Origin of the sequence: Providencia sp. PROV150 (genome assembly GCF_028481025.1) — a bacterium.
Taxonomy (GTDB): domain Bacteria; phylum Pseudomonadota; class Gammaproteobacteria; order Enterobacterales; family Enterobacteriaceae; genus Providencia; species Providencia hangzhouensis.
The window spans coordinates 57672-115342 of record NZ_JAMPPJ010000010.1; the positions used below are offsets into that span (position 1 = coordinate 57672).

Annotated in this window: 51 protein-coding genes, 1 tRNA gene and 1 pseudogene (1 of these 53 only partly in view); 23 read left to right on the forward strand and 30 right to left on the reverse strand. The window is 40.4% G+C overall.

From position 1 onward, the window contains the following. Both ybaL and PSE83_RS08500 read right to left on the reverse strand, forming a co-directional pair. A protein-coding gene (gene ybaL / locus PSE83_RS08495; protein WP_144140454.1) for a YbaL family putative K(+) efflux transporter crosses the window boundary here: on the reverse strand, window positions 1–926 show its 5' portion. Its footprint begins 823 nt before the window's first position; the window shows 926 of its 1749 coding nt (coding positions 1–926); it begins with the start codon at window positions 924–926; the stop codon falls past the left edge of the window. A 286-nt stretch (window positions 927–1212) separates the two neighbouring features. After that, a complete protein-coding gene (locus PSE83_RS08500) occupies window positions 1213–2436 on the reverse strand; it encodes an MFS transporter (RefSeq protein ID WP_181488477.1) in 1224 nt (407 codons plus the stop codon). A 258-nt stretch (window positions 2437–2694) separates the two neighbouring features. Between PSE83_RS08500 and ushA the strand changes: the two genes are divergently transcribed. Beyond that, complete coding sequence (gene ushA, locus PSE83_RS08505) at window positions 2695–4359, forward strand: bifunctional UDP-sugar hydrolase/5'-nucleotidase UshA (protein ID WP_004913593.1); 1665 nt, start codon at window positions 2695–2697, stop codon at window positions 4357–4359. A gap of 360 nt (window positions 4360–4719) precedes the next feature. Here ushA and ybaK read toward each other — a convergent pair whose 3' ends face one another. From ybaK to copA, 4 genes are all read right to left on the reverse strand, one after another. Further along, complete coding sequence (gene ybaK / locus PSE83_RS08510) at window positions 4720–5193, reverse strand: Cys-tRNA(Pro)/Cys-tRNA(Cys) deacylase YbaK (protein ID WP_144140456.1); 474 nt, start codon at window positions 5191–5193, stop codon at window positions 4720–4722. Between the two features lie 21 nt (window positions 5194–5214). After that, window positions 5215–6015: a TraB/GumN family protein gene (locus tag PSE83_RS08515; RefSeq protein ID WP_144140458.1), complete on the reverse strand. Its 801-nt coding sequence runs from the start codon at window positions 6013–6015 to the stop codon at window positions 5215–5217. 147 nt (window positions 6016–6162) lie between these two features. Beyond that, window positions 6163–6744 (reverse strand): HdeD family acid-resistance protein, encoded by a 582-nt coding sequence (locus tag PSE83_RS08520; protein WP_004260329.1) that lies wholly within the window; start codon window positions 6742–6744, stop codon window positions 6163–6165. 184 nt (window positions 6745–6928) lie between these two features. Beyond that, a complete protein-coding gene (copA, locus tag PSE83_RS08525) occupies window positions 6929–9862 on the reverse strand; it encodes a copper-exporting P-type ATPase CopA (RefSeq protein ID WP_272660805.1) in 2934 nt (977 codons plus the stop codon). Between the two features lie 119 nt (window positions 9863–9981). Between copA and cueR the strand changes: the two genes are divergently transcribed. Further along, a complete protein-coding gene (gene cueR / locus PSE83_RS08530) occupies window positions 9982–10392 on the forward strand; it encodes a Cu(I)-responsive transcriptional regulator (protein WP_096863259.1) in 411 nt (136 codons plus the stop codon). Here the strand turns inward: cueR and PSE83_RS08535 are convergent. The 5 genes from PSE83_RS08535 to tesA form a co-directional block, all read right to left on the reverse strand. Then, window positions 10346–10825 (reverse strand): NfeD family protein, encoded by a 480-nt coding sequence (locus tag PSE83_RS08535; protein WP_272660806.1) that lies wholly within the window; start codon window positions 10823–10825, stop codon window positions 10346–10348. The genes cueR and PSE83_RS08535 overlap by 47 nt on opposite strands. Then, a complete protein-coding gene (locus PSE83_RS08540) occupies window positions 10822–11766 on the reverse strand; it encodes an SPFH domain-containing protein (RefSeq protein WP_004260315.1) in 945 nt (314 codons plus the stop codon). The genes PSE83_RS08535 and PSE83_RS08540 overlap by 4 nt, the downstream gene beginning before the upstream one ends. A 13-nt stretch (window positions 11767–11779) precedes the next feature. Beyond that, window positions 11780–12637, reverse strand: a complete 858-nt coding sequence (locus tag PSE83_RS08545; protein WP_004260310.1) for a co-chaperone YbbN — start codon at window positions 12635–12637, stop codon at window positions 11780–11782. Between the two features lie 75 nt (window positions 12638–12712). Further along, entirely contained in the window at window positions 12713–13516 is an 804-nt protein-coding gene (locus PSE83_RS08550) for an SDR family oxidoreductase (protein ID WP_140171205.1), read from the reverse strand. Between the two features lie 78 nt (window positions 13517–13594). Continuing rightward, complete coding sequence (gene tesA / locus PSE83_RS08555; RefSeq protein WP_094960980.1) at window positions 13595–14236, reverse strand: multifunctional acyl-CoA thioesterase I/protease I/lysophospholipase L1; 642 nt, start codon at window positions 14234–14236, stop codon at window positions 13595–13597. Here tesA and ybbA point away from each other — a divergent pair. From ybbA to PSE83_RS08570, 3 genes are all read left to right on the forward strand, one after another. Further along, window positions 14204–14890, forward strand: a complete 687-nt coding sequence (gene ybbA, locus PSE83_RS08560) for a putative ABC transporter ATP-binding protein YbbA (protein WP_004260298.1) — start codon at window positions 14204–14206, stop codon at window positions 14888–14890. The genes tesA and ybbA overlap by 33 nt on opposite strands. Then, entirely contained in the window at window positions 14887–17334 is a 2448-nt protein-coding gene (ybbP, locus tag PSE83_RS08565; protein ID WP_272660807.1) for a putative ABC transporter permease subunit YbbP, read from the forward strand. Before ybbA ends, ybbP begins: the two co-directional genes overlap by 4 nt. A 245-nt stretch (window positions 17335–17579) precedes the next feature. Next, complete coding sequence (locus PSE83_RS08570; protein WP_272660808.1) at window positions 17580–18950, forward strand: esterase-like activity of phytase family protein; 1371 nt, start codon at window positions 17580–17582, stop codon at window positions 18948–18950. Window positions 18951–19076: 126 nt separating this feature from the next. Here PSE83_RS08570 and PSE83_RS08575 read toward each other — a convergent pair whose 3' ends face one another. The 5 genes from PSE83_RS08575 to ppiB all read right to left on the reverse strand — a co-directional run bounded on the left by PSE83_RS08575 (window position 19077) and on the right by ppiB (window position 23415). Beyond that, the gene (locus PSE83_RS08575) at window positions 19077–20315 is read right to left on the reverse strand and encodes an MFS transporter (RefSeq protein WP_094960983.1); all 1239 of its coding nucleotides are present in this window, start codon (window positions 20313–20315) and stop codon (window positions 19077–19079) included. A 116-nt stretch (window positions 20316–20431) separates the two neighbouring features. After that, complete coding sequence (gene purK, locus PSE83_RS08580) at window positions 20432–21514, reverse strand: 5-(carboxyamino)imidazole ribonucleotide synthase (RefSeq protein ID WP_004260270.1); 1083 nt, start codon at window positions 21512–21514, stop codon at window positions 20432–20434. Next, entirely contained in the window at window positions 21514–22029 is a 516-nt protein-coding gene (purE, locus tag PSE83_RS08585; protein WP_165879185.1) for a 5-(carboxyamino)imidazole ribonucleotide mutase, read from the reverse strand. The genes purK and purE overlap by 1 nt, the downstream gene beginning before the upstream one ends. Before the next feature lie 155 nt (window positions 22030–22184). Beyond that, window positions 22185–22910 carry a UDP-2,3-diacylglucosamine diphosphatase gene (gene lpxH, locus PSE83_RS08590; protein WP_004260263.1) on the reverse strand — a complete coding sequence of 242 codons (726 nt, stop codon included), beginning with the start codon at window positions 22908–22910 and terminating at the stop codon, window positions 22185–22187. A 10-nt stretch (window positions 22911–22920) separates the two neighbouring features. Further along, complete coding sequence (gene ppiB / locus PSE83_RS08595) at window positions 22921–23415, reverse strand: peptidylprolyl isomerase B (protein WP_004260260.1); 495 nt, start codon at window positions 23413–23415, stop codon at window positions 22921–22923. Between the two features lie 266 nt (window positions 23416–23681). Between ppiB and cysS the strand changes: the two genes are divergently transcribed. Continuing rightward, the gene (gene cysS / locus PSE83_RS08600) at window positions 23682–25070 is read left to right on the forward strand and encodes a cysteine--tRNA ligase (protein WP_004260257.1); all 1389 of its coding nucleotides are present in this window, start codon (window positions 23682–23684) and stop codon (window positions 25068–25070) included. Window positions 25071–25259: 189 nt separating this feature from the next. Beyond that, window positions 25260–26438 (forward strand): protein-tyrosine phosphatase family protein, encoded by a 1179-nt coding sequence (locus PSE83_RS08605; RefSeq protein ID WP_272660809.1) that lies wholly within the window; start codon window positions 25260–25262, stop codon window positions 26436–26438. 55 nt (window positions 26439–26493) lie between these two features. On the opposite strand, the gene fruA is transcribed toward PSE83_RS08605, so the two are convergent. From fruA to folD, 5 genes are all read right to left on the reverse strand, one after another. Continuing rightward, window positions 26494–28188 carry a PTS fructose transporter subunit IIBC gene (gene fruA / locus PSE83_RS08610; RefSeq protein WP_036958276.1) on the reverse strand — a complete coding sequence of 565 codons (1695 nt, stop codon included), beginning with the start codon at window positions 28186–28188 and terminating at the stop codon, window positions 26494–26496. A gap of 11 nt (window positions 28189–28199) precedes the next feature. Beyond that, the gene (gene fruK / locus PSE83_RS08615) at window positions 28200–29144 is read right to left on the reverse strand and encodes a 1-phosphofructokinase (protein ID WP_004260245.1); all 945 of its coding nucleotides are present in this window, start codon (window positions 29142–29144) and stop codon (window positions 28200–28202) included. Beyond that, window positions 29141–30301 (reverse strand): fused PTS fructose transporter subunit IIA/HPr protein, encoded by a 1161-nt coding sequence (fruB, locus tag PSE83_RS08620; protein WP_004260242.1) that lies wholly within the window; start codon window positions 30299–30301, stop codon window positions 29141–29143. The genes fruK and fruB overlap by 4 nt, the downstream gene beginning before the upstream one ends. Before the next feature lie 446 nt (window positions 30302–30747). After that, complete coding sequence (gene ybcJ, locus PSE83_RS08625) at window positions 30748–30960, reverse strand: ribosome-associated protein YbcJ (RefSeq protein WP_004260239.1); 213 nt, start codon at window positions 30958–30960, stop codon at window positions 30748–30750. A gap of 18 nt (window positions 30961–30978) precedes the next feature. After that, window positions 30979–31836, reverse strand: coding sequence for a bifunctional methylenetetrahydrofolate dehydrogenase/methenyltetrahydrofolate cyclohydrolase FolD (gene folD, locus PSE83_RS08630; RefSeq protein ID WP_004260235.1), 858 nt, complete (start codon window positions 31834–31836; stop codon window positions 30979–30981). 187 nt (window positions 31837–32023) lie between these two features. Here folD and PSE83_RS08635 point away from each other — a divergent pair. Then, window positions 32024–32100: transfer RNA gene (locus PSE83_RS08635), tRNA-Arg, on the forward strand. 21 nt (window positions 32101–32121) lie between these two features. Here PSE83_RS08635 and PSE83_RS08640 read toward each other — a convergent pair. Beyond that, a pseudogene (locus tag PSE83_RS08640) lies at window positions 32122–32399 on the reverse strand (site-specific integrase); the annotation flags it as partial. Between the two features lie 381 nt (window positions 32400–32780). Here PSE83_RS08640 and PSE83_RS08645 point away from each other — a divergent pair. Beyond that, the gene (locus PSE83_RS08645) at window positions 32781–33119 is read left to right on the forward strand and encodes a hypothetical protein (protein ID WP_004262443.1); all 339 of its coding nucleotides are present in this window, start codon (window positions 32781–32783) and stop codon (window positions 33117–33119) included. Between the two features lie 212 nt (window positions 33120–33331). Here the strand turns inward: PSE83_RS08645 and PSE83_RS08650 are convergent, their stop codons facing one another. Both PSE83_RS08650 and PSE83_RS08655 read right to left on the reverse strand, forming a co-directional pair. Continuing rightward, a complete protein-coding gene (locus PSE83_RS08650; protein WP_004262441.1) occupies window positions 33332–33820 on the reverse strand; it encodes an isochorismatase family protein in 489 nt (162 codons plus the stop codon). Window positions 33821–34140: 320 nt separating this feature from the next. Next, on the reverse strand, window positions 34141–34419 hold the full coding sequence (locus PSE83_RS08655) for a hypothetical protein (RefSeq protein WP_004262440.1): 279 nt from the start codon (window positions 34417–34419) through the stop codon (window positions 34141–34143). 435 nt (window positions 34420–34854) lie between these two features. On the opposite strand from PSE83_RS08655, the gene PSE83_RS08660 reads away from it, so the two are divergent. The 4 genes from PSE83_RS08660 to arsC all read left to right on the forward strand — a co-directional run bounded on the left by PSE83_RS08660 (window position 34855) and on the right by arsC (window position 38069). Continuing rightward, window positions 34855–35385, forward strand: a complete 531-nt coding sequence (locus PSE83_RS08660) for a GNAT family N-acetyltransferase (protein WP_004262438.1) — start codon at window positions 34855–34857, stop codon at window positions 35383–35385. Window positions 35386–35869: 484 nt separating this feature from the next. Further along, entirely contained in the window at window positions 35870–36202 is a 333-nt protein-coding gene (locus PSE83_RS08665; RefSeq protein ID WP_004262433.1) for a metalloregulator ArsR/SmtB family transcription factor, read from the forward strand. Window positions 36203–36331: 129 nt separating this feature from the next. Beyond that, entirely contained in the window at window positions 36332–37621 is a 1290-nt protein-coding gene (locus tag PSE83_RS08670) for an arsenic transporter (protein ID WP_004262431.1), read from the forward strand. A 10-nt stretch (window positions 37622–37631) separates the two neighbouring features. Further along, window positions 37632–38069, forward strand: coding sequence for a glutaredoxin-dependent arsenate reductase (arsC, locus tag PSE83_RS08675; protein ID WP_036958507.1), 438 nt, complete (start codon window positions 37632–37634; stop codon window positions 38067–38069). A 137-nt stretch (window positions 38070–38206) separates the two neighbouring features. Here the strand turns inward: arsC and PSE83_RS08680 are convergent, their stop codons facing one another. Continuing rightward, window positions 38207–41824 carry a response regulator gene (locus tag PSE83_RS08680; protein ID WP_272660810.1) on the reverse strand — a complete coding sequence of 1206 codons (3618 nt, stop codon included), beginning with the start codon at window positions 41822–41824 and terminating at the stop codon, window positions 38207–38209. A 7-nt stretch (window positions 41825–41831) separates the two neighbouring features. Next, window positions 41832–42458, reverse strand: a complete 627-nt coding sequence (locus PSE83_RS08685) for a response regulator (RefSeq protein WP_004262426.1) — start codon at window positions 42456–42458, stop codon at window positions 41832–41834. Window positions 42459–43036: 578 nt separating this feature from the next. Here PSE83_RS08685 and PSE83_RS08690 point away from each other — a divergent pair. From PSE83_RS08690 to PSE83_RS08735, 10 genes are all read left to right on the forward strand, one after another. Then, on the forward strand, window positions 43037–43555 hold the full coding sequence (locus tag PSE83_RS08690; RefSeq protein ID WP_164564847.1) for a fimbrial protein: 519 nt from the start codon (window positions 43037–43039) through the stop codon (window positions 43553–43555). Window positions 43556–43613: 58 nt separating this feature from the next. Further along, window positions 43614–44318: a fimbrial biogenesis chaperone gene (locus tag PSE83_RS08695; RefSeq protein ID WP_272660811.1), complete on the forward strand. Its 705-nt coding sequence runs from the start codon at window positions 43614–43616 to the stop codon at window positions 44316–44318. Window positions 44319–44421: 103 nt separating this feature from the next. Beyond that, window positions 44422–47001 carry a fimbria/pilus outer membrane usher protein gene (locus PSE83_RS08700; protein ID WP_136134007.1) on the forward strand — a complete coding sequence of 860 codons (2580 nt, stop codon included), beginning with the start codon at window positions 44422–44424 and terminating at the stop codon, window positions 46999–47001. A gap of 13 nt (window positions 47002–47014) precedes the next feature. After that, complete coding sequence (locus tag PSE83_RS08705; protein ID WP_272660812.1) at window positions 47015–48091, forward strand: fimbrial protein; 1077 nt, start codon at window positions 47015–47017, stop codon at window positions 48089–48091. Window positions 48092–48111: 20 nt separating this feature from the next. After that, window positions 48112–48675, forward strand: a complete 564-nt coding sequence (locus PSE83_RS08710) for a fimbrial protein (protein WP_164564853.1) — start codon at window positions 48112–48114, stop codon at window positions 48673–48675. 58 nt (window positions 48676–48733) lie between these two features. After that, window positions 48734–49276 (forward strand): fimbrial protein, encoded by a 543-nt coding sequence (locus tag PSE83_RS08715; RefSeq protein WP_004262414.1) that lies wholly within the window; start codon window positions 48734–48736, stop codon window positions 49274–49276. A gap of 211 nt (window positions 49277–49487) precedes the next feature. Further along, window positions 49488–50018, forward strand: a complete 531-nt coding sequence (locus PSE83_RS08720) for a fimbrial protein (RefSeq protein ID WP_094961298.1) — start codon at window positions 49488–49490, stop codon at window positions 50016–50018. A gap of 30 nt (window positions 50019–50048) precedes the next feature. Next, a complete protein-coding gene (locus PSE83_RS08725; protein ID WP_004262411.1) occupies window positions 50049–50579 on the forward strand; it encodes a fimbrial protein in 531 nt (176 codons plus the stop codon). Between the two features lie 214 nt (window positions 50580–50793). Further along, the gene (locus tag PSE83_RS08730; protein WP_004262407.1) at window positions 50794–51042 is read left to right on the forward strand and encodes a helix-turn-helix domain-containing protein; all 249 of its coding nucleotides are present in this window, start codon (window positions 50794–50796) and stop codon (window positions 51040–51042) included. Between the two features lie 390 nt (window positions 51043–51432). Continuing rightward, complete coding sequence (locus tag PSE83_RS08735; protein WP_196731629.1) at window positions 51433–52410, forward strand: LysR substrate-binding domain-containing protein; 978 nt, start codon at window positions 51433–51435, stop codon at window positions 52408–52410. Window positions 52411–52516: 106 nt separating this feature from the next. On the opposite strand, the gene PSE83_RS08740 is transcribed toward PSE83_RS08735, so the two are convergent. The 4 genes from PSE83_RS08740 to PSE83_RS08755 form a co-directional block, all read right to left on the reverse strand. After that, on the reverse strand, window positions 52517–53695 hold the full coding sequence (locus PSE83_RS08740; RefSeq protein ID WP_272660813.1) for a M20 metallopeptidase family protein: 1179 nt from the start codon (window positions 53693–53695) through the stop codon (window positions 52517–52519). 583 nt (window positions 53696–54278) lie between these two features. Then, on the reverse strand, window positions 54279–55604 hold the full coding sequence (locus tag PSE83_RS08745; protein ID WP_196724654.1) for an amidohydrolase: 1326 nt from the start codon (window positions 55602–55604) through the stop codon (window positions 54279–54281). An 18-nt stretch (window positions 55605–55622) separates the two neighbouring features. Continuing rightward, window positions 55623–56099 carry a hypothetical protein gene (locus tag PSE83_RS08750; protein ID WP_094961301.1) on the reverse strand — a complete coding sequence of 159 codons (477 nt, stop codon included), beginning with the start codon at window positions 56097–56099 and terminating at the stop codon, window positions 55623–55625. A gap of 12 nt (window positions 56100–56111) precedes the next feature. After that, entirely contained in the window at window positions 56112–56900 is a 789-nt protein-coding gene (locus PSE83_RS08755) for a DUF3100 domain-containing protein (RefSeq protein ID WP_036958500.1), read from the reverse strand. Window positions 56901–57671: the final 771 nt, after the last annotated feature.

The window sequence follows — 57671 nt, forward strand, 5'->3', positions numbered from 1 at the left end:
AGAACGGCTAAAATCCCTAGCGGTTGCTCAATTAATACCACTGGGTCGAACAGCATCCCAACTGAGACAAAGAACAGGACGGCAAAGGCATCGCGTAATGGCAGCGTGTCTTGTGCAGCACGGTGGCTGAGCTCAGACTCATTTAATACCATCCCTGCGAAGAACGCACCGAGGGCAAATGAGGCATCGAAAATAGCCACAGCGGCATAGGCAATACCCAATGCAAGTGCTAGTACGGCAAGAGTAAACAGTTCACGAGAACCTGTTGACGCGGTACGTGATAAAATCCATGGGATAACTTTACGCCCCACGACAATCATAATAAATATGAATAGAACAACTTTACCTATTGTCCATGCAAGGCCTAATGTGAGCTCACTGAAGCTAGCGTCATCGGTATTCATGATAGCCGCAGCAGCAGGCAGAAGAACAAGTGTTAAGACCATGGCGAGGTCTTCAACAATCAGCCAGCCTATAGCAATTTGCCCACGCTGACTTTCAATCAGTTGGCGTTCTTCTAAAGCACGTAGTAATACGACGGTACTGGCGGTTGATAAACATAGGCCGAATACAACACCTGTAAATATTCCCCAGCCAAATAACATGGACAGGCCAAGACCCAGTAAGGTTGCTACTGCGATTTGTGCAATGGCTCCAGGAATGGCGATAGCTTTAACAGCAAGTAAATCTTTTAATGAAAAATGTAGGCCTACCCCAAACATCAGTAAGATAACACCGATTTCAGCAAGTTCAGGCGCCAGTGCTGCATCAGCAACAAAGCCGGGGGTAAATGGGCCTGCGAGAACACCGGCCGCAAGATAGCCAACTAAAGGGGAAATTTTTAATCGCTGCGCGATCATACCTAACAAATATGCAAGGGCGAGACCACCAACAATGGTTGTGATTAAGGGCGTTGAATGCTCCATTTAGTCTCCTCTGGTGAATATAAAAATAGAAAGGTGGGTACATGCCGTTGACTTTTAAAATGAGGCCTTCATTTTAAAATGCAAATTGCATGTTTTTATATTCTAACTTTTTTTGAGATAAATTTCCTTAAAAAAATGAAATGTTTTTAAAAAAAAGACAGGTTAAAGGAGCTAAATCGTTACAAGCTGTGTGTTTGTGAGATTTTTATCTGAAATTAATCTGAATTATGGAAGGAAAGACCCATACTTATTTTTAGGTAAGTATGGGTAAAATAAGAAAATAAATCTATTTTTTGCCAATATTTGGCAGCAATACTGTAAAAATCCCAAGTAAGGGTAAGAAAGCACAATAATGATAAACTTGTTCAATACTGGTCTGGTCTGCGATATGGCCTAAAACGGCAGCGCCAACGCCCCCCATGCCGAATGCTAACCCAAAGAACAACCCTGATACCATGCCTGTTTTACCAGGGATCAGCTCTTGTGCGTAGACTAAAATAGCCGAAAATGCAGAGGCTAAAATCATACCAATAATTACGGTAAGCACCCCAGTCCAATAAAGAGATGCATAGGGTAAAATTAAGGTAAATGGCGCAACTCCAAGGATTGAGAACCAAATAACGTATTTACGTCCTATTTTGTCACCTATTGGCCCACCAATCATAGTACCTGCGGCAACGGCAAATAAGAAAACAAACAAATGAATCTGAGCATTTTGTACAGAAACACCGAACTTATCGATCAAATAAAAGGTGTAATAGCTACTGATACTTGCCAAATAGAAATATTTTGAAAAAATCAGAATTAACAGTACTGCCAAAGAGCCAATAATTGTTTTTCGTGGTAGGACTCTAACATTCCCTGCACTGATCGGCTTTTTACTTGCTGCGCGGTGTTGTTGTTTGTACCAGCTACTGACTTGCAACAAAATAACAATTGCAAGCAAAGCTGCGAGCGAGAACCAGCCAATATTGCCTTTTCCGTAGGGTTCAATAATTAGTGCTGCAAGTAGTGGCCCAAGGGAGGCGCCCAAGTTGCCTCCGACTTGGAAAAATGATTGTGCCAGACCATGACGACCCCCTGAAGCCATACGAGCAACACGAGAAGATTCAGGATGGAAGACAGAAGAACCAGTTCCAACCAATGCTGCTGCAAGTAATATGGTCGGGAAGGTTTCTGCCATCGCTAACAAGATTAACCCCGTTAGCGTGAAGCTCATTCCTATTGGCAAGGAATAAGGTTGTGGATGTTTGTCCGTATAGTAGCCAATAATCGGTTGCAACAGTGATGCGGTAATCTGATAAGTAAGGGTAATCATCCCGATTTGGGCAAAACTCAATGAGAAATCAGATTGTAATAAAGGATAAATGGCTAAGATCAGTGACTGGATCATGTCATTGAGTAAATGAGAAACACTGATCGCAGTTAGGATACTAAAGACCGTTTTCCCTGTTTTATTTAATGGCTTTGACGGGCTTGGGTTGTTGGGGGTTGTGGTTTGCTCACTCATGTCATTATCAACTTTTTGTGTTACATAATTGTTATTAATATAACTGAAATACAATTTATTTAAATGAATAAATAAATCACGTGAATAACTAGTGCTCGTTAATTATTTGATGGCGATCTCATTTTTATGAAACGAATTTCTTATTCTGCAATAGGTATCAAATCCTGCTCATATTTTTATGCTATAAGACAGCAGGTAGTGACAAACTATAATCTAATATGACTGTATAAAAATTCCTATACCAGCAGGGAGAAATGTATGAAGTTTGCATTTAAGGCATGCGCATTAACGGTATCGTTAGCGTTAATACCCGCAACTATGGCAAATGCGTGGGAAAAAGACAAAACATACAATATTACCATTTTGCATACCAATGACCATCATGGCCACTTTTGGCACAACGACCACGGTGAATATGGTTTAGCAGCGCAAAAAACGGTAGTTGATGAAATTCGTGACGAAGTTGCTAAGCAAGGTGGCAGTGTTTTACTGCTCTCTGGTGGCGATATTAATACCGGTGTACCAGAGTCTGATTTACAAGATGCAGAACCTGATTTTAAAGGAATGAACTTAGTCGGTTACGATGCAATGGCATTAGGAAACCACGAGTTTGATAACCCACTTGAGACGCTGCGTCAGCAAGAAAAATGGGCAACCTTTCCGTTTTTATCCGCCAATATTTATCAAAGCAGTACAGGTAAACGCCTTTTCAAACCTTACCAAATCTTTGATAAACAAGGTGTAAAAATTGCGGTTATGGGTTTAACCACTGACGACACCGTGCGTATTGGTAACCCTGCCAACTTCCCTGATGTCGAATTCCGTGTGCCTGCGGACGAAGCCAAAAAAGTGGTTGAAGAGCTCCGTGCGACAGAAAAACCAGACATTATCATCGCCGCAACCCATATGGGGCATTATGATGATGGCAACCATGGTTCGAATGCCCCGGGCGATGTAGAAATGGCACGCAGCTTACCCGCTGGTTATTTAGATATGATAGTGGGTGGTCACTCACAAGACCCTGTTTGTATGTCTCAAGAAAAGAAAAACTACAAACAGGAAGACTATGTACCCGGTACACCGTGTGCGCCAGATAACCAAAATGGAACTTGGATTGTGCAAGCCCATGAATGGGGTAAATATGTTGGCCGTGCGGATTTTGAATTTAAAAACGGTAAGTTTACCCTGAAGCACTACCAGTTAATCCCAATTAACTTGAAGAAAAAAGTGACAAAAGAAGATGGGACTAGCGAGCGAGTTTACTATACGCAAGAAATTGCTCATAACCCTGACATGATGAAATTACTGACACCTTATCAAGAAAAAGGTGACAAGCAATTGAGTGTTAAAGTGGGCTCTGTTGAAGGTAAACTTGAAGGTGATCGCAGTAAAGTGCGTTTTGTGCAAACCAATATGGGGCACCTTCTGTTAGCTGCACAAAAAGAACGCGCAGGGGCTGATTTCGCGATTATGAGCGGTGGCGGTGTTCGTGATTCCATTGAAAGTGGCGATATCACTTATAAAGATGTGCTTAAGGTTCAACCGTTTGCCAATGAGTTAGTTTATGTGGACTTCAAAGGTGATGAAGTTATCCCATACCTGACTGCGGTTGCGAATATGAAACCAGATGCAGGCGCGTATGGTCAGTTCTACAATGTGAATTTAACCCTGAATAAAGATGGCACGATTAGTGATGTCAAAATTGATGGGAAGCCTGTTGACCCGGCCAAAACGTATCGTATGGCAACGTTGAATTTCAATGCAATTGGTGGGGACGGTTACCCGAAAATTGATAACCACCCTAATTATGTTAATACCGGCTTTGTCGATGCGGAAGTGCTCAAAGGGTATATTGAAAAACACTCCCCGCTGAAAGCGGCAGACTATGAGCCAAAAGGTGAGATTATTTATAATAATAAATAATTAAATCATTATTACCTTGAAAGCCTCACCGCTCGCGGTGGGGCTTTTTATCGTCATTATTTAGAGCAAAAAACATGAGCGACTAAATGAGGGCCTTCATAAATATCAAATGAATGATAATTTAATAAATATTTATGAGGCGCATGTTCAACAAGAAAGCGCACAGTTCCTCGGCTTATTTGTCGATTATGGCTATTGCGTAAATGAAACGCTAGCTGGAATATCACACTCCAAGATTCATCGGGTTTGAGGCTGAAACGAGCAACAGCACAGTAAGACCCAATTGCTGGCGGCTGTTGCCTACCGCCTTCTTGAGCCGATAATCATTCAATCGTCGCTGCGATTGTCACGGGTTTAATATCATTTACGTATTTCAGCGAAGGTTGCATTCAGCACTTTGGCGAGATCGGTAGGAGCAAGTTCAATATCTAGCCCACGTTTCCCACCTGAAACAAATATAGTGGCATATTGCTGAGCTTGGTCGTCAATTACTGTTGGTAAGCGCTTTTTTTGACCTAATGGGCTAATTCCCCCAAGCAAATATCCCGTTGTTTTTTGAGCGATTTGTGGGTCCGCCATTTCAACTTTTTTGACCTTAAACACTTTGGCAACCTGTTTTAAATCTAATTGCCCTGAAACAGGTGTTACGGCCACGGCTAACGTTTTTTGATCGCCATTGAGTGCGACTAACAAGGTTTTAAACACTTGCTTGGCATCTAACCCAAGTTTTTGTACTGCTTCATCACCAAAGTTACTTTCATTTGGGTCGTGGTCATAAGGATGTAAAGTGAAGGAAATTTTTTGTTTTTCGAGTAATTTAACGGCTGGGGTCATTTTGAGCCTTCTATTTATGACTTAGTTTCGCAAATATTCTACCAGACTATTTTCACCAAACAGGTGTAACGCACCAACAGCAACCACATAGTTACCATCAGGAAGTGACCTAAGTTGTTCGCTCCAATTCGCGTTTCGTTGCTTCATCAATACTTGGTAAATATCTTCGCTAAAGGTATTGGGTAAAGCGGTACGATTATTGGGTTGGTAGTCTAGCCACCAGCCTATCATCGTTTGTAGCGAGCGCGCGTTTTCACGCCAGTGTTTCAATGAGTCTTGTAATAACGCTAACCCATTATTAGGCAAAGAAAGCAGCAATTCAACTTGAGAGGCGGTTCCTTCTAGTTCAATAATTGGTTTGAGTTGTGATTGCGCATTACGGATAAGTTGGTAGTCAATACCGTAGTGGCCTCTAAGCCCGAGTTCTTGGGCTTGGGTTGCTTGCAAAATCAGGGCGATTTGCCATGAGGGTAAGGCATCAAAGCGTTCGGGGGATTGGTGGAGCTCTAAGCAATATTGTTGAAAAAGGTGATATTCATCAAGAGTGAGTCGTTGTTCGACAGGGAGAAGTTCGGTGGTATCGCTAGGAAATGGGGAGTGAGTTTCAGTGATATCCGCCTCAACGATCAAGGCATCTGCGAGATTAAGTTTATCTAATAATGTGGCAGACAAAGGAAACATATTTTCTGTTCCCATATGGATGCTACCCACAACGTGCAATTTAAGATTTTTTGATAGCCGAATATCAATGGCAGGGTAAGGGTAAGCCGGAGCGGTTTGCGTATGAAGCCAATTTTTTAAATTTTCGAACAGTTTACCCACGATTTCGCCCCTGTGTTATCTCTCATTTTATTAGGTTAAACAATCTAGCCGCAATTTGCGAATACTCATCGCGAATTGCGCATTTTTTAGCAGATTGATGACATCGTGGAGGCGAAAAAATGCCCCTGTCAAAGGGGCATGGTAGGGTTAATTATTTTTACTGATACCTTTAAATACACTGAGTAACGTGAACAAACTAAAGGAACTAAACACCATTTCGATACCAATTAGGGTTGTCAGTAAGGTAATTGATGTAATTGGGCCATTACCGATAAGTAAATAGGCAATAAAGAAATCTAACAGCCCAATGATGATTTGTAACCAGCCACCCGCTGAGCTAATTTGTTGGAAGCCGACATACAGCCGAATGACCCCACCCACGATAAATAAAGCCGCCACTAAAATAGCCAAAGCTACCAAACTTTGTAACGGGTCTTTAATAAACGAGTAGCCGACAATGATATAGATAAGGCCAATAACAAAACCAAATAACCGGGACCAACCGGTATAGATCACGGTACTTAGAATGCTTACAATCGCGCCAACGCCCCCAATAATCAGGAGCACCCCAAGTACGGTACTAACGGCAATGCCTGAAATCATTGGGTTGATAATGCAAAAAATTCCACCAGCCAACAGTAAAATGGATAAGATCACCAAAAAGGTACGTTGCTTTTTAAACTCTTCGCCTGCAAGTTTGGCGAGTTTTTCACGATCAATATTAAGCATTTTGTACTCCAAATATTAAGTAACTAACTATTTATAAGTATAGGCTTAGCTTGATATTAATGACATAAAAAATAATGCGATTTTTACTTAGTAAGAAAATGAAGTGTTGTGGTGACAAGGTTTCGATATGAACAGCATTCATCATTAAAAAGGGAGGAACTCATGTTCCTCCCACTTTTGGGTATTATTTCTCAGGTTTAAAGCGTAATAAGCGGTTTGCGTTACTGACCACGGTAATGGATGATAAAGCCATTGCTGCGCCTGCAACGACAGGGTTAAGTAAAGTCCCGGTAATTGGGTATAAAATACCCGCGGCAATTGGGATACCTAAGGTATTGTAAACAAAGGCCCCAAATAAGTTTTGCTTCATATTACGCAGTGTTCCTTTCGAAATAGACACTGCATCGGCTACACCATGTAAGCTTTGGCGCATCAGGGTAATCGATGCCGTTTCAATAGCGATATCACTGCCGCCGCCCATCGCAATACCAACGTCAGCTCGGGCTAGAGCAGGGGCATCATTGATACCATCACCCACCATCGCAACTTTGTGGCCTTTAGCTTGTAAGGCTTCAATCGCGGCGGATTTACCGTCTGGCATGACGCCTGCTATTACCTCATCAATACCCGCTTCTTTGGCTATCGCATTGGCAGTTACTGGGTTATCCCCGGTTAACATGACTAATCGGAAACCTTGTTTATGTAACCGCGCCAGTGCGCTTATGCTATCTTCACGCAATGGGTCACGGATAGATAACAGCGCGGCAACTTTACCATCAACAGCCAGTAAAACAGGCGTTACGCCTTGAGTGGCTTGTTGGTGTAATGTTTCTTCAATATCACGGGTATCAACATTATTTTGCGCTAACAGTTTTTGGTTACCTAACAAAATAGTTTGGCCGTTAATTATTGCACTAATACCTAACCCAGCTAAGGTTCTAAACTGCTCATTAGCGGGTAGTGTTAAGCCTTTTGCGCGATTTAAAACAGCGCGGGCAAGTGGGTGATTAGAGCCATTTTCTAATGAAGCGGCAAACTGTAAGGCGGTATCTTGTTCGAACCCATTAAACACGTGGATATCCGTAACTTGAGGCATGCCTTCAGTCAATGTGCCTGTTTTATCAAAGACAATGGTATCTAACTCACTGGCTTGCTGTAATGCATCCGCATCCCGAACTAACACGCCAAACTCAGCCGCTCGGCCCACGCCAGAAATAATCGACATTGGTGTTGCAAGGCCAAGCGCACAAGGGCACGCAATAATTAACACGGTTGTGGTGATAACGAGTGCGTAAGTAATCTGTGGTGCAGGCCCAACAAAGTACCAAATTGCACCTGAAATTAAGGCGATAGCTACTACAATCGGCACAAAGACGGCAGAAATACGGTCAGCAAGCTGGCCAATTTGTGGTTTACTACTTTGTGCTTGGCGAACAAGGTGAATAATTCGAGCTAAAGTCGTTTGGCTACCGACAGCCGCGGCACGAAATAGCACGGTACCATCCTGTACCACAGTACCTGCATGGACTTGATCCCCTTTACTTTTTTGCTGTGGGATCGGCTCACCCGTTAGCATGGCTTCATCTAACCAAACCTCGCCTTCGATAATTTCACCATCAACAGGGACACGGTCACCAGTTGCTAAGCGTAAAACCATCCCTTTTTTGACTTGCTCCAGTGGCATATCCACTTCGCCTTGCTCTGTGACAACACGGGCAGTTGGCGGTGTCAGGTCTAGCAAGCGTTCAAGGGCTTTTGATGAACGTTGGCGAGCTCGCTGTTCTAGGGCATGACCAAGGTTAATAAGACCGATGATCATAGCACTGGCTTCATAATAAAGATGGCGAGCTTGGTCTGGGAATAACTCAGGCCAAATATTCACCACAATCGAATAAAGCCAAGCCGCTCCTGTTCCTAACGCAACTAAGGTATCCATAGTGGCGCTGCCATTTTTCAGGCTTTGCCATGCATTACGATAAAAGTGCCCACCTGCAAATACCATTACCGCAAGGGTTAATGCACCAATAGTGAGCCAAATGGTATGGTTTTGCTCAGTCAGCACCATGTTATCGCCCATCATCCCCCATACCATCACAGGGATACCAAGGGCAAGAGCTAATGCAGATTGCCAGCGGAAGCGGCGCATATTGGCTTGCGCGACTTCTTGTTGGCGCTCACGGCGTTTGGCTTCATCTTGAATGATCTCCGCGCCATAGCCTGCTTTGACAACCGCGTCGATTAAATCATTTGGTTCAGCAGTTCCGGTGACTAAAGCACTACGCTCAGCTAAGTTGACACGTGCATTTTCAACGCCCGGTACGCTATTTAAGGCTTTCTGGACTTTGTTGACACAACTGGCACAGGTCATGCCATCGAGCAGTAACTGTATGCTGTCATCCATTGGGCTAATTTCAGGCTGTTCACCTAAATCAGACTCTTGTGCCGGGATCTCACAGATTGCCGCTGAATCAGCTTCCGGCTGTTCAGTTGTGGTACTCAGCGGCTCAGTTTTTGGGTGAGATTCATCCACAGTGGCTTGGTAGCCAGCGGCTTGAACCGCAGCAATTAAGACGTCTACGGAGGCCGTACCACGAACAACAGCGGTTTGGGTATCGACAGTTGCGCTTTCAACACCATCAACCGCTTCTAGCGCCTGCTGTGTTTTAGCGGCACATTTCATGCAAGTTAGACCCGAAAGGGCTAAAGTGATCGCTTTTGTTTGAGCCAGTTCTGCGTTGTAGCCTGCTTGTTGAACGGCAGCGATTAACGTTTGCGCATCAGCAGTGCCATATACCTTGGCGCTAGTCGTATCGACAACAGCAGCGGCGACACCGTCAACCTCTTCGAGTGCTTTTTGTGTTTTACCCCCACATTTCATACAGTTGAGGCCAGAAAGTTGTAATTCGATATCTGGGGTTGTAGCCACTTCAGCTTCATAACCTGCGTCAACGATGGTTTTAATTAAATCAGCCACATTGGCATCACTTTCCATCACGGCATAATCGATAGTGACTTTTAAGTTAGTGACATCACCGCGCCCTTCGAGCGCTTTAGTGACTGAGCCGACACAGTGCATGCAGCTTAGCCCCTGTAATTTTAAAATAATCATGTTACTCATTTTGCAGCCTCCAAAACCCGTTTGATGTATTGGGTCTATAACTTTATCTACAATTAGGTCTATAATTCGACAATGAACAAAGGTTACACCTTCCAGCAAGGTTAAGGTCAAGAGGAATTATGAATATTAGTGAAATTGCCAAAAAAACGGGCCTAACTGCAAAAGCTATTCGTTTTTATGAAGACAAAGGGCTAATTACACCGCCTGAAAGAGGGGAAAATAGCTACCGTTATTATCAGGAGCGTCATTTAAACGAACTCGTATTGCTTAAACAGGCAAAAGATGTGGGTTTTACCTTGGATGAATGTGGCGAGCTATTAGGTTTATTTCGTGATCCAACCAGACATAGTGCTGATGTAAAGACGACAACGATAGCTAAGATAAATGAAATAGAGCAGACAATTGTTAAATTGTCTGCCATTAGAGATACATTACAAGAGCTTGTGGACGTATGCCCTGGGGATGATGGTGCAGATTGCCCAATTATTGACCACCTGGCACGTGGGTGCTGTCATCATGCGAAGGCTTAACCTGCAAGGTGATACCGTCTACTGCGATGACCACCACTTCTGTATTGGCACTTAATGGCGTGTCGCTATAGACACGCCAACTGCCATCCGCAAGGCGTACACGGCTAAAACCTTCTTCAGTATCTGACAACAAACGGCTTTTAACACCGATGAGTTGATGGCTAATTTGGTTGACGTTATCTGCCTTATTTTTTTGCCTATCCCTCAACCAGTTGCGCCATAACACAGCAGAGACAACGGTAAAAATGGCAAATAAAATCCCTTGCCACTCCCAACCGATAAATGGCAGTGCCCAAGCGATAACCCCAACAAGCACCGCAGCAATACCCGACCATAAAAGATAGCCTGCGGTACCAAGAAGTTCACCAATCAGCAATAGCCCACCAAGACACAGCCAAAACCATGCGGGTTGAGCACTGATAAGCTCTATCATTCTTTTACCTGCTTTTTCATGGCACTGGTTTTCTTGCTTTCGCCGATTAGCTCCGTAATCCCACCAATTGCGCCCATTAAATTACTGGCTTCTAATGGCATCATGATGACTTTGCTGTTTTCGGCAGAACCAATACTGGTCAGTGCATCGGTGTATTTTTGCGCCACAAAGTAATTAATAGCCTGCATATCACCAGCGGCGATAGCTTCAGATACCATTTGTGTCGCTTTTGCTTCCGCTTCCGCGGCTCTTTCACGCGCTTCGGCTTGTAAAAATGCCGATTGTCGTTCCCCTTCGGCTTTGAGAATTTGTGACTGTTTTTCACCTTCAGCTTTTAAAATTGCCGCTTGGCGGATCCCCTCGGCCTCAAGAATATCGGCACGTTTAGTACGTTCAGCCTTCATCTGCGCATTCATCGCACTAATCAATTCTTTTGGTGGCTTCACATCACGAATTTCGATACGGGTAATTTTGACCCCCCAAGGGTTGGTTGCTTCATCCACCACGTGCAACAAGCGGCTATTAATGGAATCACGTTGTGACAACATTTCGTCTAGTTCCATGGAACCTAATACGGTACGAATATTCGTCATGGTTAAATTCAGTACCGAAAGCTCAAGGTTGCTAACCTCATAGGCTGCACGTACTGGGTCAACGACTTGGATAAAGCAGACCGCATCAATAGTGACGTTGGCATTATCGCGAGAAATAACTTCTTGAGATGGGATATCAAGGACCTGTTCCATCATATTGATGCGACGGCCAATTTTGTCCATAAATGGCACAATAATATGTAAGCCGGGTTGCAACGTACGGGTATAGCGACCGAAGCGCTCAACGGTCCATTGAAAGCCTTGCGGTACTGTTTTAACACAGGTAAAAACAATAACGACAGCGACAAAAATGATAATCGGTATTGCACCAAAGGCGAACAAGTCCATATTTAACCCTTAATTAGTAAAGTAATGAATATACTTGGCGACGGTATTTACTGGCAATTGCATCACCGGTTCCCATTGCAGACATAATATCCATCATGGTTTTTCTTACTGCGCCGTCGCCTGCACCCAAGTCGGTACGTAAAAAGCTGAATAACATTTCCAGCGCTTCTTCGTTGCGGTTCACCTCATGCAGTTTTAGGGCTAATTGAACCGCTAACGTTGTATTTTGTGGATCTTGATTGAATTCATCTTGTAATTGCTGAATTTCAGGAGTGTCCGCAGCTTGCTTTAATAATTCAATTTGTGCGATTAAACCTTGGTAACGACTGTCTTTATCCTGTAATGGGACAGCTTCTAAAGTAGCTTGAGCGTCATCAACGAGATTTAAACCGATTTGGGTTTCTGCCAATAATAACGTGATGTCGCTATTTTTTGGGTTCAGCTGATGCGCTTCTTTTAATAATGGCAGCGCTTCTTGTGTTTTACCTTCTGCAATTAATTCAGCGGCTTGTGCTGCTTTCATTTCTTCTGGGCTTGGCAGCACGCGAGATAAAATTTCCAACACCACTTCTTCTGGTTGTGGCCCTTCAAAGCCATCAACAGGGCGGCCATTTTGCAATACATACACAGTAGGGATCGCTTTTAAGCCAAACTGGCTTGCGATCATTTGTTCTTCATCACAATTAACTTTAGCTAAAATAAATGACCCTGCGTAGTCGTTGGCAATTTTTTCCAACATGGTACCGAAATCTTGGCAATGAGGGCTACGCGGTGACCAAAAGTAAAACATGACAGGTAAATTCATTGATTGTTCAATGACTTGGTGTAGGTTGGTTTCGTTAATATCAATTATCTGAGCGTTAGCAAACATAAGAAGTCTCTTTTGAATTTGTTATCAATAGAATTTGTGAGCAATAGTAATAAAGTGGGGCTGATTTTGCTTTTTTCAAGCTTTTTTCCCCTGATTTGCCAGTATTTTATCCATTATTTTGTCAGGTAAAATACGTTTTAAGATACGCACTGCGACGGTTAATAACGTGACAGAATAGCGAACTTTAGGGCGCGGGCTTTCTAACGCATGGATCAGTTTTTCTACCACATGTTCTGGTGTTAAGGTGAAACGTGAAGCAATACCTGGGTTTTTAACGGGTTTATCTTTTTGTGTTTGTTCAACATTTTGAGTAAAAGCCGTATGAATCGGGCCCGGTTCAATCAAACTCACTTTCACCCCTGTTCCTGCCAATTCTAAGCGTAGTGCATCGGACCATGCTTCCAGTGCGTATTTGCTGGCAGCATAAGCGCCACGTCCGGGAGTTGAAATAACGCCCATCACTGAACTAGTCTGGATAATTCGCCCTTCATGGTGCGCTAGCATTGCAGGTAATAGCAAAAAAGTTAACTGATGAACACCAAAAAAGTTAGTGGAAAACTGGGCTTCAAGTTGTTCGCGGCTGACGCTATTTAATGGGCCATACACCCCAAAACCAGCGTTGTTGAATAATCCGAAAAGGCGGTGATTACAGAGTGTTAACACCGTTTGAGCCGCGGTTTCTATGCTATCCTTATTATCGAGGTCAAGGGAGACAGTGTCATAACCTAGCTCTTTTAGGCGTAAAATATCGCTTTCTTTACGGCAGGCAACAATAACATGGTAGCCACGCTGCCGAAGTGTCTGTGCAGCACAAAAGCCAATACCGCTTGATGCTCCTGTGACCAGGACTGATTTTTTGTTTCGTGCCGATGTTTGCATAACTTTACCTTGGTTTCATGCAACTGAATCTATTTCGGGTATAAAAGAGCGTTTTAGTACCCTTGTTTAACGTCTGTTTTATTTGCTAGACGGTAAAATATGTTCGAAAAGCTGTTTTTCCATAAAATCAGCAATGGATGGCTGGGCTTCAACGGTAGGGTGAATACCATCTTGTTGTATCCATTCAGGCTTAGTTATCACGGTTTCCATATAAAACGGCAGTAATGGAATTTGATTACTTTGCGCCAATTTCGGATAGACTTTTTCGAAACTTGTCGTATAACGTTTTCCATAGTTAGGTGGAATGCGAATTTGCATTAAGAGCGGTTTCGCACCGGATTGCACGATTTGCTCGATAATCTGTTGTAAATTAGCTTCGAGTTGCTCAACTGGGAGACCTTGTAAGCCATCATTTGCACCTAATTCGATCAATACCCAGTTAGGTTTGTTTTGTTCGAGTAAAACGGAAAGGCGTTCTAACCCCTGTGCAGAGGTATTCCCACTAATACTACCGTTAACAATAGCAACGGGTGGGGAAAGTTTCTGCCAACGTTCGGCAAGCAAGGAGGCCCAAGCCTGCTCAGCCGGTAAACGGTAGCCTGCACTTAGGCTATCACCTAAGATTAATAGCTTAGTTGACGCAAGTGCGTGCCCACTTGCAGTCAGTAACAGGAGAAATACCAATATATGTCGGCGAATAATATTCTTGAAGTTCATCATCTCATTAAACGTGTTGGTCAAGGTGAACATGAACTGACTATATTGCAAGGTGTTGAGCTAATTGTCGAGTCCGGGCAAACAATTGCTTTAATTGGGGAGTCAGGTTCGGGGAAATCAACCTTGTTAGGGATTATTGCGGGGTTGGATGACGGTTCCAGTGGAACGGTTAATTTATTAGGTCAAGACCTTACTAAAATGGACGAAGAGCAGCGGGCACGCTTACGGGCACAAAGTGTCGGTTTTGTGTTCCAATCCTTTATGTTGATCCCAACCTTAAATGCCATTGAAAATGTACAACTTCCTTCTTTGTTACGTGGCGAATCTGAGTCTGAAAGTTATCAACACGCGGCGAGTTTACTGACGGATTTAGGCTTAAAAGATCGCCTAAAACATATGCCACCACAGTTGTCAGGGGGTGAGCAACAGCGTGTTGCACTTGCTCGTGCCTTTAATGGCCGCCCACAGATTTTATTTGCTGATGAACCAACGGGAAATCTCGATCGCCACACAGGGGATAAAATTGCAGATTTACTGTTTGATATGAATAAACAGCACGGGACGACCCTTATTTTAGTGACTCACGATAACGAGCTGGCTGCGCGCTGCCAACGCCGTTTGCGCTTGGTCGATGGGCAGTTGAGGGAAGAAGCATGATTTGGCGTTGGTTTTGGCGTGAATGGAAAACCCCCTCGTTACTGATTGTTTGGCTTGCACTCACCCTTGCTGTTGCTTGTGTACTGGCTTTAGGGCGAATTAGCGATCGCATTGAAAATAGCATGAGTTACCAAAGCCGTGAGCTATTAGCGGGTGACTTAGTTTTACGATCTTCTCATCCAAGCGACCCAGCATGGTTACAAGAGGCCCAAAAAGAGGGTTTAACGTTAAGCCAACAAATATCATTTTCTACTATGGCTTATGCGACAGAAGATGAAGACGCTCGGCCACAACTGGTGTTAGTGAAAGCAGCGGATAAGGCATATCCATTATATGGCGAGCTCATCACAGAACCGGCTGGGTTAATCCCGACAAAAGGGGAGATACTAGTCGCACCACGGTTATTAGAATTATTGAACCTCAATGTAGGGGATAACATTGATATCGGAGATGCGACGCTAAAAGTTTCGGGTAAGTTAGTACAAGAGCCTGACAGCGGTTTTAACCCGTTCCAGATTGCCCCAAGAGTATTGATAGCAATTGAAGATGCACCATTAACAGGGGCAATTCAATTAGGTAGCCGGTTAACTTATCGCGACATGTTTGCCGGCGATCGCCAGCTTATTGATGCATTTCAACAAAAATATGAGCAAGATCTGCGAAATGATCAACGTTGGTATACATTAAGCGAAGATAACGGCGCAGTAGGGAAAACGTTTCAACGTGCTCAACAATTTTTATTGTTGTCAGTTTTATTAACCCTGCTGCTAGCCATTGCTGCGGTCGTGGTTTCAATGACGCATTATTGCCGCAGCCGTCATCAACTAATCGCAGTATTAAAAACTCTAGGCGCAGGGCGTAGCGCATTACGTCAGTGGATTATTGGGCAGTGGTTAGTGATTTTAACCGCTGCGGCTTTACTCGGCTCATTATTAGGTTTGGCTTTTGAAGGCATTTTAATGCAAATCTTAGGGGCTATGTTGCCGAAGGAATTGCCGCCTGCGAGTTTGATGCCTTGGGTTTGGGCGATTGGTACATTATTTATTATTGCGATTATTGTTGGCAGCCGTCCCTATTACCAGCTGATGGCAACTCAGCCTTCTAGAGTATTACGTGAAGATGCCAAATCACCCGTTTGGCCGCTATATTACTATCTGCCGATTGTTATTTTAATTGTGGTTGGCGGCTTATTTGTGTTTGCTGGCGTTAACCCTCTGCTGTGGTCAATTTTGGCGGGTATTGTCGTGGTTGCCGTTCTACTTGCGCTGATTGGTTGGGTAGGCTTATGGGGGCTACGCCATATTAAGTTCCGTCAATTAAGCTTGCGTTTATCTGTTAGCCGTCTATTGCGCCAGCCGTTGCAAACCATCACACAAATGAGTGCTTTTTCGTTGTCATTTATGTTATTGGCGCTGCTGATTTTAGTGCGTGGTGATTTGCTTGACCGTTGGCAGCAGCAATTACCCGCAGATAGCCCGAATTATTTCTTGATTAATATGAACCAGTCACAGCTTGAGCCTGTTACCAAGCTATTAGCTGAGTTTGACGTGAAACCCACAGAGTTCAACCCTGTGGTGTTAGCGCGTTTAACCGATATTAATGACCAGTCAGCGATTGAGTGGGCGGATCAACGTGATCCAAATAATAATACGGTACGACGTGAATTGAGCTTAACTTGGCAATCTGATTTAGCGCCAGCCAATGTGGTTGATGAAGGGACATGGCCACCGAAAGCGGGAGAAGTCTCAATTGAACAAACGGTCGTTAAAGAACTCGGGTTGAAATTAGGCGATAAACTTACATTTAACGCAGGGGCTCAGGTCTTCAGTGCGACAGTCAGTAGTACTCGTACGGTTGATTGGGAAAGCCTGCGACCGAACTTCTATTTTATTTTCTCTGAAGAAAGTCTTTCTCAAATGCCAGCTACTTGGCTGAGCAGTTTCCACTATGAAGGCGATGGGCAGCTATTAACGCAACTTAGCCGTCATTATCCAACCATTAATGTGCTCGATACTGGTGCAATTATCACCCAAATTCAGCAAATTCTTCAGCAAGTGAGCCAAGCCTTAGAAGTGATGGTGGTATTGGTTATTTTCTGTGGCTTGTTACTGCTGTTGGCACAAATTCAAGTGGGAATGAGCCAGCGAGAGCGGGAGCTTGTGGTATACCGAACGTTAGGCGCCAGCAAAAAGTTAATGCGTAGAACATTATGGAGCGAATTTGCATTACTTGGCTTAATGGCAGGGCTTGCGGCGGCATTTGGGGCAGAAATTGCATTATGGTTGTTGCAAAGTAAAGTGTTTGACTTCCCTTGGCAGCCAGAATGGCGTATGTGGGTATTATTGCCTTTGTGCGCGGCAATTCTATTGTCTATTTGTGGTAGTTGGTTAGGACTGCGTTTATTAGGGACGGGGAGTCAGCACCGTCGTTTACCTAATAGTTAAATGCTCGTCATACTTCGAGTTGCATGGTCATTGACTGCGCTTAGATAGGTTGATCTACATGCAACTCGAGTTATTTAGAATATGGTGGTATTAGGGAAATACCTTAATACCACTATTTATTGAATATTCTAAAAACAACCTGTTTTTCAGTAAAATAACTGTCTCCAATCCTTCATAAAAGCTTCATTCATCGACGTTATGATTCCGCCATCAATTATTGATAGCCTTAAAATGGAAACATAACAATGCAGAATAACCATTCGATTAAACGTAAACTGGGCTCGTTATCTTTATTGGCTGGTTTAATTTCATTTAGCATCACCGGGTTTGCACAACAAGAAGTGCCAGCAACGTTAGCGGGTCACTCCATTCTTCCAGTTAATTCAACGGTTTCTTCCCCCGAAAATGCACCTTCAGACATGCAAGTGAGTGGTAAATTTACCACTGGCGTTCGTGTTGATAGTTTGGGGAAAGTGGAAGGTAAATCCGCAGATCGCCCAACAGGAATGCATATTCCAATCAAAGGCCAGCCACGTCAAGGGCACTCGGGTATTAAACGTATGGCGGATGGCACTTACTGGGTTTTAACTGATAATGGATTCGGCAACAAAGCCAATTCTCCTGATTCGATGTTGTATGTCACTCAATATGATATTGATTTTCAATCAGGTAATACAACGCCATTAAAAACGGTTTTCTTCCATGACCCCGATAAAATTATCCCTTTTCATATTACGAATGAGAGCACAAAAGAACGCTATTTAACAGGCAGTGATTTTGACCCTGAAAGTTTTCAATTTGCGGGTGGTGCTCTATGGGTTGGCGATGAGTTTGGCCCTTACCTAATCAAAATGGATTTGGATGGCAAAGTATTAGCTTTATTTGAGACACAAGTAGATGGAAAGAAAGTCGTTTCTCCTGATCACTACCAAATCACAACACCGGGTAAACCCGCAGATAAAGTGAATTTCCAAGTCAACCGTTCAAAAGGTTTTGAAGGTATGGCGTCATCGCCAGACGGTTCTAAGCTCTACCCAATGCTAGAAGGGGCGATTTGGCTTGATGACAAACAAGATTATGAACATGTTGATGGCAAACGCGCAGCACGTATTCTTGAGTTTGATGTGAAAAAACAAAATTGGACAGGCAGAAGCTGGTTGTATGTCTTTGAAGACAATCAGAATGCCATTGGTGACTTTAACTTAATCGATGATACCCACGGCCTAATCATTGAGCGTGATAATGGTGAAGGTACAGCAGATAAAGCCTGCACGGCGGGAAGCAGTAATACTGAAAATTGCTTTAGTAATTTAGCTAAATTCAAGCGTGTTTATCGTATTGAATTTTCAGATAACAATATAGGCAAACCAGTAGATAAGCAGGCTTATATTGATTTAATGAATATCAAAGACCCGAACAATATGGCAAGAAAACCGCTTAATGACGGAGTGTTTACTTTCCCATTCTTCACTATTGAAAACGTGGATGTGGTTGATAGTGAACACATTATTGTTGGTAATGACAATAACTATCCGTTTTCATCTAGCCGTGAGCCAAATAAAGCGGATGATAATGAGTTTATCTTATTAAACGTCCCTGAGTTGTTAAAGCCGTAATTGATTTTGCGCCACCATTTAATTTTTTCGGTGGCGCAAATAAGCAGTATGTTTTGATCCAATATCTGGTCTTAAGCTTGTTTTCCCTTTGGTTTTAATTTTCCCGAGCTAATCACTCGGGATTTTTTATTTGTGATTGAGGGCTGGGGGCTTCATCATCAAAGTAAGGAATAAAATAACCACAACGGGAGCCGCGATAACCAAAAAAGCAGGGGTGAAACTTCCTGTGAAATCTTTTATTGCACCCGCAATAAAAGGTGCTAAGCAGGCAACCGTTGAAATTAAATTTACGACAGAGAATAGTTCTAAGTATGGGCCTCGGCCGAAATAATTTGACAGTAAAACACTGGATGCCAAAAAGGTCATGCCGTAGCCAATACCAACGCATAACACAAATAAAATAAGCCAAAGCCATGAGGTGGCAATACTGAGGAAAATGACACCTAATACCATGATAATTAGGCTACCGATTAATAGTTTCTTCGGTTCTAACCATTCGCCTGCGGCTCCACCAATAAACCTTGAGAATGCATTCACAAATGCCATTGTGCTTAATAATGAAACCGCCACTGTCATGCCAAAGCCGCGCTCTTCAATATGGGCGACAGCAAAACTGTTAACGGTGATACCACACCATAAAAACGAGGTATAAGTCGCAGCAATCAAGTAGAACTGCCATGTACGTAGTGCTCTGCCGACCGTCCATACTTCTGCAGTGCGATAAATAGGTTTACTTGCGTCACTAACTTGTTTTTGCATTACCTTTTTTGCGTGCTCTTGCTCTTTTTTACCTTCTCGTAGCATAAAAATTGTGATTAACGTGACAATGCTAAGATAAACGGCACATAGAACCCAATGCATACGCCATGAGCCTAATTGGTTTGATGCGTAAAAGTAAATCCAAGGGCCTGCAACACCCCCCAAGCCCCCGATGGTGAAATATAACCCAAAGGCAAGGGATTGTTTTTCAAATAGCCGCGAAAGTACATAAGTCCCCGGAACTGTGGCGAGTAAGGTGAAACCAATACCAATCAATGCAGTACCTAAAAAATAGGTGCTGATGGCTTGTGTGGAATAAAGGCTATAAAAGCCAGCAACAAAGACACTGGTGCCTAGCAATAAAGTGGCTCGTACACCCACTTTGCGGATTAACAGAGACGGGAGAAAACTCGCTAGCCCGCAAGTTAAACCCAGTAGCGTAAAACCAAAACCAGCCTCACTCCAGCTCCATTTGAGCTCACTAATCATCTCAGGTAAAACCACGCCAAGAGAGGTAAAGGTTGTCGCGGTGGCTAAAAAATAAACCAGCCCTAACAGAATAAGAATGCACCACTGATAAAACGGACTAAAAGTCTGCGAGGACATATTGACTCCAGTAATGCCGCACACCTTAAATCAGGATATTTGTTTTCTGGATGACGGCGAAAATAGCATAATGCCCGAAAATAGTTTCGGGCATCGAATCGGGCTATTTTCCCTATTTATTGATGAGAGTACCAGTCTAATTTTGCATTTGCCCACTCAATGCCACTTTTGTACTCATTTGGCAAAAGTGGGATCAAAGCCGCCAGTGTGGCAGATAATTGGTGGCAGTCACGATGGGAAAGGTTTAAATGACCCACTTTTCGGGCAGGGCGTACCTCTTTTTCATACCAGTGAAGGTGAACGAGGGGTAAGCTCAGCCAGTCTATATTTACATCAGTGCCGATTAAATTGACCATCACGGCAGGGCTATATACCTCTGGAGATGGCATTGGCAGGTTTAAAATAGCACGTAGATGTAACTCAAACTGGCTAATGGATGCGCCATTTTGTGTCCAATGGCCGCTATTATGTACTCGAGGCGCAATTTCGTTAATCAGCAAGTTATTGCCCACGACAAAGCATTCCATTGCCATCACACCGATATAACCAAGTTCATCCATCACTGCGCTGAGCATGGCTTGAGCTTGTTCTTGCTGCGGATTAGTTGACTTAGGGAAGGCCACACTGGTACGCAAAATGCCTTCTTGGTGTAAATTATGGGTGATCGGGTAAAAAACGGATTCCCCCGCTGCATTTCGGGCACCAATGACAGACACTTCCGCGTCAAAAGGGATACCTTGTTCAACGATGCATTCACCATAAATTTCAGCAGGCAGGTCTTTTTCATCACCAGGGCGAACACGCCATTGACCTCGCCCGTCATAGCCACCAGTTCTGCGTTTTACAATGAGAAACTCACCGAGTGTGGCAAACAGCTCAGGCCATTGTTCAGGGGATTCTAATAATGCCCAAGGTGCAGTAGAAAGTTGTAAGCTATCAAATAAGCTTTTTTGTGGAAACCTATCGGCTAAACGTGGAAAAATATCACGGTTAATAAATGCATTATGGCGAGCTAATTCTTTTGTTAGCGGGGTTTCTGGCCAACGTTCAATTTCAGCGGTGATGACGCTTTGCTGATAAGGAACCGCTTCAGGTTCTGCATCAAGCCCTACAGGAAAAACAGCAATGCCTAATGGCTCACCCGCTTGACGCAGCATGCGGCCGAGTTGGCCATTACCAAGCACACAAACGGGTTTCATTATGCTTCCCTCGGGTCTGGGTTGTTTAGCACATCATTGGTTTGGGCTTCTCGCCACGCCGAGAGGCGGTTGAAAATAGCAGTATCACTTATTGCTAATACTTGAGCGGCTAAAAGTGCTGCATTTGCGGCACCTGCTTTGCCGATGGCGAGTGTGCCTACAGGGATACCTTTAGGCATTTGCACGATAGAATATAAGCTGTCAACACCACTTAATGCAGCGCTTTGTACAGGAACACCAAAAACAGGGACTAATGTTTTAGCGGCGATCATTCCTGGTAAGTGAGCAGCGCCACCAGCACCTGCAATAATCACATCAAACCCATTTTTTTTCGCATTTTCAGCAAAGGAAAATAATTTATCCGGGGTGCGATGTGCAGAGACGATTTCGACGTGAAAAGGGACTTGGAGTTCTGTTAATACATCAGCTGCGTGCTGCATTGTCGTCCAATCACTTTTCGAACCCATAACAATGGCGATTTTTGCCGCAGATTGAGCAGGAACTTGGGCAGTCATTTGGTGCTTTCCTGTATTGAAAAAAACATCACCCTGAGGTGGGAAATTGAATTGTCTCGATCATATCATGGTAAAGCAGCAAGGAAAACGTTTGCGTGATTAATAAGTAAGCAAACAGTTGTGGCGATATATTAAAAATGGTTCGTTAGGCAAAATTACTCGAAAGGAAAGAAAATCAGTTCAATACCTTGCTCGTTAATTACAAAGGCGGAACCTTCATAGTGCCAAGCACCTAATACACCCCGATAATGCAACTTGCCTCCAATATTTACTTCATGAATGGCAGGGCGGTGAGTATGACCATGGATCATCCATTGCGCTTGGTGCCTTTGTAATGCATCAATAACGGCTTGTGAATTGACGTCCATAATCGACTCGGCTTTCATGCTGCTTGCATACTGGCTATTTTGGCGCATTTTTTGCGCGATACGGCGACGCACAAAAAGAGGGAGTAACAAAAACAGCCGTTGAACCCAAGGGGTATGAACTTTTTTACGGTAATTTTGATAGGCAGCATCGTCAATGCATAATGTATCACCATGCAGAATTAAAATGCGCTTGCCGTAAAGTTCGAGCAATGTTTCCTGCGGGAGTATGGTCATGCCACACTGTTTCGCATAGCGTTGACCGATTAAAAAATCCCGATTTCCATGAATGAAATAGCAGGGAATTCCACGGTCAGTGAGTTGTTTGAGTTCGTTGGCAACTTGTTGATGTAGCGGATTGTTATCATCATCGCCCACCCAATAATTAAAAAAATCACCGAGAATATATAGGCTTTCGGCATGGATGGCTTGCTGTTGAATAAAATTAATAAAACCGGCGGTGATCGCCGGTTCATCTTCACTCAAATGCAAATCTGCAATGATGTAAGTGGACATGCGTTCAGGTTTACTCGCTGACAGTCACTTTTTCAATGATGACGTCTTCGCGTGGAACGTCTTGGTGGAACCCGCTGCGGCCAGTTGAAACACCTTTGATTTTGTCAACAACATCCATGCCTTCAACGACTTCAGCAAATACACAGTAGCCCCAGCCATCTGGACGCTCTGAACGGAAGTTCAAGAAGTCGTTGTCAACAACGTTGATAAAGAATTGTGCTGTTGCTGAATGAGGGTCGTTAGTACGAGCCATTGCCAAAGTACCACGGGTATTTTTTAAACCGTTGTTTGCTTCGTTTTTAATAGGCGCTTTAGTGTTTTTTTGTTCCATTCCTGGCTCAAAACCACCGCCTTGGATCATGAAACCATTAATAACACGATGGAAAATGGTATTATTGTAAAAACCTTCACGGCAGTAAGTTAAAAAGTTTTCGACTGTAACGGGTGCTTTATCGTCAAACGTTTTGATAACAATGTCACCGTGATTGGTATGAAATGTAACCATAATAGCTATCCTGAATAATTGTTTTTTGTGCGCTAACTTGCGAAAGCGTTGAGATCAGCACGTTTATATCACAGATAAAACCTGACTTGAAGCGGAAGGAAGCGTAGTCGACCGTTTATAGCATAATAGATGTGTATTAAACCTAATCAATAAACTGAAAAGGAAGCGGGTAAACCCTTGCATTCTTAAGGTGATCGGGGTTCAATAACATGATATTTTATCGGTAGAAATCGATAATCATTTTTCAAATAAATGGAAAAGTTCAGATGCTACAAATTTTTAATACACTAAGTCGTCAAAAAGAAGAGTTTAAGCCCATCCACGCAGGGAAGATTGGGATGTATGTGTGTGGCATCACTATCTACGACTTGTGTCATATCGGCCACGGCCGTACATTTGTGGCATTTGATGCAATTAGCCGCTATTTACGTTATTTGGGTTACGACTTAAATTATGTACGCAACGTCACCGATATTGACGATAAAATCATCAAACGTGCAGCAGAAAATAATGAAAGCGTCGAAGCGCTAACAACGCGTATGTTGGCTGAAATGCACAAAGATTTTGATGCCTTAAATATTTTACGCCCTGATAGCGAACCACGAGCAACGCGTCATATTGGTGAAATTATTGAATTAACCCAAAGCTTGATAGAGCGTGGTCATGCTTATGTCGCTGCGAATGGCGATGTGATGTTTGAAGTCAAAACCGACCCAAATTATGGTCTGTTATCTCGCCAAGATTTAGAGCAGTTGCAAGCAGGTGCTCGCGTCGAGGTCGCTGATGTAAAACGTAATCCAATGGATTTCGTCTTGTGGAAAATGTCTAAAGAAGGCGAACCAAGTTGGGAATCCCCATGGGGTTTAGGTCGCCCAGGCTGGCACATTGAATGTTCGGCAATGAACAGTAAAACGTTAGGCAACCATTTTGATATTCACGGTGGCGGCTCTGATTTAATGTTCCCACACCATGAAAATGAAATTGCTCAATCTACCTGTGCTCATGATGGCCCTTACGTGAACTACTGGATGCACTCCGGTATGGTCATGGTAGACAGAGAGAAAATGTCTAAATCTCTCAATAACTTCTTTACTATTCGTGACGTACTTGAGTATTACGACGCAGAAACAGTGCGTTATTTTCTGTTATCAGGCCATTACCGCAGCCAATTAAACTACACAGAAGAAAATTTGAAGCAGGCACGTTCAGCACTTGAGCGTATGTACACTGCATTACGTGGTACAGATAAGTCAGCCGTACCTGCTGGTGGTGATGAATTTAAAGCACGTTTCATTGAAGCGATGAATGATGACTTTAATACACCTGAAGCCTATTCGGTATTATTTGATATGGTTCGTGAAGTTAACCGCCTGAAATCAGAAGATATGTCAGCAGCAAATGGTATGGCTGCACAATTGCGTGAGTTAGCAAGCGTGCTGGGTTTACTAGAACAAGACCCAGAAGTCTTTTTAAAAGGCGGCGCACAAACTGAAGATGATGCGGAAGTGGCAAAAATCGAGGCATTAATTCAACAACGTCTAGATGCACGTAAGAATAAAGATTGGGCGCAAGCGGATGCGGCTCGTGATGAACTTACTGCCATGGGGATTGTGCTTGAAGATAGCGCACAAGGAACTATTTGGCGCCGTAAGTAAGTTTTACATTTAAAAATTAGCCCGTTAACAGTACTTAGCGCTACCAGCACTAGGTAATGTTAGCGGGTTTTTTATTGGTGTTGGCTAAATTTGAAAGAACTTACGTAATGGAGCGGTAATAATCGGATCACGTAATATGTAATTTAAACCGATTGATTAGACTGTTAATTGCTAACTAAGGAAAAACAAATGGAATCAAGCCGCAAGGACAATAATACACCACCACCCATCCCAATCCGAACAATGAGTCTTGGGCTAGGCGCTAATACTGAATATAAATCTGCAAGGGCTAGAATATCGGATAGTATGAGTCACATTAAAAATACCACCGTACCTACGCCTCAGAATACGACATCGACAAGATCGAGTATTTTTATTAGGGATCTGATTACTGGTTTTTTTTCGAGGCAAACAGTCAGCCATCAACAAGATGGAACTATAGCCCCTCGTTATGCTTTTAATTCTAGAACGGTTGATTCAAACCCAGCGGTTGAATGGGGTGCTGCTACTTCAACACTGGCTACTCAATCAGTAAAATATATTGATAACTTTAATAAACTAGAAGAATTCACGAAACTGCAAAATTTCCAATATTGTGACCAACAAAAAGTTAAAGGCGCTCGTTTTTCTGATATTAAAACGGCTAAAGAAACGCAAGTTTGTATCACGGATAGTGCCGGTATTCAGATTGGCTTACCAGCAAATAGGGTAAAAGTTGGTGATGATAATTTATTTATTCGGTCACAATATCCTAAAAATATAGAGAATCAGTTACAGATGTTATATGAGAATAGAACCCCTATGCTATGTATTCTATCGTCTAATATGGATATACAGGGACGAACGTTACCGCCATATTTTCGGGTGAATGGTACGTATGGCAGGATGAAAGTTAACACAAAAGAAATTCAGCCGGGTGATGGTAAGCCAAATAAAATTGGTAGTTTAAATGTAAAACACTACAGTATGAAGCTGACCTATGATAAGAAACCCATTAATATTCCAGTTATTCATGTTGAAAATTGGACTGACAAAACAACCGCAAGTACGAAAGAATTAAAAGAATTAGCTAAGTATATGGCAGCTGGCATTGAGGAAAAAAGGCAATTTTATAAATTTGCTGGTAGCCGAGCGATCAATGATAAAGATAAATTGTTACCAATCATTCACTGTGCCGCTGGTATTGGTCGAACAGGGCAAGTTGCAGCAGCAATGCAGTTAATTAAACCTAATAATAAACTGAGCGTACAGGAGATTATTATGGATATGCGTAAAACGGGTTGTGACAGGATGGTTCAAAACGAGGAACAATTTAAGGGATTGCTTGAACTTGAAAAATTATTAAATGATGAAAAATTAGCACAATAAAAGTTATTGAAATACCCCCCCAATTAAGGGGGGAATGAAACTTAAATTGGTGTGATTAAGCGATACTCGCCATTTCTTGTTGAGCTTCTTTAGGTGTTGCTTTTTTGACAATGGCATAAAGCACACCTGAAACCACCGTACCAGCCACTATCGCGAATAAATACATCAATACATGATTAATAGCTCCGGGTATTAACAGCACAAATAAACCACCGTGAGGTGCCATTAGCTGAATACCAAAGTACATGGATAGCGCCCCTGTTATTGCGCCACCAATAATGCAAGTAGGAAGAACACGAATCGGGTCTTTGGCGGCAAATGGGATTGCACCTTCTGAAATAAAACATAAACCGAGAACAAAAGAGGCTTTACCCGCTTCGCGTTCAGCAGGTACAAATTTATGTCGTGCTAATAGTGTTGCAACACCCATTGCCAGCGGTGGCACCATCCCCGCTGCCATAATTGCCGCCATTGGTGCATAGGTTTGTGAACTTAATAGACCGACACCAAAGGCATATGCCGCTTTATTGACAGGGCCTCCCATATCCGTACACATCATCGCCCCTAAAATTGCGCCTAAGATCACCGCATTAGTCGTCCCCATGGTATTTAGCCAGTTAGTTAGCCAATCCATTAACCACGCTACAGGGTGACCAATAACATAGATCATGGCTAAACCCGTAAATAAAGTGGAAATGAGTGGCACGATTAAAATTGGTTTTAACGCTTCCATAGTTTGTGGCAATTTTAATCGGGTGCTAATAAAGTGAGCACTATAACCCGCAAGGAAACCGGAAATGATCCCGCCTAAGAAACCGGCGCCTAAAGTGGTTGCAAGTACCCCACCGACTAAACCTGGGGTTAAACCCGTTCTGTCGGCAATGGAATAGGCGATATAACCGGATAACACGGGGACCATTAAGGCAAGGGCAGTTTGCCCGCCAATGAGGCTAAGCGCCCAAGCCAGTGATCCTTCTACATTGGATGCATCTAAGCCAAATGCAAATGAAAGCGCAGTACATAATCCCCCAGCGACAACCATGGGGAGCATATATGATACCCCGGTAAGTAAGTGTTTATATACTCCGCGTTTTTCGTTGGATTGGCTTGATTGTGATGAATTTTTTCCATTTTGTGGTGTGAATATATTCGCTTCTTTTACTGCTCTATCCATTTCTTGTGCTGTTTTCTTCAATGCGGCACTGGTGGAGGTGCGGTACATGGGTTTCCCCGTAAACTTATCCACATTGACTTCGATATCAGCTGCGACAATGACTAAGTCAGCTTGTGCAATTTCTTCTGGCGTAATTTCATTCCCAACCCCGACAGAACCACGGGTTTCAACTTTGATATTCCAGCCGCGTTTTTTTGCTTCAGCTTCAAGTGCTTCTGCAGACATATAGGTGTGCGCAACCCCTGTAGGGCACGCTGTAACGGCTAATACAGAGTACGATTTCGTGTGCTGTGGCTCACTGATGTGTTGCTCACAAAGTGCGGCTTCGTGAATTGCGGATGTTAGGAATTCAGCAGGTTGCCTAACAGCGATATCGGGGTGACCGAAATAGATTTTTTTATCTGCACAATTAAAATTTTCAGGTAACTCGGTATCAAAACAAATCACAACATCTGCATCAGTAAGTTGTTCAGTGAAGGTGATATTTTGTGAGGCAGATATATTCTTTAAAGCATCGATGGCTAGCCAGCAAATAGCAGGGCCTTGCTGGTGGCTTGGAGCGATTAATATTTTCATGTTTTTTATCCTCATTCAGCCGTAAACGGTTGTAAGTCAACCTTTGTCATCATATGTGCAAGTTGTGCTCGGTCAGTGATACCGACATTAGGTTGAGAGACTGCGAGCGCGGAGATAGCGGTAGCTAAGCGTAGTGTGTGCTCACTTGTTTGCCTCATCATTAACCCATAAATTAATCCACCAACCATTGAATCCCCTGCGCCAACGGTACTAATAACGTCACATTCAGGTGGTTTAGCAAACCAAGCGCCTGATGAATTGACCCACATAGCGCCTTTTTCGCCTAAAGAAACTACTACATGCGCAATACCTTGTTGGCGAAGTTGATTCGCGGCATCAACGATATCTTGATGAGTTGGGAGCGGTTTGCCTGCCCAAATTTCAAGTTCACGATGATTAGGTTTTACTAACCAAGGAGAAGCTTTGAGCCCAGCGACAAAGGCTTCGCGGCTACTATCAAAAATGACACACATACACTGTTCTCTAAGGCGTAACATCCATTGAGTAAAGTCTTTTAAATCAACTCCTTGAGGCAAGCTCCCACTGACGCAAATCATATCAAACTGACCTGCCCAGCTAAGTGAGTCGGTGACGAAACGTTGCCAGTCCGCTTTAGTGACACTGAAGCCTGAGAAGTTAAAATCGGTAACTTCGCCGGTGTGCTCTGTCAGTTTCACATTGATACGGGTGCGGCCTTCAACAACTTGAAAGCGGTTAGCAATTCCTGTTTCGCTGAAAGCTTTTTGGAAACCATCTTGGTTTTCTTTGCCCAAAAAACCACCAACAGTGACATCAATCCCTAAATTTTTAAGTACTTTGGCCACATTTATGCCTTTTCCAGCGGCATGAAGCCCAGCCGTTTTGACTAAATTCACATCACCTCGATGAATATCAGGTAATAGCCCAACCAAATCATAGGCGGGGTTCAAAGTGATAGTGGCGACTCTTCTGCTCATGCGATTTCTTCTCCAAGACCTGAATTAATTGCCTCACCGATGGTAACGATGGCTTCTTGTGCATCTATGCCTTCTGCGTGAATTCGTAAACGGTGCCCACATTTAGCGCCTAAACTAACAATTTTCATTAAGCTACGGCCATTTACGGGAGTAGTAGTACCATCAAGATTACTGACGGTAATCGTGCTTTTGAATTGCTTAATGGTGGTAACTAACTGGGTGCTAGGGCGCGTATGTAACCCATGTGGATTAAGAATGGTGAAGTCCTGAGTGATTCCAGATGTACTCGTATCCGATGATTCGTTTTCTGCGTGTGAGTTTTCACTGCGCAATAAACCAATTAGGCTGTTAACGTTACCATCATCGGAAATTAGATTTACTTCTTTATTTTTCAATAACTCATTAATTTTTATTAAAAAAGACTCTATTTGATAGTTGGCATAAGAAAGGGTGATCAGGGCATTGACTGGGTTATCTTGATAGTTAAATGGTTTTTTTACGGTCGCTATTGCAATTGCATTCTGAATATTTCCAATAGGGCTATCACTTAACCAAATACCTTGACCTAAATATGAAGGTGTTTGAGTGAGAACTTGGGTAATGAAGTCGGTGCTAACAGCTTGGGCGTTTTGTAGGTTAATAATATTCTGTATTTTTAATGTGTTTATATTATCAACACTGGCATTAACGGTGACCATAGAGTCATCAAGTTTCACCGGTTGAGTTTGGCGTTCACCCATTAGAAGTTGTTTTAAGGCTTCGGGAGTGTTTGCTTTGGCCATTGCATCCGCTGTGTGTTCATCACTGATTATATGGGTTAATTGACGAAGTAATTCGAGATGTTCGTTTGATTGAGCGGCAATGCCAATAACAATATAAGCAGTTTGGTTATCACCCCAATCAATACCATCAGGGAATTGGAAAACAGCAAAACCTGTTTTCAACACTTGGTCTCGTGTCTCTGTTGTCCCGTGTGGGATAGCGATGCCATTTCCTAAAAAGGTAGGAGCTTGGGTTTCTCGGTTAAGCATCCCTTGCGCATAACCGCTTTTTGCATAGCCAGCATTTTCTAATGCTTTAGCGACTTGTTCTATTGCATTTTTTTTATCAGATGCAGCAGCTGCAAGGTGGATATCACTTATTGGTAAGTTAAACATAATTTCTCCTGATTATTATTTATAGACGGATCAGCCAGAAGACTTGCAAGCGGACCTGATTATTTGTTAATCATGTTATCGTTAACAAGATTAGCTGAATCGTTTAGTCTTGTCTATGCAGTTAAGGTGTGAAATACAAAAAATGAGATCTAAGTTAAATTTTTTTAAGGGGTGATTTTCGCATTTTTTATCTGTTTTAAGTTAAAGCTGAAGTGGTTGCTGAAGGTTTTTATTTATATAAAACAATAAATTAGCTTTTCAATATATTTGATTGCTTAAATGCTTAATACAGTAAAAATGATTTAAAGAAAAAATTCTTCTAGAACTTCAAAATGGCTTTGTCAGTCTTGTAATAAATCAGAATATTTTGAATCAAAGGGAGGGGGAGTGCATTGTTGATTCTAGAAAGGAGGTAAGCTGAAATTTTTCAGCTTACCTAATTGTATCTATTCTACAACTTTGATTTTTTCGCTGCCCATTGAAACGATTTTACCCGCTACAATTTTACAGCGTTTGCGTGTTTCGACCACGCCATCAACTTCAACTAAGCCATCTGCAATCATGGCTTTTGCCATTGCACCGCTTTCAGCCCAGCCTTCAATTTTTAGCAAATCACACAGTTCGACGTGTGGATGGCCATTTAAATTGAATATATCCATGATAACTCCAAAATTACATTAAATATCGTGGTACTCTTCACATGCCTGAAAGGTGTTTTGAATTAAAGTTGCAACAGTCATTGGGCCAACACCACCAGGAACTGGGGTTATCCAAGCGGCGTTTTTCGCGGCTTCGTCAAAATCGACATCCCCTGTGACTTTGCCGCTCTCTAAACGATTAATACCGACATCGACCACAATCGCCCCAGGTTTAATCCATTCACCAGGAATAAAATTGGGTTTCCCCACAGCGACGACAACTAAATCAGCATGGCGAACATGGTGTTCTAAATCTTTGGTAAAGCGATGCGTTACTGTTGTGGTGCAACCTGCTAGCAGAAGCTCTAGGCTCATTGGACGACCAACAATGTTGGATGCGCCAATAATGACGGCGTTTAAACCATAAGTGTTGATACCGCAACGCTCAAGTAGAGTAACAATCCCTTTGGGAGTGCATGGACGAAGGCGTGGCGCACGTTGGCACAAGCGACCAACATTATAGGGATGAAAACCATCGACGTCTTTGTCTGGATGAATGCGCTCAATGACTTTGACGTTATCAATACCCGCAGGTAATGGAAGTTGAACTAAAATTCCATCAATTTCAGGATCTTGGTTTAAATCATCAATTAGCTTGAGTAATTCAGCTTCTGTCGTTGTATCTGGTAAATCATAAGAACGTGAAATAAAACCGACTTCTTCACAAGCACGGCGTTTGCTGCCGACATAGATTTGTGAAGCTGGGTTAGCGCCGACTAAAATAACGGCAAGACCGGGAGCACGTTTTCCCTGTTCTAAACGTAATTGTACTTTTTGGGCAACTTCCTGCCTAATTGTCTGCGCAATCGTTTTCCCATCAATAATTTTTGCTAACATCTGTAACTTAATCCATATATGAGACACGGTAATGGCTCTATTTTGTCAGAAGTTAGCGCCCTTGTCAGTTCAAACTATTACATAAAATGAGCATATAGTTATTTTAGTAGCGAAAAGCCATTGACTCAGCGCTCAGCAACCGTATAATTCAACGCCATCAGCCAGATAGGCTGCCCGCATTATCAATGCGCCCTTAGCTCAGTTGGATAGAGCAACGGCCTTCTAAGCCGTAGGTCACAGGTTCGAATCCTGTAGGGCGTACCATTAATTTTCAATCAATTACTATCATTTAAAATTCTCCACTTTTGCTAACTGGGACGTATTTGGGACGCAAGTACCGAAAATCGTGTCTATTTGCTTCGCATGTTCAGTTAAATGATTAGGTGCTAAATGAGCATATCTTCTCACCATGTCAACCGATTTCCAGCCGCCCATCTTTTGTAGAACTGAAAGCGGGACGCCAGACTGAATCAACCAATTCGCCCATGTATGCCGGAGATCATGAAATCTGAAATCTTCAATTCCAGCTTTTTTAATCCTGCATACCAAGCGTTATTATCATCAACTTGCTAGGGGTATTGCTGGTTATTGCCTGAAATCTGTATCTATCCTAGTATTTGTTTTCTATACAACTGGAGGGGGTGATATACATAATTGGCTTGGGTACTTAATATATTTCTCTATTATATTCGCTATAGCAAAATGCACTATGACTATAGCTCCAAATGCCAACATTCCAGGATGATGTTTTATCAATGAAAAATGGAGATTTTCAATGAAACCATGGAATCCTTGGGTTGGGATGACGGTGTTAGTCGTAATCATATTTCTAATAACGCATTGCACTTTGACTATGTTCCCAGGCTATGTGCCTCCAACTAATTAACTTTAATTTGCACTTCCGCTAAGCTAACATGACTGAAACTAATTGACGGGATGGTGAGATGAAAGGATACATAGTTGCTAGCTTGTTAATGATTGCCTGCTCTGGTTTTTATGCACATTCTAGTAATGGTATTGACCCATTAGTAGCAGATGGAAAAAGGTCTAATTATGGTGATTGGGATTTTCTTTATGCTGAAAAAATGAACTATGATTTATGTAAGCTATCAGTAGAGGCTATTTATACATCTGGCGCAATCGATCATAAATTGACATCAATAACTCATTTTGAAAACGCGCACACATTAATAACACAGACACCAAAACATGTAGTTAGGATTGATTGCAACGGACATGGTGGAAATATAATGATATTGACCGCTGATTATATTGTTCAATAGTTAATCTAGCATTAAGAGACTCTGAAATTAGTGGCTCGTCACTGGCTGGCAATACTCTAATAATGCCCATGAGATAAAAGTAACCACAATGCAGATAAGTATTGCGATACCTGCAGGACAATTTGGTCCTCTGAATAAATATCAATAAGTTACAGCAAAGAAAATAGAAAGAAAGCTACGAGTACGTAGCTTTGGTGAGTATTTATAGTAATTTAAATAACATTCGTTATTCTAGATAAGCCCCTCAGTGCTACAGCATGAATTACAGGTGAGACGCTTGTACAGCAGTTACCTAATACTGATAATTTATATTTTTTTGCTTGTTCAGAAATAGCAGTAAATAGGACGCAATTTTGAGTCATCATCCCGCATAATTCGATATGGTTAATATTATGGGTTATAAGCAAGTCATTGAGATTTGTTTCATCAAAGGAATTACCATGCTTTTTAGTCACAATCAAATGGCCTGGAGATAAGCTAGTGAGTTTAGAGATAAGTTCACAACCATCTGTTGTTTCATCAAAAAAAACGGCTCCTTGTGGTGATAAGTGTTGAATAAAAATCACAATATCACCAGTTCTTTCATACTCTGAAATTTTATTGGATATATGCTCCAAAGTAGTATCAATATTCCATAAGGGAAACCGACCATCAGAAAGATAGTCATTTTGTGCGTCAATGACAATTAATGCCTTGTCCATAATGCCTCATTGATTTTAGTTAAGTTCTATTTGAATATGAAATAGGACGATAGAAATTACAATAATTTTTTAGTGTTAAATATCAATTATAATCGGCAAGATTACAGCAAGGGTTAAGCCAATAACGGTGAGGTTACGCTAAGGTTTAAAGAGATCACAGTGATCGTTAGTAATAAAAACAATGTGTTGCTGCCTATTGCCATTGGTCACTGAAACGATGACCAATTATCATTATTCTGGTTTTGTGACAAAATTAAGCATTATCAATAGATTATATCTACATGCGGTATAATCCCGCATGTGGTCTACTGCAAACTATCTTATTGTGTTTTATCTATTTCATTAATTCTCTTTAAAGCACGAGAGATTACGTTATTAGCGTATTCCATTGAGCTAAGGTAGATAATATTATTTTTATCAAATCCCGTTCTGTTAAATTGAAACCTTAGACCTGGAGTGTAAATGAGCAGTTTTGCATTTTGAGAAATTAATTTTTCTATGTCTGACTCTGTATTATCAGGGTAAACTTCCCAATCTAAGTTAATTTTGTTTATCTTATTTTGTAGGGTTGAAACATAGTTATCAACTGTATAACCCATGGGAACGCTGTTCTTCCAAGTGTAGGGCTTCGGCTATAGATTAAATAAATTTTATTCTTTTCCATTTCGCTCCCTAAGATAAATCCCATATATGAAAATGATTATTATACTCATTAATGTAGGTGTCAATTTTATTGTTACCGTCACTTGTTTAGTTTTAGTTACTTAGATATAGCTACGAGCTTATGACCTGTCAGAAAGAAAACAATGTAATCGCTACAGGCACTATGGGTGGTTTAATGGTTATCAGCTAACAGGAGCGCGGATAGCTACCTACCTTTAACTGACCCTCTTTAAGATGACCAGATCATTTGCTCCGAAGTTACCGAGGCAATTTCAAATATATCTATAAAATTTTAGTTACTTGTGTGCTCAATTAATTCATAGTTAATCTACTAACTTGTTGTGCAATGACACACTTATTGAGGCGCAAATATGATTATACGTTGCTATAGTGGCAAAATAAGCGATAACAAAATAGATGAGCTGACCAATTTATTGTATAGATGCGTCCTTGGTGGGGCTAGTGTTGGGTATACTGACGCAAAAGCTCAAATAGAGGATATGAGAAATTATTGGGTTGGTGTTAATCACTCTTTATCAACAAGTAATTTTAAGCTGATCTCAGTAGAGGTAGACAATAAAATTGTTGGTGTCGTTGGGCTTGAGCTATGCATAAAACCAAATGGTAAACATCGAGGGGAAATTTGTAAGTTATTGGTGTTACCTGATTACAGGCGCAAAGGGCTAGCAAGGAGACTAATGCTAGCGGCTGAGCAAATAGCATGGGAAACAGGATTGGCACTTTTAACATTAGATACAAATACCAAAGGAATAACTGTTAGCTTATATAGTTCTCTAGGATGGCAGGTTAGCGGTGAAATCCCTGAGTTTGCTCAATCAGTTAATGGTGACCTTGAATCAACTACCTTCATGTTCAAGCTAAAGCCTGAAAATGAAGTTTAAATAAGATTGGTTAATCACTGCCGTCATTTGAAATCGCACTAGTGTTAATTTTACGGTTCCGTTTGAAACGGAGTTGTGGAAAACACGAGTAGGGGGCTGGTTGGAGTTTCATTATCTGCAATAAAAGCTTTAACTGATGATGTTTTTGCAATGTTGGTGGTTTTGGGAAAATAGAAGCTTAAACCTCTTAATTTTTGAGTCATAAAATAAAAAGGGGGCATAATACGAAATTTAATGAATTTAAAGTATTTATAATCAATTGGTTATGGTTTTATATTGAATCTTGTAGGCCTTTAACCCTTCTTCGTTCAACTGACGTCTAGCTATATCAGTTTCTTAAATGTATTGATTATCATGGAAACGCGACTGTTCATCATGCGCCAGTCAGTTAGTGCAAAAAATCAAAGTAGTTCATAAATAATATATGCGATTTGACGTATGTATTATTTATGTGTAATTTAAAGAAAAGATTGAAGAGGTACACATGGAACCATTACAACTGTTTAAAATTTTAGGTGACCAAACAAGGCTCGATATCGTGCTGCTTTTGAAAGCAGCTGGTGAACTGTGTGTGTGTGATATTTATACGGCTTTAAATCTATCGCAACCAAAGACATCTCGGCACTTAGCAATGCTAAGAGAGTCAGGTCTTCTGTTAGATTCAAAGCATGGCAAATGGGTTCACTATCGCTTATCTCCGGCATTACTACCATGGGTAAAAAGCATTATTGATGTCACCTATGCTACAGAGAAAAATAGAGTGTCAGGCTTACTTCAAAGTTTGAATGCAAAAGAGATAAATAATCATTGCTCTTAGTGATTTTTTAACTAAACGCATATGAAAATTCGTATATGTTGATTCAATAAGTATTAAATACATATAGTCGATAAGGCTTATTTTAGAGGAGTAAAAGGTGCACGAAAGCACCTTTTAAATGAGGTTGTTATGTTTATTGCCGCATTCATTTTTATTTTAACGATCACCTTTGTTATTTGGCAGCCCAAAGGACTGGGTATTGGCTGGAGTGCTACAGTCGGGGCTGTATTGGCACTGATCTTTGGTGTGATCAGTTTTCAAGATATCCCGATTGTTTGGAATATTGTGTGGAATGCCACTGCGACATTTGTTGCAGTAATTATTATTAGCCTACTTTTAGATGAAAGTGGTTTCTTCGAATGGGCGGCATTACATGTTGCTAAGTGGGGCGGGGGTAAAGGAAGATTACTATTCAGTTATATCGTGCTACTTGGTGCAACGGTGGCGGCTTTATTTGCCAATGATGGTGCAGCATTGATATTAACGCCCATTGTGATTGCGATGTTATTGGCACTTGGTTTCAACAAAGGTACGACATTGGCATTTGTTATGGCTGCCGGGTTTATCGCAGACACAGCGAGCTTGCCGCTGATTGTTTCGAACCTCGTGAATATCGTTTCTGCGGACTTCTTTAATATTGGATTTACGGAATATGCATCGATTATGGTGCCAGTGGATATTGCAGCAATTATCGCAACGCTCGTGATGTTGCATTGGTTTTTCCGTAAAGATATCCCTAAGCAATATGATGCCACTAAATTGAGTGCACCTGCTTTAGCTATTAAAGACATAACGACGTTTAAAGCAGGCTGGCTTGTATTAGTGTTATTACTTGTTGGTTTTTTTGTCTTAGAGCCTTTAGGTATTCCGATTAGTGCGATTGCCGCTATTGGCGCCTTAATTCTTTGGGTGATTGCGGCCAGAGGCCATACGATTAATACCAAAAAAGTATTACGTGGTGCGCCGTGGCAAATCGTCATTTTTTCCCTAGGTATGTATTTGGTTGTTTATGGCTTAAGAAATGCAGGGCTAACCGATTATCTTTCTGAAACGCTCAATTATCTTGCTGATAAAGGACTATGGGTAGCAACGCTAGGCACTGGATTTATTACGGCATTTTTATCATCCATAATGAATAACATGCCCACGGTATTAATTGGGGCTCTATCCATTGAAGGGAGTGAAGCGACAGGGTTAATTCAACAAGCGATGATTTACGCCAATGTGATTGGTGCAGATTTAGGTCCTAAAATTACGCCAATAGGGAGTTTGGCGACATTGTTATGGCTGCATGTTTTATCACAAAAGAACATGACCATTACATGGGGATATTATTTCAAAACAGGGATTATCATGACTATCCCTGTACTCATTATCACACTCGTTGCGTTAGTGCTTCGACTTTCACTGTTAAATTAAAGGTAACCCAATGAATGAGATTACCATCTACCATAACCCCAATTGCGGTACTTCGCGCAATACCCTAGCCATGATCCGTAATGGTGGGGTTGAGCCAACGATTATTTATTATCTAGAAACGCCACCAACTAAAGATGTGTTAATAAAACTTATTGCCGATATGAAAATTACGGTAAGGGCATTATTACGAAAAAATGTTGAGCCGTATGAGCAATTAAATTTAGAACAAGATAGCTATACTGATGACCAAATTATTGATTTTATGTTGCAATACCCAATATTGATTAATAGGCCAATTGTCGTCACGCCGTTAGGCGTAAAGTTGTGTCGGCCTTCTGAAGTTGTGTTAGATATTTTGCCTCAACCTCTTACAAGTGATTTCATCAAGGAAGATGGTCAAATAGTGATTAGTAATCACCATGTAAAACACAAAAAAGAATTAGGTTAATTAGTTTAAAATCTAAGAAAGTTGAGTGTTTTATCTATGTAATTAAATAAAACTTGTTCTAGGGAACACAATACAACTAACTATTATTCACGTTAGCTATCGGTTCCCTATTTTCTTGCTAATCATCTCATGGAAATCTAGCTCTGAAGTGGCATAGTGATATACATTTCAATAGCTTGATTTAAAGTTTTGATTGATCGCATTGTTTGGTTAAATTGTAATATTACTTCATCAGATGTATTACCAGTAAGGAAGTACTCTTCTAGTAATTTACATTCTAATGCGATTTTTTTAGCACCAATAATTTGGCTAGAACCTTCTAAACGATGACAATAATGTGCTAAATTAAGCCAGTCTTGTTTTTCGAATAAGCGTTCTGCTTGCTGTATATCTTCTATATTTTCTTGAAGACTCGTTTGAAGTAATTTATTTAATAACTGTTGGTCATCCTGAGTCAACTGCATTAATGCATCTAAATTAATTAAACTATTTAACATTGGTGGAATGGGCTCTTCTGTATCTTCTTCTATTTGTTGAAGGGTGCAGCGTAATAGCAGGGCTTCAATCTGAGATAGACGTAAAGGTTTAAATAGGCAGTCATCCATACCCGCCTCTATACAGCGTTGGCGTTCTTCTTGCCTTGCATCTGCAGTTAATCCAATAATAATTAGAGTTTGGGGGGATATTTCCCGTAGTTGCCGAGTTAATTCTAACCCATCAATATCAGGCATATTACAATCGGTAATTACTATGTCTATTGCATTTTTTTTCCATAATTCGAGGGCTTGTTTCCCGCTCTTTGCTTCAGTGACATGATGACCAAATCTTGTTAATTGACGTACTAATAGCAGGCGATTTGCAGGATGGTCATCAACGGCAAGTATTCGTAAGCGTTTATTATTTTTTGTGGTCTTATAAAGTGTCGGAAGCGAAACTCTAGTGTTTTTACGATGCTTGACGGGGATATCTATTAAAAATTGAGTGCCATGCCCTAATTGGCTGTATAATGTAATAGTCCCATTCATCATGGATATAAGTTGCTTACAAATAGCTAAGCCAAGACCTGTTCCTTTATGTTTACTGCTTGATTCAGCTTGGGTATAGGGGGAGAAAATCAATTCTTGTCTGTTCTCTTCAATTCCCATTCCTGTATCAGAAATAATGATCCTTAAAATATTTTCCTCATGGTTTTGGGGGAGATAATTAATGATAACTTCAATAGTTCCTTCGGTAGTAAATTTAATAGCGTTGTTAAGTAGATTGGAAATAACTTGACGTAGTCGAAAAGCGTCAATATATATTTCATCAGGATGGATAGCATTAAGATGATAATGTAGAGAAATACCTTTTTGTTTAGCTAATCCTTCAAATAAACGGACAACGGGAGTTGCTAATTCATTACTTTTTACCCACTCAGGGACGAGTTCCAGTTTTCCTGATTCAATTTTTGCCATATCTAAAATATCGCCTATAAGTCCCATCAATGATAATGCGGACTCATACGGTATTTGAATTGATTCTGTTATATCATCTTGCTGATTTTTATTCGTGGCGGCTAATTCTAATAACCCAATAATTGCGCTGATATGGGTACGAATTTCATGGCTCATGATAGCAAGGAAATTGCTTTTTGTTTGGCTTGCATGTTCTGCGCGTTGGCGAGCACTAGAGAGCTCGATAAGGAGCTGTTCATGTTCAGTTATATCTTGCCAACTACATATAAGGCCAGAGATATTGCCTTGATTGTCTCTATATGCGACGGCTTGATGCACTATGACCCTTTCACCCATTCTATTTTTTATTTGATAACGTTTAGGCGGAGAAACTAGCCTATTAGGCTCATCGAAAAGAGAATGAAATTCTTGATAAATTGTCGATAGCGGGTGTTGTTGTGATGTCAATGAAAGTTGTTTTATGTTTTCATTATCAGGGCTGAAAAAACTCTCCCATGCTGAATTACTATTTATTATTGTTCCGCTTTTATCAATGACATAAATAGGAACAGGAGTACCATTATAAAGAGTTTCTAAGAATATAGCCTGTTCTTGTAAGCGTTTTTGTGTATATTTTCTTAATCGAATTTCACGATGTAAATAATAATTCCATATTAAAGACGTAATAATAAGAATAGTGGCAATGCAAGCTAATGTGTAGAACTCGGTGCGGTATACTGTCCATGTATCCATTTTAACATCTGGTGAGCCTAGCCATTTATTAGTTAATACTGATATATCTCTCGGCGGAATAGATGCAATCGCTTTATCTAATATGCTATATAACTCAGGCTGGTCACGTCCTACGGCAAACGATATATAAGCTGTATCCTCGCTTAATTGTTCGCTGATTTTTAATCGACTACGAAAATATCGGTCAATCATATAGTGAGCGCTGATAAGATTCTCGATGGTACCATCTACTTTTCCTTCATTGACCATTTGCAAAGCAGTATAGGTATCTTTAGCTTCAACTAATTCCACTTGAGGATAGTTCTTTGTTAGCCAGTCGTGAATTGCATTGTCAGGGGTAATCGCAAGTTTTGCTGTCTGAGCAATTTTTTTGTGGGCTAATGGCGTGTCTCTAACAATTAAAACAAATGGGGGAAGAACATAAGGACGAGTAAATAGTAATTTTTTATCATTTCTTGAATTTTTTGTAATTGAAGCAATGAAATCCCCTTTATTTTTTTTCAATAAAGCAATCTCATCTTTTTCAGAGCTTGCTTCAATGACTTTAAAATTAATATTTGTTTTGAAATGGATGAGATTAAGTATATCTGCAGAAAGGCCATGAAATTGTTTTTGTGAGTCAAAAAATGTGAAGGGGGCATTTAGTGAATTAATGACGACCTTTAACTCGTTGTGTTGTTTTAGCCAATCTATTTCCTTTTGTGTGAATACCACAGATTGTTTTAGCGCCCATAAATCGGGTTTTGAACTCCAATGATGAAAAATAATATCATGCTGAGCTAATGATATTGAGCTTAAAATGATATCCACAGTACGCTTTAATTGCGCATTTTTAGGATGGAAGAGAAAGACTGGGCCAATATTTTCATTAGAGAAAATCTCAGCAGTGGATAATGTTGTTGCATAGTGGCGTTCAAGTAAAAAATTAGCCACGATCATTCTGCCTAGGAAATAATCATTTTCACCAAATGCGACGGAAGATAACGCATTTTGCGGTAAAGGAAAACGTTCAATTTTAGCATCAGGAAAATATTTTTTGATCCATTCATTGCTTGGATAGCCTTGAACGGTAGCAATACGAGCACCATGAGGTATGGGATGCTTGTTGGACATTGCCGCTTTTCGTGAAATAAGTACAGGATAATCAGGGATATATGGAGCACTTTTGAGAAAACCATAGCTCTCGTTTCTTTGTCTTTTGCCATCATCAGCTAACATATCTATCTCGCTATTGAGCAGGCCCTGTAATGCCATATCTCTATCGGGATAGTAGATGATTTTGAAACGCAAACCTAAGTTACGCATGATGGTCATAATGCTATCTGCAGAAATCCCTTTATAAATTCCTGATTCTAATACTAAATCAAAGGGGGGGTTATTAGGAGCGTAGACACCAATCGCTAATTCTTGTTTTTCTCCTAGCCATCTCCAATCATAATCACTTAATTCAAATTTTGATGGGAGAATTTCAATTTGGCTATAAAGTCTGACTTCATAAGGTTGAAATGCAGAAAATGAGCAAGGAAACAGACCAATAAGCAAGCAAACTATTAGGATTAGGTTACGCATCGATATATTAATCCAAATTATTGCGTTGAATAAAGTCGTATAGCTCTGCAATATTATGAAGATCTAATTTAAGCATTAGTCGTCTTTTATAAGTGCTAACAGTTTTATCGCTGATGCGCATTTGTTGTGCAATGTTAATGCTTTTCATCCCTTTAGCCAGTAAATGTAAGACTTGTAGTTCTTTTGTGGAGAGCTCGGCGATTTTTTGTTTGTCATTAAGATGATTACTAGGGGAAGCATCCATTTTATTCAGATTAAGTGGAAAGTAGCCATATCCATTTCTAATCGCATGAATTGCGACATGTAGTTCGGTTAAGTTATTGCGTTTGCTAATAAAACCACTGGCACCGACACTTGCACAGCGACGAATGTAATGGTCATCATCTTTTGCAGATAACACAAGAAGCCCTCCCGTGTAGTTATTTTTACGCAATCGCTGCATGACATCAATCCCATTAAGTGATGGGATATCTATATCTATCATGATTAAGTCGGGAGAGAGAGTTTTAGCAAGTTGGATAGCTTCATGGCCATCAGCGGTTTCCCCTACAATGGTCATGTCATCTTTTTCTAATAGTATTCTTACAGCAAGCCGTGCTACTGGATGGTCATCGACTATCAGTACTGTTTTCATGTTTTTCCCTTTCTGGCTAGTAAATTAAAGCGCGATGAACATAGGTGCAGGTGCCAAATGAAAAATTAATTGTTTTTTTATTAGTTTAATGAGCGTTTGAATTTGCTGCAATGTATATTTTTGTAATATTTATCTGTCATAAATTTAATAATTAACTTACATAAATTGCTTTTTTGTCTTATTACATTTTATGGCTATTCCTCTCAAAATACACCTATGCACTGTGGCTGTGTTCAGATGTCTCTACTGTTTTATGGAAAATACAATAGAGCCTTCAATTTTTAATAATTAGATTAGCCTAAACTAAACCTAGGAGGTGAATGATATAATTTTAATAGATAATAACGATCATGGAAACTAACTTTACGAAACTATGTTTTTCTCTATTTCACTACATAGAGTGTACCTAGCTATTTCTATTTGACAGATTAATAGCATAAGGATTAATAAGTTAATGGATTAAACAGGTACCATAGACATTAATGGGAATTAATGTGGTAGTGATAACCATAATATATTAATAAATTAAATATTTTAACACTGGGTTATATATTGATTCAGTAAAAAAGGAATTAGAAATGAAAAAGATTATTGCTACTGCTATTTTTGCTGCGCTTTGTGTTGGTCAAGTTGCTAATGCTAAAGACGGTACAGTTAAATTCGTAGGTGATATCGTGACTGCACCATGTGAGGTAGCACAGAACTCTTGGGACCAAACTGTTCAAATGGCTCAAGTTAAAACAGCTGCATTCGCAGATGCAGGAGCTAAATCAGCGGATAAAAAATTCCAAATTAGCTTGCTGAATTGTGATGTGGCTCAATTCAAGAATGTTGCAGTTTCATTCGCGGGCCAAACTAACGGAGATGACGCAACTCTTTTAGCACTTGATGGCGGCCAAGGCGCAGCTGAAAACGTTGGTGTGGCAATCTATGATGGTAAAGGTAAAAAATTGGCTTTAGGTACAGCAACAGCTGATACTGCATTACAAGTTGGCTCAAATACTCTTTACTTCTCAGCAGCTTATGTTTCTACTAAGAAAGATGTGAAAGCGGGTTCTGCTAATGCAACAGCAGACTTCAACCTGACATATAAATAATATTGATTTCCTTCAGGCCACTATGTTGGTGGCCTGCTTTTTGTTCGAAGGGGATGTAATGATTCTTAATAGCCTTTTTATTAATAAGTTAGTACTTGTTTTTTTACTCATGTGTTTTAGTTTCTCTATTTATGCTGCTGGTGGTGTTGTTGTTGGTTCCACCCGTGTTGTATTTGATGGCTCAAAGAAAGAAGCTAATCTTAGTTTAAAGAATAATAATGATAAAAGTACTTATTTAATTCAGTCTTGGGTTGAAGATGCCTCAGGAAATAATAAGACTCCATTTATTATAACGCCGCCACTTTTTAAACTAGACCCTGTTAAAGAAAATATGTTGCGTATTGTACGTGCTGGTGGAAATTTACCTGAAGATCGTGAGTCGGTTTATTATGTCAATGTAAAAGCTATTCCTCCCGCTCCAGCTGAAGAAAGTGCTAATACTTTACAACTAGCAATTAAAACTAGAATGAAATTATTCTATAGACCTGCTGGCTTGAAAGGTAACCCAATGGATTCCTATAAGGCTTTAGTATGGAAAAAAGAGGGTGATAGCTTGCGTATAGTTAATAATACACCTTTTTCTGTCACATTAAGTGAAGTGAAAGTGAATGGTAGTGAAATAGATAAAGTCGACCTTGTCCTGCCAATGAGCAGTACTACCTATAAACTGCCATCAAAAGTAAATATAGGTGCTCAGGTAGTGTTTACAACTATCAATGATTATGGCGGCACTTCTGAATTGCAAAAAGCAATACTTCAATAAACAAGCAAAATATTAAATAAAATAATAACGTTTTAATGCATTTTATTATTGATTTTTTATAGGGAATTTTTTGCGCAATATATTTATTAGAGGGAACGAGGGAATGAACAAAACACGATATAGAAAGAATTTTTTGGCCTTCTCTTGCATTACATTGGGAATATTTAGCGCCTATCCTGTTTTAGCCAAAGAATTGTTTAACTCTCAATTTTTAGAAAATATTAATAGTAATAGCGTTGCGGATTTTTCTTTATTATCAAAAGGTGATGTAGACCAATTGCCTGGTGAGTATTTGGTTGATATTTATGTTAATGAACAATCAGTAGCGAAACAGAATATAAAATTCAGTACCAGAGAGAATAAAGCAAGCTATTCATCTGATAGCGTAGCACTTGAGCCTTGCATTTCATATGAGCAACTAGAAGCTTACGGTGTACGTGTTGAAGCTTTTCCACAGTTAGCACAATATGGAAAGGATCCCGTTCAATGCAAGCCATTCTCGGCTTTTGAGAAAATTATCCCTTATGCATCATCTCATTTTGATTTTAATCAACAGAGATTGTATTTAAGCTTTCCACAAGCATCTTTGACCAATTTAGCAAAGGGAACGATTGATCCGTCAATGTGGGATGAAGGGATCCCCGCACTACTAACAAACTATAGCTTTACAGGGAGTAACTCGACGAACACAGGCAGTCATATTAGTGATAAGTCGAGTGATAGCTATTTTTTGAGTTTACGTTCTGGGCTTAACGTGGGGGCATGGCGCTTACGCAATTATTCAACGTGGAACAGTAGTAATGGTAATAATAGTTGGAGAAATATTAATACCTATCTCCAGCGGTATATTGTTCAGTTGAAGTCGCAAATAATTATGGGTGATACCTATACACCTGGCGATATTTTCGACAGTGTACAGATTCGTGGTGCACAAATCGGTACCGATGATGACATGCTAGCGGATAGCCTGAAGGGCTATGCACCCGTGGTGCGTGGGATTGCGCGTACTAATGCGACGGTGACGATTAAGCAAAACGGATATACCGTTTACCAGAGCTATGTGGCTCCTGGCCCATTTGCTATCACTGATTTGTATCCAACTGCCGCGAGTGGAGACCTTGAGGTAGAAATAAAAGAGTCGGATGGAACAATCCAGAGCTTTATTCAACCCTTTGCGAGTGTGCCTGTTTTGCGTCGTCAAGGGCAAATTAAGTACGCATTTTCAGCGGGGCAATATCGTAATGGCCACAGTAGCCAGCGACCATTTATAACGCAGGGCTCACTTGTTTGGGGGATCCTAAATAGCTTGACCGCTTATAGTGGTGTGCAAGTTGCAGAACGCTACCGTTCTCTGGTACTAGGGATTGGTCAGAATATTGGCGATTTTGGTGCATATTCTTTTGATATTACGACAGCTCATAGTGAAGATGTAACACGATATGGTAATGGTTCTACAGGCCAATCTTATCGCTTACTGTACTCTAAATCTTTTGCAAATACGGGAACGGACTTTCGTTTATTAGGATACCGTTACTCAACGGAAGGGTTTTATACCTTCCAAGAAGCCGTTGAGCGTCGATATCAAGATTGGGATCTCGCAGATGATAGCCGCTATTCTTATCACCGACGCTATCGCCTTGAAGGAACATTAACACAGCAGCTAGGTAAAGACTTAGGGTCTATCTATTTTTCTGCTAACCGACAAGATTTCTGGAAAGGGCAAGGTAAGCAAACTCGATTGCAAGTAGGTTATAACAATAGCTGGGGTCCTTTAAATTACGGCATTTCATATAGTCGAGCAACATATCCAAACCAAAGAGAGACAGACCAAATATTCAGCTTCAATGGTTCATTTCCGCTCTCTGCGTTATTACCTAACACATGGGCGACCTACAATATGGTTAGCCAGCGCCATGGGCCAACAACTCACCAAGCGGGGATATCAGGCACATTACTTGATGACAATAACCTAAGTTATAACGTGCAACAAAGTTATGGTACTAAGGGGAAAGGTAATGGTGGTAGTGCAAGTCTTAATTACCGAGGCGGCTACGGTAATATGAACTTTGGTTATAACTATAGTAAAGATTCTCGGCAGTTAAATTATGGTGTTGAAGGTGGTGTTTTAATCCATGGGGATGGTGTAACACTTTCCCAACCAATTAATGAAACTGCAATTTTAGTGAAAGCTTCAGGTGCTGCAAATACCAATGTTACAGGCTATACCGGTGTTAAAACCGACTGGCGGGGTTATGCCGTATTGCCTTTTGCTCAAGCCTATCGATTTAACCATGTTGAGTTAGATACAAAAACATTGGGTGACAATGTGGAATTACAAGAAAGTGCTAAGAGTGTTGTGCCGAGTAAAGGGGCGATTTCTAGAGTTGAGTTTATTACTCAGATAGGGTACCGAGCTTTAATCACACTAAAACATAAAAATGGCACAGTGATACCTTTTGGTGCATCTGTACAGTTAGTTCAAAACAACGGGAAAGCGGTTAATAGCTCCATAGTAGGAGAAGGTGGACAGTTATTTATGAGTGGGTTACCAGAAAGCGGCAAACTGGAAGTTAAATGGGGACGTCAGGCAGCACAAAGTTGCTTTGTTAATTACCAACTACCTGTCAATTCAAAGAGTAAAGATACTATTGGCATTATTCAAACTCAAGCCGTATGCCAGTAATTAGGGGATTATAATGAGAAAGTTATTTAGCACTCGTATGTCCAAGTTATTGTTAGCTTCCAGCTTATTAACTTCTTCATTGCTGGTAGTTCCATATAGTGCATTTGCTAATAATGGTATTTGTCGACCACATGCTGATGGGCCAGGAAGGTATACCGCCACTCTTCAGGGGGATATCGGTGCGTCATTTAATAAAGTAGGAACAGAGCTTTTATCCCAGTTTACTTGGAAAGAGAATGGTTTTATTTATAAGGTAGAGTGTTTTTGTTTTCCAGCAAATACGCAGATTAACTCAACATATTATTGGGGGGAATATGCTGCAGGAATAACTCAAGGACATGCCCCAGGCTGGTACTCTGTAAATGAATACATAGATATTAGAACAGAAGTGGCAATTTGGAACGCTAATGTTGGGGGGATGCAATATCATAGAGTACCTTTTGGCCCCATATCTAACAATACTCCAGAAATGTGCTCCAATGCTGCTCGGTTAACTACAAGTGTGTCGAGTGGTGGCTCTGGGAAAATGGATCTTTATATAAAGAAAGCATTTGTCGGGAACGTTTCTTTTAGTATTTCAGATATATATTACCTTAAGGCATCATTAATTAGTAATACTTCAGGCCCCCCTATTGCACTAATTGGGTTGAATGTATCTGTGACTGCTCCACAGTCATGTGAAATTGATGCTGGGCAGAATATATCAATCTCTTTTAATGATACATCACAACAAAATTTTGTGAAGGCGGGTAAAGGTGAAATGCCTTCAGGCATGGTTCCGCAATCTAAAACATTAAGCATAAAATGCTCAAATATGGACGCTTATGCAAATTTAGATATGCGTTTTATTGGTGCTGCTGACCCAAATAGTACTACTGATGGCTTTAGTACGGATAATAAAGATATTGCTATTGCAATAGAAGGACCTAATGGTCGCTTAACACCGACTACAGGGAAACTCCCTTTACAGTTAGATAGTAATCAAAATGGTTCGGTAACTATCAAAACTTACCCTATCAGCAGTACTGGACTAGCCCCTGATGTAGGCAAGTATTCATCAATTGTAACCGTGCGTTTAGACTTTAGATAATAACAATGGAGATAATTATTATGAGTAAGGCAATGGAAAATAGTCGTAATTTCCCATGGTCAACAATGAAAAAAGCGGGTGTTTTATCATTATTGATTGCAGTTAGCGGTGCAGCACATGCAGCGGATATTACGTTGAACTTTAGTGGTAATGTAACAGTAACAGGGTGCGATATTTCAGCTAGTAGTAAAACAAAAGCAATTGCTTTCGGTACTGTGGATTTGGCGAAAGCGGCAGCCAGTGGGACAGGGTCTTCGGCCTTAAAAGATGTGGACTTTTCGTTAGATTTTACCAATTGCGTGAACCTTAAGAATATCAGCTTAGTGATGGATACAACCAAAGCTGTGACGGGATTTGCTGATTACTATTCTATCGATGAAGGTGCGGGGAAAGCTGGTGGCTTAGCGGTTGGTATTAAGGGAACAGATACAGCAAAAACTGTTCAATCACCAGGAAAAGAGGTTTTGTGGGTAAAAACAGCAGCAACAAATAATATTCCTTTTAAAGCCACATTATATAAAACCGGTGCAGTAACTGCGGGAGCAATTACAGGGCTTGTGAATGTTACTGTGAAATATAATTAGTATTAATTTTCTATTTAAAAATATTACTTCTAATAATATAGAACCAAAGGTTATATAAATGAAAAAAACTTTTGTATTAACGCTAATAAGCGCTATGGCAGGTATCGCTTTAATTTCAGGCGCACAAGCGGCTGATGCAACATTAACATTGAAAGCAACAATAAAATTGGCGGGTTGTGATATTTCAACAGGCACAGGTAAAGACCAATTAGTTGACTTTTCAGATGTTACCGTAGTTAAAAATGCGGTCAAAGGGAGCTCAATAGCTAAAAAAGATTTTAATCTGCAATTTCAAAATTGTGCAGATTTGAAGGGCATTGATGTTTCAATGAAAGGTACTGCTGATACGGATTTCGCCGGTGGAGAACTGTTTGCGATTGATAAAGGTGCAAATATGTCCAAAGGCGTTGGTGTTAAAATTATTGCGAAAACAACTGGTGGAGAAAAAGTCCAGAAGCCAGTCGGTGATACGGTTGTTTGGGGAAGTCTTTCAGGGGCTAGCGTGACTTTACCTTATCGTGCTGAACTAGTTAAAACGTTAGATACGATAACCGGGGGGGATGTTCGTTCAGTTGCCGAAGTTAGCGTAGCATATAAATAAAATATTAATAGATTGAATGGTGTTATAGATATTTAAAATAACTGATGGCATTGTCGTTTTATTCTCTTAAAACGACATGAAAATTTAATTTATCTACTTTTACTATAGAAGTGATTCAATAATTTATATGCATATTATAAGGCAATGATTAATTCAAGAACTAGCATCTTTATTCGTTAATTTTGATTTGCGATTATTATTTTGACTGATTATGAAATTATATTCGTATAGGTATTGTTATATTTTTGGCATAGTTTTTTCGCTATGCCCTCTATTTTCATCAGCTAGTGATTTATCGTTAAATTTTACTGGAAATGCAATTGTTACAGGGTGTGATGTTGAATTTGGAAATAGTGGTAAGAATCAAGAAATCGATTTTAAAACAGTAACAACGACGAAAAGTGGAACTGGTCTTTCTGGCTTGGTCACTCAACCATTTTCATTAAAATTATCTAGTTGCGTGGGAACAATTAATAAAGTTTCTGTGAGTATGTCTGGTAAGGCTGATACTGGCTTTCCTGAATACTTTGCCATTAATAGTGGCACTGGCAGTGCGCAAGGGTTGGTTTATGGTGTGAACGTAAAAGGAGACAAGAATAAAAAGCAAAAACCCGATGGTACAGTTGTTGAGTGGTCATCGACGGCACAGCCATTAGAATATGAAGCCACTTTGTATAAAACAGGGAATGTTGACGGTGGTCTCGCACAAGCGAGTATTGATATCAGTATTGGGTATCAATAAATAATAGCTATTTAATATGGGAGAGAGAGGATGAACATAAGCCGTTTATTCAGGGGAACTGTTTTAGTCGCAGGTATAAGCTTCGTTTCATCAGGGGCACTGGCTTTGGATGCTTCTGTTCAGATTAAAGGCAAAATAAAATTGATGGGATGCGAGGTTGATACCGGATCAAAAGATCAAACTGTTGATTTTAAAAGGGTCAATGTGCCGGTGAGTTACCCTTCAGGAAGTGTTGTAGCCGAGAAACCATTTACGATTAAACTACAAAATTGTGAATCAACCGCAGTTGCTGATGTTTCGATGAGTGGTACCCCAGATAGTTTTAATGCGGATTATTTTGCATTAGATTCTACGAGCCAAGATTCAGCAAAAGGAATCGCACTGCGTATTAAATCAACAAATGGGGATGTTCAGAACCCTTCAGGTAAAGTAGTGACATGGCGTTTTAATTCATCAAGTAGTGAACAATTATTAACATATAATGGTGCATTAATTAAGACGAGTGATATCACTAACGGTAAAGTGAATGTAAATGCAGAGTTTAGCGTTAATTATCGTTAATTTTAATATAGAAAAATAATAGTGTGTTAATTAATCTAATAATAATGGTTTAATAACTTTTATTATATGAGTTTATGATTATTTTTTATTTGAGAAATATAAGTTTATTGGAAGTTGTAAATCTCGAATACGCTTTTTTATAGCATATCAGGGCGTTAAACTTTAAGGCTACAACACTAAAAATAATAGTGTCGTTATAATTAGGACAGTACGTATGAGCGTATATAACACTGAAATTTCTAATAGTTTTATTGGGCAGCAGGTTCGCAAACGCCGCCTTCTTTTAGGTTGGTCTGCGAGTACATTGGGGAAAAAATCAGGCTTGAGCCAACAACAAATTTCACGCTATGAAAGAGGAACACAGAATTTCACTATTTATCGTTTATGTATATTTGCAAATATACTGGAATGTGACTTAAATTACTTTTTGGGGCATGAAACTGATCTTGGCTACCCATTATAAGTTGAATATTAAATTTAATAGCTTCTTGAGAGAGGAGCTATTAAAAATCAACATATGTAGACATAATCTGTTTATACTTGATGAAAACATCAAAAAAGATGGCAACAAATAAGCTCCTATGCTTATTTATAATATCTGTCTGTTTTATAAAAAAGTATGTTTAGTTTACATATATTGCTATGGTTATAGCAGTATTATGTTTTTTGGGGACGAATAGAAACGGTATTATTTGGGGATCTTGTGAAAAATGTAAATGCTAACTCAGCAATGCTAAAAGGATGCTTCTAGCTGGCTGGTTGCTTATGGTATAATAATCGCACAAAAATATTGTGCTACAGCTATACTTTTTAAATCTTATTTTTAATCCATTTTACATTGGATACCCCAGTAATGAACATTAGTCAGCTTAAAAGCTTTGTTGAAGTAGTGAGGAGTGATTTTAATATCACCAATGCGGCTGAAAAATTGTATACCTCTCAGCCAACTGTCAGTAAACAACTTAAAATATTGGAAGATGAGTTAAACGTTTCATTATTCAATCGAAAAAATAATAACTTATTATCGCTGAGTCCGATTGGCGAAAAAGTTCATCATGTTGCGTGTGATATTCTTGCGCAGTTCGATAAAATTAAAAGTATCGTGTCTCATGAAGACTCGACGATAAAACAAAACCTGCATATTGCAACAACTCACACACAGATCCGCTATAAATTGCCTCAAGTGATTGAGCGTTTTAACGCACGCTATCCCAATATTTCTTTGCATTTCCATCAAGGTGCGCCCGCTCAGATTGCAGAGATGGTAAACAATGGCGATGTGGACTTTGCCATTGCGACCGAGTCTATGCACCTTTATGATGATTTATTGGTGATGCCTTGTTACCAATGGTCTCGCAGTATTATTGTTCCACATGACCACCCATTGGCTCAATGTGAACAGCTTAAGATTGAAGACCTTGCAGGCTACCCGCTAATTACTTATGTTTTTGGTTTTACAGGGCATTCAAAGCTCGACCAAGTCTTTTATCAACATAAATTAACGCCAAATGTTGTTTTAACTGCCGTAGATACTGAAATAATTAAATACTATGTAAAACGGGGTGCTGGGGTCGGTATTATTTCAACCGTGGCTTTTGACCCAGAGGAAGATAGCGAAGCATTACGTTGTATTGATATCAGCCACTTAGTAAAGCCAAGTTATACACATGTATGTATTAACCGGCACATGCATTTAAAAGATTATATGTATGATTTTATCTCTCATTACGCACCTCACCTTGATTTGAATTATATTCATCAGCCGAATCAATGGGTACCGACAGAACAAAGCGAGCGTGATCAGTTATACCGAGAATTGCCAGAATTGTAACTTATAAGTGAATGACTAAGAAAAAAGCCGAGTAATTGATTGTCCAACTATTGGGGGTCACTTCAATTTACTCGGCTTTAGTATTACTGTGTGTATTATATTTATTCTAACGAGTGGCAATATTAATAAAAATTTGAGCGCCAATCAGTAAACAATCGTCATCAACAAAATAAGGGTTAGCATGTAAGTAATTATTAATCCCTTTTGCTTGATTACCACTTCCTAAGAAGTACATGGCACCGAGTTTATCTTTAGTGGCATTGATCATATAACTGAAGTCTTCACTGCCAGTCATTGGCTTACCATTTGAATCAATCTGCTCAATCGGTAAGAAGGCGGCAGCGGCATCATAAATCACTTTGGCTGCTTGTGGGTGGTTGACAACGGCAGGATATCCGCTGGCTTCCAGTGTTGTTTTAAACCCACCGGCTTCACTACGAGCCACAATTTCATGGAAGCTGGTTTTTAATATTTTGTCCGTTTCTTCATCCATTGAACGGATCGTTCCGCGTGCTTGCACATGATCCGCCAGCGCATTTGGGATGGTTCCGCCGTTAATCATGCCGCAACCAAATACGGCAGGGCTGAAAGGGTCAGTTTTTTTGGCAACAATGTAGTCCATATAATCAATGATACGCGTTGCTTCGCGGATAGCATCTAACCCTTTATGAGGGGTTGAGCCGTGAGCAGAAACACCGTGGACATCTAGTGTCCACGCTGAGCCGTATGAGGACATAACCCCAGAATTGAATTTAATATAACCCGTTTCAAATGCAGCATCATTGTGTAGGCCGTAAACTTCGTCTACTCCTTCCATACACCCCATTTCTACCATTTTGTTAGCACCTGGCACACGCATATCTTCTTCTGCCATTTGGAAGATAAAGCGGACGTTATGGGTGAGCTCAGAACGGTTTTCACTGAGGTACTTTGCTGCCGTTAAGGCGATGGTCATGTGGGTATCATGTCCACAGTTATGAGCGCAACCTTCATGGACAGAACTGTGCTCATTGCACGTTAAATCAGGCATTTCAAGGCCATCGATATCAGTACGATAGGCAATCAAGCGCTTTGTTGGGTCGACAATCAATTCAGCGGTAAAACCTGTGTAGCCTTCGAATAAACGAATGTTATATCCAAAGCTTTCCATCAATTCACAGCAATATTGTGAGGTTTTGAATTCCTGCCCAGACAATTCAGGGATTTTATGTAAATCCTGACGTGTTTTTTTGCTAAATGTTTCTAAAGCAAAGAGCTTTTCACTGATATTGTATTTATTGGTCATTGCGTTTTATCCCGTATACAAAAAGCGTTTTTAATGCTGTTAAAGGGCCCCTGGTGTGAGCATGGAATAATGAACAGCACGCTCATTTAATTTATGTGTATTTTAAAAACTAGATTCAGAAATAGGGTGATTTCTACTTCTACTCGTTATTTTTTATCTATCAATTTATAGGGTCAATTTTAGCGTGGATATTAAAAAAGTGAGCGTGACGGAGATCGTGTTTATATCATATCAGTATTGCATGGCTCATGAATAATAAGGATGGTAATTTATGAAAATAATAATAAAAAATTATAATCTCAATTAAAATCCTTTTATATCAATTAGTTATGATTTTATTTTTCAATTTTAATATTAAGGATATTTATATTTTAAAGCGAGCCTGAATAGGGTTTAAGTTAAATTTTTTATTTAAAGTAGGGCGGTGAGTGGCATGATTTTAGAAATTGTTTTAAATGAGATGGCGAATGTAAAAAGAAATTAAATTAATGCGAAGAAAAAATTTTAAAGGTGGGATAAAAGCTAAAAAAATCATATTCCCCTTATTATAATTAACATAGCAATAAGGGGAATATTTTAATAATTAGTTCTTAAAAGAGCCGATAAATGAGAGGTATTCCTCTTTGCTCATTAATGGGGTGTAATCAGCTAACATCTCATCAGCTTGGGATGCATCATCAAATAACAGGTCAATAATTGCCATTGCCATCATTTGAGCTGGGCGGATATAGGCCATATCATCATCAAAAACAACGTAATCTTTACCATGCAAACCACCACGAATTGCGCCAATCCATGGGTGACTCACTGGCATGATATGTGATAAGTCACCTGTATCCGTGCTTCCCGTCATGTGCCCAGCAACCCAAACATTTTCTTCACCAATCAAGTCATGGGCATTTTGCTGCAACAAATGGTTCAACGTATCGTTGTTATACAGTGGGAGGTAACCCGGTAAATCTTTGACTTCTACCTCTGCACCGACAGACATTGCACCAGCAACCAATGCGCGAGTAATACGCTCATTCGCATCAATCATTGCAGGGACATTTGACGCTCGGACATAACTTTCCATACGGACATCACTTGGGGTGACATTGACCAAATCACCGCCTTGCGTGATGATTGGATGAAAACGAATATAATCTTTTTCTTGGAAGGTCTCGCGGATTGCATTCACTCCCATAATCCCCATCATTGCGGCATTGAGGGCATTGATACCTAAGTGAGGAGCTGCCGCAGCATGAGATGCTTTCCCTTTGTAATTAATCAACTTGCCAATAAACCCATTGGTGGTGGTCGATATTTCAATAAAACCGGTATCACGTTCTGGTTTGACACTGGTTAAATGAATTTGCATCGCCATATCGATATCATCAAATTCACCAAGGGATATCAGCTCTGGCTTACCGCCGATATAACTAATTTTTCCTTGTTCAATCAGTTTATTACGATAAGCCAGTTCAACATACTCCTCAGCGGGAACGGCGAAAGGAACGACGTCTCCCGCGAGGTATTGCATAGCACCTGACTTAACCAGACCAATAGTCACAGCCATCATATTAGCGATTTGAGCATTGTGCCCGCAGCAATGGGCTGCACCCGTTAAATCATCGGCTTCTGGGTGTTCTGCACAAATAATCGCATCGAGCTCACCAATAACAGCAATACTATGTTTACTCCCTTTTCCACCTTTTAGGCGCGCCTTAACACCTGTTAATGCGAGTTGGTTTCGGTAATTAACGCCTAGCGCAGAAAATGCAGCTTCCACTTTTTTTGCTGTTTTGATTTCTTTGTAGCCTAGCTCAGGCTCTGCCCAAATATCATCTGCTAATTTCTTTATATCCCCTTTATGGGATGCAATTGTCTCGCAGACGATGGCTTTCAATTGGTCTTTGGTCATTGTCATGGTAAATATTTCCTCTTGTTAGATAACGCCGCTCCATGAAAGTGTCACTTGACCAATAAGTGCAGCGAATAAGAATGTTCCCGTAAAGACCGCCAGTGAAACTGGGATGATACGCCATGAAATAGCTTTAAATTTATCAATATCTTTACCGAGTGAAAGACCGGCAAATGCAAGTACCGTCGTACTAATAACAGCAAGTGATATTTTACCTGTCATTGCGATCATTTCTTTATCGTAAGGGAATAACGGTGAACACAAACCGGCAGCAATTAAAGATACCCAGAAAATTACAGGTAACTTACCTAATGGTGGGATTTGTGCAATTAAGTATGCCACAAATGACATCCCCCCTAATAATGCCATGGCGATAAGTGAGTCACTAAAGACTGTGCCAAAGCTACCGCGGCCATAAATTGAACCGCCGAGTGCATCACCCAGTGAAGTGAAGATGATGACTAACACGATGATTATTGCAATTTCTGCCATCTTTTTCATGATCTTATATCCTTATTCTGTATCTGCTGATGCTGTTGCACGTTTTCTTTTCAACTTGTTGTATAAGAAAGAGGCAAACGGTAAGGAGAAGAAAATATAGATGTACAGACCTAATACTGAAGACATCAAGTTTGCGGAGGATGAAAATGCTTGAATATCCGCAGCGTGTTCAGGATAAAGCTCCAATAATGGTGCGACTGACGCAGCTAGCATCGAGCCACTTCCGACTCCGGCTCCCATTGCTAAAGCGAGAGGGCTCATAATATCGAGTCCAGCGATAACACTGGCGATGATGCCCATCCAAACGGCTCCGTACAATGTTCCGCAAATATACATTGCCATAACACCGCGGCCTTCTGGTGAACTTAAACCATATTTGGCTTCGATAATGGCAATATTAGGTTCACGACCGATAGAGTAGGTCGCACCAACTGCTTCACGGCCCATGCCTAACATGATAGCAAGTGGTAAGCCAAGTAAAATGGTACCGATAAAGTGACCGATTTCTTGCAAGATTAATGCGCCACCGGCTTGAATAATTTTTTCCCAAGATGCACCAACGGAGGTGCTTAATTTTGCAATTAAGATAACTAACGCGACACTCATTATAGAGCTAGCGTGTGCCATGTTTTTTTCGCTGAGAATTTTGAATTTTGGAAAACTGATAATACCACCCATCAACATGGAATAAAGCATTGGAAAAACCATGACTAAACTGATTTTAATTTGCCCTATAGCTTCCGAAAGAAGAATGATAAGTAAGCTAACCAAAAGCAACTTACTATCTTTTAATATACCCATAGTGTTACCTTTCATTGGAAATGTTTTTAAGAGTTATTCGTATATATTTATAATAAAAATGCATCATTTTCGTATTCATACTATCCATGAAACTATTTTCCTGACAATATTCCGAAAGTCTCTTAACCATGCCGAAAAGGCATGGTTAAAATCAATAAATTAAAATAATTAATAAAAATGGAGTCTTTGAATTGTTTTTCGCATTTCAATATTAAAAATATTTTTATTTTTCAGTGCGATACAAAAATTTATTAAATTTTTAACATGTTGTTTCATAAGTGATTTTTATTTTCAGATGCATTAATGCGAAGAGTTATCAAATACCTAATAAATGTGAGGTTGTTCAGGTTTTATGTATTTTTATATGAAAAGGTTTTATTTTTGTTGAGTTTGCATAATGGTGAAAATTGAGGATTCACTGGGTTTTGTTGTTGTATTTTTGGGTTTTAAGTTCTACTTTAATCTGATTTAAATTTAATTATTAGTTTAATAAACCAGTGCGTTTTTTTGTTTTTCTTTCAAAAAAATTTTATAAATTACAATAATATTGTATTTGGCAGTGATATTTGACTTGGATCGCAATTCTGAATATTCATTAATTAGAAAGCAATAAATGAGTCGAAATTTTATTTTAGTCTAAATGCTGATATTAATGTTATCCGTAACATATCAACTGCTATTTGTTTATAGCATCTCAAAAAATACAAAGGCACGAATGGCGCGAACAAAAAAGTATTTATTGTTAATTTATGGTGAGTCATCCTTTTATCA

Excerpts from the sequence above, each read along its gene's own strand:
- PSE83_RS08545 (WP_004260310.1), bottom strand. The coding sequence starts at position 12,637 with ATGTTTGCTAACGCTCAGATAATTGATATTAACGAAACCAACCTACAC.
- PSE83_RS08710 (WP_164564853.1), top strand. The coding sequence starts at position 48,112 with ATGAGTAAGGCAATGGAAAATAGTCGTAATTTCCCATGGTCAACAATG.
- cysS (WP_004260257.1), top strand. The coding sequence starts at position 23,682 with ATGCTACAAATTTTTAATACACTAAGTCGTCAAAAAGAAGAGTTTAAG.
- PSE83_RS08520 (WP_004260329.1), bottom strand. The coding sequence starts at position 6,744 with ATGCTTAATATTGATCGTGAAAAACTCGCCAAACTTGCAGGCGAAGAG.
- folD (WP_004260235.1), bottom strand. The coding sequence starts at position 31,836 with ATGTTAGCAAAAATTATTGATGGGAAAACGATTGCGCAGACAATTAGG.
- fruB (WP_004260242.1), bottom strand. The coding sequence starts at position 30,301 with ATGTTTAACTTACCAATAAGTGATATCCACCTTGCAGCTGCTGCATCT.
- PSE83_RS08500 (WP_181488477.1), bottom strand. The coding sequence starts at position 2,436 with ATGAGTGAGCAAACCACAACCCCCAACAACCCAAGCCCGTCAAAGCCA.
- PSE83_RS08535 (WP_272660806.1), bottom strand. The coding sequence starts at position 10,825 with ATGATAGAGCTTATCAGTGCTCAACCCGCATGGTTTTGGCTGTGTCTT.
- PSE83_RS08705 (WP_272660812.1), top strand. The coding sequence starts at position 47,015 with ATGAGAAAGTTATTTAGCACTCGTATGTCCAAGTTATTGTTAGCTTCC.
- PSE83_RS08540 (WP_004260315.1), bottom strand. The coding sequence starts at position 11,766 with ATGGACTTGTTCGCCTTTGGTGCAATACCGATTATCATTTTTGTCGCT.
- PSE83_RS08720 (WP_094961298.1), top strand. The coding sequence starts at position 49,488 with ATGAAATTATATTCGTATAGGTATTGTTATATTTTTGGCATAGTTTTT.
- PSE83_RS08550 (WP_140171205.1), bottom strand. The coding sequence starts at position 13,516 with ATGCAAACATCGGCACGAAACAAAAAATCAGTCCTGGTCACAGGAGCA.
- PSE83_RS08655 (WP_004262440.1), bottom strand. The coding sequence starts at position 34,419 with ATGGGTTATACAGTTGATAACTATGTTTCAACCCTACAAAATAAGATA.
- purK (WP_004260270.1), bottom strand. The coding sequence starts at position 21,514 with ATGAAACCCGTTTGTGTGCTTGGTAATGGCCAACTCGGCCGCATGCTG.
- ybbA (WP_004260298.1), top strand. The coding sequence starts at position 14,204 with ATGTCGGCGAATAATATTCTTGAAGTTCATCATCTCATTAAACGTGTT.
- PSE83_RS08670 (WP_004262431.1), top strand. The coding sequence starts at position 36,332 with ATGTTTATTGCCGCATTCATTTTTATTTTAACGATCACCTTTGTTATT.
- PSE83_RS08650 (WP_004262441.1), bottom strand. The coding sequence starts at position 33,820 with ATGGACAAGGCATTAATTGTCATTGACGCACAAAATGACTATCTTTCT.
- PSE83_RS08740 (WP_272660813.1), bottom strand. The coding sequence starts at position 53,695 with ATGACCAATAAATACAATATCAGTGAAAAGCTCTTTGCTTTAGAAACA.
- ushA (WP_004913593.1), top strand. The coding sequence starts at position 2,695 with ATGAAGTTTGCATTTAAGGCATGCGCATTAACGGTATCGTTAGCGTTA.
- PSE83_RS08570 (WP_272660808.1), top strand. The coding sequence starts at position 17,580 with ATGCAGAATAACCATTCGATTAAACGTAAACTGGGCTCGTTATCTTTA.
- PSE83_RS08715 (WP_004262414.1), top strand. The coding sequence starts at position 48,734 with ATGAAAAAAACTTTTGTATTAACGCTAATAAGCGCTATGGCAGGTATC.
- PSE83_RS08745 (WP_196724654.1), bottom strand. The coding sequence starts at position 55,604 with ATGACAATGACCAAAGACCAATTGAAAGCCATCGTCTGCGAGACAATT.
- ppiB (WP_004260260.1), bottom strand. The coding sequence starts at position 23,415 with ATGGTTACATTTCATACCAATCACGGTGACATTGTTATCAAAACGTTT.
- PSE83_RS08750 (WP_094961301.1), bottom strand. The coding sequence starts at position 56,099 with ATGAAAAAGATGGCAGAAATTGCAATAATCATCGTGTTAGTCATCATC.
- tesA (WP_094960980.1), bottom strand. The coding sequence starts at position 14,236 with ATGATGAACTTCAAGAATATTATTCGCCGACATATATTGGTATTTCTC.
- cueR (WP_096863259.1), top strand. The coding sequence starts at position 9,982 with ATGAATATTAGTGAAATTGCCAAAAAAACGGGCCTAACTGCAAAAGCT.
- fruA (WP_036958276.1), bottom strand. The coding sequence starts at position 28,188 with ATGAAAATATTAATCGCTCCAAGCCACCAGCAAGGCCCTGCTATTTGC.
- PSE83_RS08735 (WP_196731629.1), top strand. The coding sequence starts at position 51,433 with ATGAACATTAGTCAGCTTAAAAGCTTTGTTGAAGTAGTGAGGAGTGAT.
- fruK (WP_004260245.1), bottom strand. The coding sequence starts at position 29,144 with ATGAGCAGAAGAGTCGCCACTATCACTTTGAACCCCGCCTATGATTTG.
- PSE83_RS08730 (WP_004262407.1), top strand. The coding sequence starts at position 50,794 with ATGAGCGTATATAACACTGAAATTTCTAATAGTTTTATTGGGCAGCAG.
- PSE83_RS08685 (WP_004262426.1), bottom strand. The coding sequence starts at position 42,458 with ATGAAAACAGTACTGATAGTCGATGACCATCCAGTAGCACGGCTTGCT.
- PSE83_RS08700 (WP_136134007.1), top strand. The coding sequence starts at position 44,422 with ATGAACAAAACACGATATAGAAAGAATTTTTTGGCCTTCTCTTGCATT.
- ybcJ (WP_004260239.1), bottom strand. The coding sequence starts at position 30,960 with ATGGATATATTCAATTTAAATGGCCATCCACACGTCGAACTGTGTGAT.
- lpxH (WP_004260263.1), bottom strand. The coding sequence starts at position 22,910 with ATGTCCACTTACATCATTGCAGATTTGCATTTGAGTGAAGATGAACCG.
- PSE83_RS08690 (WP_164564847.1), top strand. The coding sequence starts at position 43,037 with ATGAAAAAGATTATTGCTACTGCTATTTTTGCTGCGCTTTGTGTTGGT.
- ybbP (WP_272660807.1), top strand. The coding sequence starts at position 14,887 with ATGATTTGGCGTTGGTTTTGGCGTGAATGGAAAACCCCCTCGTTACTG.
- ybaK (WP_144140456.1), bottom strand. The coding sequence starts at position 5,193 with ATGACCCCAGCCGTTAAATTACTCGAAAAACAAAAAATTTCCTTCACT.
- PSE83_RS08725 (WP_004262411.1), top strand. The coding sequence starts at position 50,049 with ATGAACATAAGCCGTTTATTCAGGGGAACTGTTTTAGTCGCAGGTATA.
- PSE83_RS08575 (WP_094960983.1), bottom strand. The coding sequence starts at position 20,315 with ATGTCCTCGCAGACTTTTAGTCCGTTTTATCAGTGGTGCATTCTTATT.
- PSE83_RS08645 (WP_004262443.1), top strand. The coding sequence starts at position 32,781 with ATGAAAGGATACATAGTTGCTAGCTTGTTAATGATTGCCTGCTCTGGT.
- purE (WP_165879185.1), bottom strand. The coding sequence starts at position 22,029 with ATGACTGCCCAAGTTCCTGCTCAATCTGCGGCAAAAATCGCCATTGTT.
- PSE83_RS08660 (WP_004262438.1), top strand. The coding sequence starts at position 34,855 with ATGATTATACGTTGCTATAGTGGCAAAATAAGCGATAACAAAATAGAT.
- PSE83_RS08665 (WP_004262433.1), top strand. The coding sequence starts at position 35,870 with ATGGAACCATTACAACTGTTTAAAATTTTAGGTGACCAAACAAGGCTC.
- PSE83_RS08695 (WP_272660811.1), top strand. The coding sequence starts at position 43,614 with ATGATTCTTAATAGCCTTTTTATTAATAAGTTAGTACTTGTTTTTTTA.
- PSE83_RS08755 (WP_036958500.1), bottom strand. The coding sequence starts at position 56,900 with ATGGGTATATTAAAAGATAGTAAGTTGCTTTTGGTTAGCTTACTTATC.
- arsC (WP_036958507.1), top strand. The coding sequence starts at position 37,632 with ATGAATGAGATTACCATCTACCATAACCCCAATTGCGGTACTTCGCGC.
- copA (WP_272660805.1), bottom strand. The coding sequence starts at position 9,862 with ATGAGTAACATGATTATTTTAAAATTACAGGGGCTAAGCTGCATGCAC.
- PSE83_RS08605 (WP_272660809.1), top strand. The coding sequence starts at position 25,260 with ATGGAATCAAGCCGCAAGGACAATAATACACCACCACCCATCCCAATC.
- PSE83_RS08680 (WP_272660810.1), bottom strand. The coding sequence starts at position 41,824 with ATGCGTAACCTAATCCTAATAGTTTGCTTGCTTATTGGTCTGTTTCCT.